57 protein-coding genes, 1 tRNA gene and 1 pseudogene (2 of these 59 only partly in view) are annotated in these 55,903 nt (G+C 71.1%); 30 read left to right on the forward strand and 29 right to left on the reverse strand.

The window, feature by feature from the left end; genetic code table 11:
• A protein-coding gene (locus tag EV378_RS10815) for an aldehyde dehydrogenase (RefSeq protein WP_132423446.1) crosses the window boundary here: on the forward strand, positions 1–365 show its final stretch. 1,108 nt of this gene lie to the left of the window's left edge; the window shows 365 of its 1,473 coding nt (coding positions 1,109–1,473); the start codon falls outside the window, past its left edge; the stop codon is at positions 363–365.
• 99 nt (positions 366–464) lie between these two features.
• Positions 465–1,646, forward strand: a complete 1,182-nt coding sequence (locus EV378_RS10820; RefSeq protein WP_132423449.1) for an acyl-CoA dehydrogenase family protein — start codon at positions 465–467, stop codon at positions 1,644–1,646.
• A gap of 130 nt (positions 1,647–1,776) precedes the next feature.
• On the opposite strand, the gene EV378_RS10825 is transcribed toward EV378_RS10820, so the two are convergent.
• Positions 1,777–2,493: a FadR/GntR family transcriptional regulator gene (locus EV378_RS10825; protein ID WP_132423452.1), complete on the reverse strand. Its 717-nt coding sequence runs from the start codon at positions 2,491–2,493 to the stop codon at positions 1,777–1,779.
• A gap of 119 nt (positions 2,494–2,612) precedes the next feature.
• Here EV378_RS10825 and EV378_RS10830 point away from each other — a divergent pair, with 119 nt between their 5' ends.
• From EV378_RS10830 to EV378_RS10865, 9 genes and pseudogenes are all read left to right on the forward strand, one after another.
• Positions 2,613–3,692, forward strand: coding sequence for an acyl-CoA dehydrogenase family protein (locus tag EV378_RS10830; RefSeq protein ID WP_132423455.1), 1,080 nt, complete (start codon positions 2,613–2,615; stop codon positions 3,690–3,692).
• An 83-nt stretch (positions 3,693–3,775) separates the two neighbouring features.
• Entirely contained in the window at positions 3,776–4,942 is a 1,167-nt protein-coding gene (locus tag EV378_RS10835; protein ID WP_132423457.1) for an acyl-CoA dehydrogenase family protein, read from the forward strand.
• Positions 4,942–5,706: an SDR family NAD(P)-dependent oxidoreductase gene (locus EV378_RS10840; protein ID WP_132423460.1), complete on the forward strand. Its 765-nt coding sequence runs from the start codon at positions 4,942–4,944 to the stop codon at positions 5,704–5,706. The genes EV378_RS10835 and EV378_RS10840 overlap by 1 nt, the downstream gene beginning before the upstream one ends.
• A complete protein-coding gene (locus tag EV378_RS10845; RefSeq protein ID WP_207908632.1) occupies positions 5,706–6,893 on the forward strand; it encodes a thiolase family protein in 1,188 nt (395 codons plus the stop codon). Before EV378_RS10840 ends, EV378_RS10845 begins: the two co-directional genes overlap by 1 nt.
• A 1-nt stretch (position 6,894) precedes the next feature.
• Positions 6,895–8,136: an acetyl-CoA hydrolase/transferase family protein gene (locus EV378_RS10850; protein WP_132423463.1), complete on the forward strand. Its 1,242-nt coding sequence runs from the start codon at positions 6,895–6,897 to the stop codon at positions 8,134–8,136.
• A 175-nt stretch (positions 8,137–8,311) separates the two neighbouring features.
• The gene (locus EV378_RS10855; RefSeq protein WP_132423466.1) at positions 8,312–9,070 is read left to right on the forward strand and encodes an SDR family NAD(P)-dependent oxidoreductase; all 759 of its coding nucleotides are present in this window, start codon (positions 8,312–8,314) and stop codon (positions 9,068–9,070) included.
• Positions 9,009–9,404 (forward strand): annotated as a pseudogene (locus EV378_RS37025) (enoyl-CoA hydratase-related protein); the annotation flags it as partial. The gene EV378_RS10855 and the pseudogene EV378_RS37025, both read left to right, overlap by 62 nt.
• Before the next feature lie 113 nt (positions 9,405–9,517).
• Positions 9,518–9,643 carry an enoyl-CoA hydratase-related protein gene (locus EV378_RS37030; RefSeq protein WP_243653599.1) on the forward strand — a complete coding sequence of 42 codons (126 nt, stop codon included), beginning with the start codon at positions 9,518–9,520 and terminating at the stop codon, positions 9,641–9,643.
• Between the two features lie 17 nt (positions 9,644–9,660).
• Positions 9,661–10,431 carry an enoyl-CoA hydratase-related protein gene (locus EV378_RS10865; protein WP_207908633.1) on the forward strand — a complete coding sequence of 257 codons (771 nt, stop codon included), beginning with the start codon at positions 9,661–9,663 and terminating at the stop codon, positions 10,429–10,431.
• A gap of 42 nt (positions 10,432–10,473) precedes the next feature.
• Here the strand turns inward: EV378_RS10865 and EV378_RS10870 are convergent, their stop codons facing one another.
• Positions 10,474–11,274 carry an enoyl-CoA hydratase-related protein gene (locus EV378_RS10870; RefSeq protein WP_132423472.1) on the reverse strand — a complete coding sequence of 267 codons (801 nt, stop codon included), beginning with the start codon at positions 11,272–11,274 and terminating at the stop codon, positions 10,474–10,476.
• Positions 11,275–11,477: 203 nt separating this feature from the next.
• On the opposite strand from EV378_RS10870, the gene EV378_RS10875 reads away from it, so the two are divergent.
• On the forward strand, positions 11,478–12,299 hold the full coding sequence (locus EV378_RS10875) for an enoyl-CoA hydratase/isomerase family protein (protein WP_132423475.1): 822 nt from the start codon (positions 11,478–11,480) through the stop codon (positions 12,297–12,299).
• 76 nt (positions 12,300–12,375) lie between these two features.
• Here the strand turns inward: EV378_RS10875 and EV378_RS10880 are convergent, their stop codons facing one another.
• From EV378_RS10880 to EV378_RS36260, 3 genes are all read right to left on the reverse strand, one after another.
• Positions 12,376–13,848 carry an NAD(P)/FAD-dependent oxidoreductase gene (locus tag EV378_RS10880; RefSeq protein WP_132423478.1) on the reverse strand — a complete coding sequence of 491 codons (1,473 nt, stop codon included), beginning with the start codon at positions 13,846–13,848 and terminating at the stop codon, positions 12,376–12,378.
• 12 nt (positions 13,849–13,860) lie between these two features.
• Entirely contained in the window at positions 13,861–14,295 is a 435-nt protein-coding gene (locus EV378_RS10885; RefSeq protein ID WP_132423481.1) for an ester cyclase, read from the reverse strand.
• A 139-nt stretch (positions 14,296–14,434) separates the two neighbouring features.
• The gene (locus EV378_RS36260; RefSeq protein WP_243653382.1) at positions 14,435–14,611 is read right to left on the reverse strand and encodes a hypothetical protein; all 177 of its coding nucleotides are present in this window, start codon (positions 14,609–14,611) and stop codon (positions 14,435–14,437) included.
• Between EV378_RS36260 and EV378_RS37035 the strand changes: the two genes are divergently transcribed.
• Together EV378_RS37035 and EV378_RS37040 are read left to right on the forward strand one after the other, a co-directional pair.
• A complete protein-coding gene (locus EV378_RS37035) occupies positions 14,585–14,770 on the forward strand; it encodes a TetR-type transcription factor C-terminal domain-containing protein (protein ID WP_424511236.1) in 186 nt (61 codons plus the stop codon). The two genes, EV378_RS36260 and EV378_RS37035, sit on opposite strands and share 27 nt — an antisense overlap.
• Entirely contained in the window at positions 14,761–15,054 is a 294-nt protein-coding gene (locus EV378_RS37040) for a helix-turn-helix domain-containing protein (RefSeq protein WP_424511215.1), read from the forward strand. Before EV378_RS37035 ends, EV378_RS37040 begins: the two co-directional genes overlap by 10 nt.
• Before the next feature lie 23 nt (positions 15,055–15,077).
• On the opposite strand, the gene EV378_RS10895 is transcribed toward EV378_RS37040, so the two are convergent.
• The gene (locus EV378_RS10895; protein ID WP_132423483.1) at positions 15,078–15,662 is read right to left on the reverse strand and encodes a TetR/AcrR family transcriptional regulator; all 585 of its coding nucleotides are present in this window, start codon (positions 15,660–15,662) and stop codon (positions 15,078–15,080) included.
• A gap of 120 nt (positions 15,663–15,782) precedes the next feature.
• On the opposite strand from EV378_RS10895, the gene EV378_RS10900 reads away from it, so the two are divergent.
• The 7 genes from EV378_RS10900 (at position 15,783) to EV378_RS10930 (ending at position 22,135) form a co-directional block, all read left to right on the forward strand.
• Positions 15,783–16,982: a thiolase family protein gene (locus EV378_RS10900; RefSeq protein ID WP_132423486.1), complete on the forward strand. Its 1,200-nt coding sequence runs from the start codon at positions 15,783–15,785 to the stop codon at positions 16,980–16,982.
• A complete protein-coding gene (locus EV378_RS10905; protein WP_132423489.1) occupies positions 16,979–17,173 on the forward strand; it encodes a hypothetical protein in 195 nt (64 codons plus the stop codon). Before EV378_RS10900 ends, EV378_RS10905 begins: the two co-directional genes overlap by 4 nt.
• Positions 17,170–17,958 carry an SDR family NAD(P)-dependent oxidoreductase gene (locus EV378_RS10910; RefSeq protein WP_132423492.1) on the forward strand — a complete coding sequence of 263 codons (789 nt, stop codon included), beginning with the start codon at positions 17,170–17,172 and terminating at the stop codon, positions 17,956–17,958. The genes EV378_RS10905 and EV378_RS10910 overlap by 4 nt, the downstream gene beginning before the upstream one ends.
• Before the next feature lie 11 nt (positions 17,959–17,969).
• Positions 17,970–18,953, forward strand: coding sequence for a TIGR03617 family F420-dependent LLM class oxidoreductase (locus EV378_RS10915; RefSeq protein WP_132423495.1), 984 nt, complete (start codon positions 17,970–17,972; stop codon positions 18,951–18,953).
• A gap of 31 nt (positions 18,954–18,984) precedes the next feature.
• A complete protein-coding gene (locus tag EV378_RS10920) occupies positions 18,985–20,541 on the forward strand; it encodes an AMP-binding protein (protein WP_132423498.1) in 1,557 nt (518 codons plus the stop codon).
• 170 nt (positions 20,542–20,711) lie between these two features.
• On the forward strand, positions 20,712–21,881 hold the full coding sequence (locus tag EV378_RS10925) for an alpha/beta hydrolase (protein WP_132423501.1): 1,170 nt from the start codon (positions 20,712–20,714) through the stop codon (positions 21,879–21,881).
• Positions 21,878–22,135, forward strand: a complete 258-nt coding sequence (locus EV378_RS10930) for a hypothetical protein (RefSeq protein ID WP_132423504.1) — start codon at positions 21,878–21,880, stop codon at positions 22,133–22,135. Before EV378_RS10925 ends, EV378_RS10930 begins: the two co-directional genes overlap by 4 nt.
• A gap of 253 nt (positions 22,136–22,388) precedes the next feature.
• Here the strand turns inward: EV378_RS10930 and EV378_RS10935 are convergent, their stop codons facing one another.
• Genes EV378_RS10935 through EV378_RS10970 form a run of 7 tightly spaced genes read right to left on the reverse strand, consistent with a single transcriptional unit; the run spans position 22,389 to position 29,624 of the window.
• On the reverse strand, positions 22,389–24,044 hold the full coding sequence (locus tag EV378_RS10935; RefSeq protein ID WP_165922242.1) for a PucR family transcriptional regulator: 1,656 nt from the start codon (positions 24,042–24,044) through the stop codon (positions 22,389–22,391).
• A 26-nt stretch (positions 24,045–24,070) separates the two neighbouring features.
• Positions 24,071–25,321, reverse strand: a complete 1,251-nt coding sequence (locus tag EV378_RS10945; protein WP_132423513.1) for a M20 family metallopeptidase — start codon at positions 25,319–25,321, stop codon at positions 24,071–24,073.
• Positions 25,318–26,232: a DUF1028 domain-containing protein gene (locus tag EV378_RS10950; RefSeq protein ID WP_132423516.1), complete on the reverse strand. Its 915-nt coding sequence runs from the start codon at positions 26,230–26,232 to the stop codon at positions 25,318–25,320. Before EV378_RS10950 ends, EV378_RS10945 begins: the two co-directional genes overlap by 4 nt.
• Complete coding sequence (locus tag EV378_RS10955; protein ID WP_165922243.1) at positions 26,229–27,047, reverse strand: alpha/beta fold hydrolase; 819 nt, start codon at positions 27,045–27,047, stop codon at positions 26,229–26,231. The genes EV378_RS10950 and EV378_RS10955 overlap by 4 nt, the downstream gene beginning before the upstream one ends.
• Before the next feature lie 46 nt (positions 27,048–27,093).
• Positions 27,094–27,558, reverse strand: coding sequence for a YybH family protein (locus tag EV378_RS10960; RefSeq protein WP_132423522.1), 465 nt, complete (start codon positions 27,556–27,558; stop codon positions 27,094–27,096).
• A gap of 51 nt (positions 27,559–27,609) precedes the next feature.
• Positions 27,610–28,626 carry a glucose-6-phosphate dehydrogenase (coenzyme-F420) gene (gene fgd, locus EV378_RS10965; protein WP_132423525.1) on the reverse strand — a complete coding sequence of 339 codons (1,017 nt, stop codon included), beginning with the start codon at positions 28,624–28,626 and terminating at the stop codon, positions 27,610–27,612.
• A gap of 8 nt (positions 28,627–28,634) precedes the next feature.
• Complete coding sequence (locus EV378_RS10970; RefSeq protein ID WP_132423528.1) at positions 28,635–29,624, reverse strand: LLM class flavin-dependent oxidoreductase; 990 nt, start codon at positions 29,622–29,624, stop codon at positions 28,635–28,637.
• Between the two features lie 493 nt (positions 29,625–30,117).
• Here EV378_RS10970 and EV378_RS10975 point away from each other — a divergent pair, with 493 nt between their 5' ends.
• From EV378_RS10975 to ald, 4 genes are all read left to right on the forward strand, one after another.
• A complete protein-coding gene (locus EV378_RS10975) occupies positions 30,118–32,487 on the forward strand; it encodes a xanthine dehydrogenase family protein molybdopterin-binding subunit (RefSeq protein WP_243653383.1) in 2,370 nt (789 codons plus the stop codon).
• On the forward strand, positions 32,484–33,365 hold the full coding sequence (locus EV378_RS10980) for an FAD binding domain-containing protein (protein ID WP_132423534.1): 882 nt from the start codon (positions 32,484–32,486) through the stop codon (positions 33,363–33,365). The genes EV378_RS10975 and EV378_RS10980 overlap by 4 nt, the downstream gene beginning before the upstream one ends.
• A gap of 62 nt (positions 33,366–33,427) precedes the next feature.
• On the forward strand, positions 33,428–33,925 hold the full coding sequence (locus tag EV378_RS10985; protein ID WP_132427719.1) for a (2Fe-2S)-binding protein: 498 nt from the start codon (positions 33,428–33,430) through the stop codon (positions 33,923–33,925).
• Between the two features lie 208 nt (positions 33,926–34,133).
• Positions 34,134–35,249, forward strand: coding sequence for an alanine dehydrogenase (ald, locus tag EV378_RS10990; RefSeq protein ID WP_132423537.1), 1,116 nt, complete (start codon positions 34,134–34,136; stop codon positions 35,247–35,249).
• Positions 35,250–35,421: 172 nt separating this feature from the next.
• Here the strand turns inward: ald and EV378_RS10995 are convergent, their stop codons facing one another.
• The 6 genes from EV378_RS10995 to EV378_RS11020 all read right to left on the reverse strand — a co-directional run bounded on the left by EV378_RS10995 (position 35,422) and on the right by EV378_RS11020 (position 39,742).
• On the reverse strand, positions 35,422–36,255 hold the full coding sequence (locus EV378_RS10995; RefSeq protein WP_132423540.1) for an alpha/beta fold hydrolase: 834 nt from the start codon (positions 36,253–36,255) through the stop codon (positions 35,422–35,424).
• 72 nt (positions 36,256–36,327) lie between these two features.
• Complete coding sequence (locus tag EV378_RS11000; RefSeq protein ID WP_132423543.1) at positions 36,328–37,173, reverse strand: ABC transporter permease; 846 nt, start codon at positions 37,171–37,173, stop codon at positions 36,328–36,330.
• A complete protein-coding gene (locus EV378_RS11005) occupies positions 37,170–38,135 on the reverse strand; it encodes an ATP-binding cassette domain-containing protein (protein WP_132423546.1) in 966 nt (321 codons plus the stop codon). Before EV378_RS11005 ends, EV378_RS11000 begins: the two co-directional genes overlap by 4 nt.
• Before the next feature lie 104 nt (positions 38,136–38,239).
• Positions 38,240–38,836 (reverse strand): PadR family transcriptional regulator, encoded by a 597-nt coding sequence (locus tag EV378_RS11010; RefSeq protein WP_132423549.1) that lies wholly within the window; start codon positions 38,834–38,836, stop codon positions 38,240–38,242.
• Positions 38,837–39,048: 212 nt separating this feature from the next.
• A complete protein-coding gene (locus EV378_RS11015; RefSeq protein WP_132423552.1) occupies positions 39,049–39,486 on the reverse strand; it encodes a toxin-antitoxin system YwqK family antitoxin in 438 nt (145 codons plus the stop codon).
• Positions 39,487–39,669: 183 nt separating this feature from the next.
• A tRNA-Ala gene (locus EV378_RS11020) sits at positions 39,670–39,742 on the reverse strand.
• A 75-nt stretch (positions 39,743–39,817) separates the two neighbouring features.
• Here EV378_RS11020 and EV378_RS35305 point away from each other — a divergent pair.
• From EV378_RS35305 to EV378_RS11050, 3 genes are read left to right on the forward strand one after another with little or no spacing between them, the layout of a single operon-like run.
• Positions 39,818–41,755: a S9 family peptidase gene (locus EV378_RS35305; protein ID WP_165922244.1), complete on the forward strand. Its 1,938-nt coding sequence runs from the start codon at positions 39,818–39,820 to the stop codon at positions 41,753–41,755.
• Positions 41,756–41,769: 14 nt separating this feature from the next.
• The gene (locus EV378_RS11045; protein ID WP_132423555.1) at positions 41,770–42,450 is read left to right on the forward strand and encodes a ThuA domain-containing protein; all 681 of its coding nucleotides are present in this window, start codon (positions 41,770–41,772) and stop codon (positions 42,448–42,450) included.
• Positions 42,440–43,198, forward strand: coding sequence for an SDR family NAD(P)-dependent oxidoreductase (locus EV378_RS11050; protein ID WP_243653384.1), 759 nt, complete (start codon positions 42,440–42,442; stop codon positions 43,196–43,198). The genes EV378_RS11045 and EV378_RS11050 overlap by 11 nt, the downstream gene beginning before the upstream one ends.
• 7 nt (positions 43,199–43,205) lie before the next feature.
• Here the strand turns inward: EV378_RS11050 and EV378_RS11055 are convergent, their stop codons facing one another.
• From EV378_RS11055 to EV378_RS11070, 4 genes are all read right to left on the reverse strand, one after another.
• Positions 43,206–44,099, reverse strand: a complete 894-nt coding sequence (locus EV378_RS11055; RefSeq protein WP_132423558.1) for a TrmB family transcriptional regulator — start codon at positions 44,097–44,099, stop codon at positions 43,206–43,208.
• A 44-nt stretch (positions 44,100–44,143) separates the two neighbouring features.
• Positions 44,144–44,911, reverse strand: coding sequence for an SDR family NAD(P)-dependent oxidoreductase (locus tag EV378_RS11060; protein WP_132423561.1), 768 nt, complete (start codon positions 44,909–44,911; stop codon positions 44,144–44,146).
• A gap of 113 nt (positions 44,912–45,024) precedes the next feature.
• Positions 45,025–46,020 (reverse strand): LLM class flavin-dependent oxidoreductase, encoded by a 996-nt coding sequence (locus EV378_RS11065; protein ID WP_132423564.1) that lies wholly within the window; start codon positions 46,018–46,020, stop codon positions 45,025–45,027.
• A gap of 8 nt (positions 46,021–46,028) precedes the next feature.
• A complete protein-coding gene (locus tag EV378_RS11070; RefSeq protein WP_243653385.1) occupies positions 46,029–47,411 on the reverse strand; it encodes an FAD-dependent oxidoreductase in 1,383 nt (460 codons plus the stop codon).
• Positions 47,412–47,521: 110 nt separating this feature from the next.
• On the opposite strand from EV378_RS11070, the gene EV378_RS11075 reads away from it, so the two are divergent.
• Complete coding sequence (locus EV378_RS11075) at positions 47,522–48,703, forward strand: cytochrome P450 (protein ID WP_243653386.1); 1,182 nt, start codon at positions 47,522–47,524, stop codon at positions 48,701–48,703.
• A 3-nt stretch (positions 48,704–48,706) separates the two neighbouring features.
• Here the strand turns inward: EV378_RS11075 and EV378_RS11080 are convergent, their stop codons facing one another.
• The 3 genes from EV378_RS11080 to EV378_RS11090 are packed head-to-tail and all read right to left on the reverse strand — an operon-like array spanning position 48,707 to position 51,500.
• Entirely contained in the window at positions 48,707–49,474 is a 768-nt protein-coding gene (locus EV378_RS11080) for a DsbA family protein (protein ID WP_132423567.1), read from the reverse strand.
• 2 nt (positions 49,475–49,476) lie between these two features.
• The gene (locus EV378_RS11085; RefSeq protein WP_132423570.1) at positions 49,477–49,995 is read right to left on the reverse strand and encodes a MauE/DoxX family redox-associated membrane protein; all 519 of its coding nucleotides are present in this window, start codon (positions 49,993–49,995) and stop codon (positions 49,477–49,479) included.
• Between the two features lie 23 nt (positions 49,996–50,018).
• The gene (locus tag EV378_RS11090; RefSeq protein WP_132423573.1) at positions 50,019–51,500 is read right to left on the reverse strand and encodes a cryptochrome/photolyase family protein; all 1,482 of its coding nucleotides are present in this window, start codon (positions 51,498–51,500) and stop codon (positions 50,019–50,021) included.
• A 118-nt stretch (positions 51,501–51,618) separates the two neighbouring features.
• Here EV378_RS11090 and EV378_RS11095 point away from each other — a divergent pair, with 118 nt between their 5' ends.
• Positions 51,619–52,347 carry a VIT1/CCC1 transporter family protein gene (locus EV378_RS11095; protein ID WP_132423576.1) on the forward strand — a complete coding sequence of 243 codons (729 nt, stop codon included), beginning with the start codon at positions 51,619–51,621 and terminating at the stop codon, positions 52,345–52,347.
• Positions 52,348–52,363: 16 nt separating this feature from the next.
• Here the strand turns inward: EV378_RS11095 and EV378_RS11100 are convergent, their stop codons facing one another.
• The 3 genes from EV378_RS11100 to EV378_RS11110 form a co-directional block, all read right to left on the reverse strand.
• On the reverse strand, positions 52,364–52,555 hold the full coding sequence (locus tag EV378_RS11100) for a ferredoxin (RefSeq protein WP_132423579.1): 192 nt from the start codon (positions 52,553–52,555) through the stop codon (positions 52,364–52,366).
• Positions 52,556–52,560: 5 nt separating this feature from the next.
• Complete coding sequence (locus EV378_RS11105) at positions 52,561–53,763, reverse strand: cytochrome P450 (protein WP_132423582.1); 1,203 nt, start codon at positions 53,761–53,763, stop codon at positions 52,561–52,563.
• Between the two features lie 94 nt (positions 53,764–53,857).
• Positions 53,858–55,903 carry the 3' portion of an AAA domain-containing protein gene (locus EV378_RS11110; RefSeq protein ID WP_132423585.1) on the reverse strand. Its footprint extends 708 nt past the window's final position, so the window shows 2,046 of its 2,754 coding nt (coding positions 709–2,754); its start codon lies beyond the right edge, outside the window — the gene reads right to left on this strand; its stop codon occupies positions 53,858–53,860.

Genomic DNA, 55,903 nt, shown 5'->3' on the forward strand with positions numbered 1-55,903 from the left:
GCTGGTTCCTCCAGCCCACTGTGTTCGCCGACGTCGACAACGGGCACACGATCGCGCAGGAGGAGATCTTCGGCCCGGTGCTGTCGGTGATCCCCTACTCCGGCGAGGACGAGGCCGTCGCGATCGCCAACGACTCGGACTACGGCCTCGGCGGGTCGGTGTGGACGCGGGACCCGGACCGCGGGGAGGCCGTCGCCCGACGGGTGCGGACCGGGTCGATCGGCATCAACCACTACGTGAACGACCCGGTCGCCCCGTTCGGCGGAGTGAAGGCGAGCGGCATCGGGCGGGAGCTCGGCCCGGAGGCGCTGAACAGCTACCGGACCGTGAAGACCATCTATCTCGGCCCGCCAGCGCAGGGCTGAGGCCCTGCCCGCCGGGTGCAGCACAGGCCACCGGCGCCAAACTCGGCAAACTTTGGCATAACCAATAGAATGGTATGTCCATGTCGTGAAGGAGGGTTCATGGATCTCGCCGACTCCGCGGACGAGGCGGCGTTCCGCGAGCGCGCCAGGTCATGGCTCGAGGAGGCACTGCCGACGCTCCCGTGGCCCGAGCCGGTCGAGCTGGTCGACCGGCTGCCGTTCTGGCAGCGCTGGCAGCGGATGCTCTACGAGAGCGGCTACGCCGGGCTCTCCTGGCCGCAGGAACACGGCGGCCAGGGTGTCGACGCGACGACCAGGTCGATCTTCCTGGACGAGGCCGGCCGGGCGGGCGCGCCCGAACGGCTGAACACCGTCGGCGAGGACTTCGCCGGACCGACGATCGTCACGTTCGGCACCGGCGCGCAGAAGCAACGCTTCCTCCGCCCGATCCTCACCGGCGCCGAGATCTGGTGCCAGCTGTTCTCGGAGCCCGAGAGCGGCTCCGATCTGGCATCGCTGCGCACCCGGGCGGTGCGGGTGAGCGGCGGATGGCAGATCACCGGGCAGAAGATCTGGACCAGCCGTGCTCAGCTCGCGAGCAACGCGATCCTGCTGGCCCGGACCGGCGGCACGGACCTGCCCCGGCACAGGGGCATCAGCTACTTCCTGCTGCCGATGGACAGCCCGGGGATCACGGTTCGCCCACTGGCCCACATGCTCGGCGAGGCCGAGTTCAACGAGGTCTTCCTGGACGAGGTGTTCGTCCCCGACGAGCTGGTACTCGGCGAGATCCACGGCGGATGGAAGGTCGCGATGTCGACGCTCGGCTTCGAGCGCGTCGGCATCGCGACCGGGCGGGTGAACACCCGGCGCGCCATGGACGACATCATCGCCGACATCCGCGGGATGACCGGCTCCGACGGCCAGCCGCTCGGCGCGGACCCGAGGGTGCGCCGCACCGTCGCCGACCTGTACGGCCGGGCGCTCGTGCACCACGCCATCGGGCAGCGCGCGCTCACCGACGCCGCCGCGGGAGCCGCTCCCGGCCCGGTCACCTCGATCGGCAAGCTGTACTTCTGTCCGCTCGTCGAGGACCTCGCGGACTTCCGGCAGTCCCTGTCCCCGCTCGGGGGCCAGCTCGCGCCCGAGACCCAGTCCCCGGAGCAGGCCCGCTGGCAGCGGCTCGCCTACCAGGCCCGTGGGACCGCCATCGCGGGCGGCTCGACCTTCATCCAGCGCAACATCGTCGCCGAGCGTCTGCTCGGCCTCCCGAGGAGCTGACCATGGGCGCCTCGCGCATCCCACCGTGCGCCTCGCCCCCGGCCCGCCGCGTCGCGCACCGGATCATCCTCAGCGGACCGAAGTGACCGGCACCGAGCATCGGCGCACGGTGCCGGGTGCCGTCGGGGACTCACTCACCCTCGGACAGGGTCACCGTCGTCCGGTCCTCGACCTCCAGCGCCGCGGTCGCGTAGGAGTGCACGTGCCGGGCCATGCGCCGCTCCGCCGCGTCCGGGTCGCGTTCCCGGATCGCCCTGGTCACCGAGCGGTGCGCGCGCACCGCGATCGACCTGACTTCGTCGTTGACGAATCCGTCGGTCTTGGTGGCCGTGTAGATGGCCCGGGAGAGCGCCATCATCATGCCGGTCAGGATCTCGTTCCGGCCTGCTGCGGCGACGGCGACGTGCCAGTCGACGTTCGCCCGCAGGAAGCTCTCGAGGTCGTCGCTGTTGCTCACCGCGTCGTTGGCCGCCTCGATCGCCCGCAGGTCGGCGTCACTGCGCTGCAGGGCCGCCAGCCGGGCACAGGTGGGTTCGATGGCCTCACGCGTCTGGTGGACCGAGGCGAGGCGGAGCCGGCGGCCGCGGATGAGCATCTCCACCGAGCTCGCAACGGACTCCTCGTCCGGCTGCTGGACGAACGCCCCACCGGCCCGACCGGCACGGATCCGGATCAGCCCCTGCACCTCCAGGATGCGCAACGCCTCGCGGACGGTGGTGCGGCTCATCCGGGTCTGGGTCACCAGCTCCCGCTCCGGCGGCAGTGGGGTGCCCTCGGCGAACTCACCGGACAGGATGCGCTCGCGCAGCTCGGTGGCGAGCACATCGGATGCCTTGGGCACGGACATGGGCTCGAGCCGAATCGTCGACCGCACGGCGTCTGCCACGAACTCCTCCTCATGTCTAAAGGTCTGACCTAAAGTACACGGCGCGCGTGCGGGTTCGCACGCTGAACAGGGAGTACGTCATGCGTTGGGGACTCTCGCCCGAGCAGGCCGCGTTCCGATCGGTGCTCGCGGACTGGCTGGAACAGGCCTGCCCACCGGATGCCCTCCGGCGATGGCTGGAGAACGGTGACCGGGCCGGGTTCGAGCATCGCCTCCACCAGGACGGGTGGTTCGGCGTCGGCTCCCCGGAGGAGATCGGCGGCGAGGGTGGCGGGCTCGTGGAGCTGGCCGTCGCGGCCGAGGAAATGGGACGGCACGCCGCGCCTGCGTCCGGCTGGCTCGCCTCGGCGGTCGCGATCCCCGCCGTCCTCGCCGATCCCGGAGCGAACGGGAAGGCCCTCGCCGACGGCCCGGGGATCACCCTCGCCAGCCCGGCGGGCTCGCTCCCTGGCGCCCCGACCGGGATCCGGATCGACCCCGCGGGCCGGCTGACCGGTGTCGTCGAGACCGTGCTCGCCGCGGACGCCGCACACACCCTCGTCGTGCCGGTCGGCGACGACGATCCCGTCCTGCACCTCGTCGACGCCGCCCAGCCCGGGGTGCGGCGCCACCCCCGCGTCCTGACCGACCGGTCCCGGGCGGTGGCCGACGTACACCTGGAGGGCGCGACGGGAGCGCCCGTCCCGCTGGACGGCACGAGCGGCCTGGCCGCGATGGCCTCCCGCGCCGCGGTCCTGGTCGCGGCCGACGCGCTCGGCTGCGTGGTCCGCATGCTCGCCGACACCGTGGCCTACGTCGGTCAGCGCGTCCAGTTCGGCGTACCGGTCGGCTCGTTCCAGGCGGTCAAGCACGCCGCTGCGGACATGCTGGTCACGGTCGAGTCCTCCCGGTCGATCGTCTACCCGGCGGCGGCGGCGGTGCAGGAGGGGCGAGCCGACGCCGCGACGCTCGCCGCGGCGGCGAAGGCGCAGGTCTGCGGGGCCGCCGTCGCGGCAGCGGACACCGCGCTGACCCTGCACGGGGCGATCGGCTACACGTGGGAGCACGACCTGCAGTTCTTCTACAAGCGAGCGCTGCTCGACGCCGAGCTGTTCGGTTCGCCCGAGGCGTGGAACGACCGTCTCGCCGACCTGCTGGCACTCACCCCGGGCCGCGGGTGAGGCCGCTCTGCGACCACGACGCATCTATTGGTCAGTCCTTTGTTATAGTCGGTCCAATATAGGACGCGGCCGAGAGGTGAGGCGTGGATTTCGAGCTCAGTGAGGATCAGGCGATCATCCGGGCCGCCGTGGCGGACCTGGCCGGGAAGTTCGGCGACGACTACTGGATGGAGCACGACCGGGACAAGGTGTTCCCGTCGGAGTTCTACGACGCCCTCGCCTCCGGCGGCTGGCTGGGGATCACCACGCCCGAGGCCTACGGCGGACACGGCTTCGGGATCTCCGAAGCGGCGCTGCTGATCGAAGAGGTGGTCCGCTCCGGCGGCGGGATGAACGCGGCCAGCGCGATCCACCTGTCGATCTTCGGGATGCACCCGGTGATCAAACACGGCTCCGCGGAGCTGAAACGGCGGACGCTACCCCGGATCGTCGACGGCTCACTGCACGTCTGCTTCGGCGTGACCGAGCCGGGCGCCGGCCTGGACACGACGAGGATCACCACGTTCGCGACGCGCGAGGGCGACCACTACCGGGTGAACGGCCGGAAGGTGTGGATCTCGAAGGCGGCCGAGTCGGAGAAGGTGCTCCTGCTGGCCCGCACGCAGAAGCTGCAGGAGGTCGACCGCAAGACCGACGGCATGACGCTGTTCCTGACCGATCTGGACCGTGACCGGGTCGACATCCGCCCCATCCCCAAGATGGGCCGCAACGCGGTGACCTCGAACGAGCTGTTCATCGACGACCTCATGATCCCGGCCGAGGACCGTGTCGGCGAGGAGGGCAAGGGCTTCACCTACATCCTCGACGGGCTCAATCCGGAACGGATGCTGGTCGCCGCCGAGGCGCTCGGGCTGGGCCGGGTCGCACTGGACCGGGCCGTTCGGTACGCCAACGAGCGGGAGGTGTTCGGTCGCCCGATCGGGATGAACCAGGGCCTGCAGTTCCCGCTGGCGGACTCGCTGGCCCGGCTCGACGCCGCCGAGCTGGCCCTGCGCAAGGCGACCTGGCTCTACGACCGGGGCATGCCGAGTGGACGCGAGGCGAACACGGCCAAGTACCTGTGCGCGGACGCGGGCTTCGAGGCCGCGGACCGGGCCCTCCAGACCCATGGCGGGATGGGCTACTCGGAGGAGTACCACGTCGCTCGCTACTTCCGGGAGGCACGGCTGCTGAAGATCGCTCCGCTGTCCCAGGAGATGGTGCTCAACTACCTCGGCTCGCACGTGCTGGGCCTCCCCAGGAGCTACTGATGCCCGCGCTCGAGAGTTTCTCCCTCGACGGACGAGCCGCCCTCGTGACCGGGGCGGGCTGCGGCATCGGCGCCGCGGTCGCCACGGCCTTCGCCGCGGCGGGCGCCGCGGTGCTCGTGACCGACGTGGACCCGGACGCGGCCACCGCCGTCGCCTGCCGGATCGCCGGTCAGGGCGGGAACGCCGACGCTGCCGCCCTCGACGTCCGGGACCGCCCCGCCGCCGATGCCGCCGTCGCCGCGGCGGCGGCGCTCGGCGGCGGCCCGCTGCACATCCTGGTGAACAACGCCGGGGCGATCGCTCCCGCAATGTTCGGGAACCTGTCCGATGAGGACTTCCGCCGCATCGTCGACATCCACGTCGGAGGCACGTTCACCTGCTCACAGGCCGCGCTGGGATTCCTGCCCGACGACGGCAGCGGGCGGATCCTCAACGTCACCTCGGCCGCCGGACTCGTCGGCACCATCGGCCAGGCGAACTACGGCGCGGCGAAGGCCGGCGTCGTCGGGCTGACGAAGTCGCTGGCCAGGGAACTGGCCCGGACCCGGGTCACGGTGAACGCGATCGCGCCACTGGCGGCGACCGCGATGACGGAGAACATCCGGAACAACGAGAAGCTCGCGGCCAGGACGCTGGAGCGCATCCCGCTCGGCCGATGGGCGCACCCGGAGGAGATCGCCGCGAGCTTCGTGTTCCTGGCCTCGCCCGCCGCGTCCTACATCACCGGCCAGGTCCTCCCGGTCGATGGCGGGACGGTCATCTGATGGCGCGCCGGAGCGGACCCTTCACCGGCCGGGACGTGTTCGTCGTCGCGGGGGCCCGGACCCCCTTCGGGCGGTCGCACCCGGAGAAGGGCTGGCACCGCGACGTGCACCCCAACGACCTGCTCGGGGCCGTCTACCGGGACCTGCTCCGACGCGCGACGATCGCCCCCGGCGTGGTCGAGGACGTCGTCGTCGGCTGTACCGCGCCGTTCGGCGAGCAGTCGCGCAACATCGGGCGTAACGCCTGGCTGCAGGAGGGATACCCACCCGAGGTGCCCGCCGTCGTCCTGGACCGGCGCTGCGGCTCCGCACAGACGGCGGGCGAGATGGCCGCGTCGCTGGTCGCATCGGGGGTGCACGATGTCGTGATCGCCGCGGGCGTCGAGCACATGGGTCACGTCCCGATGAACTCCCCGGCGGCGATCTCCGAGCTGTACGGCGACCCGTGGACGGCCCGGATGTGGGAGCGCTACGACTTCGTGCCACAGGGCGAGAGCGCGGAGCTGATCGCGGACCGCTGGGAGCTCTCGCGCGACGAGATGGACGCGTTCGCGGCCCGGTCGCACCGGCTCGCCGCGGAGGCGGTCGCGGCGGGCCGGTTCGACGAGGAACTGATCCGCTGGGAACACGACGGCGAGATCCTGCGCGGCGACCAGACCATCCGCCCCGGGACGACCGTCGAGACGCTGTCCGGCCTCGCGACGGTGTTCCGTCCCCAGGACGGCCGGGTCACCGCAGGCAGCTCCTCACCGATCTGCGACGGCGCGGCCGGGGTGCTGCTGGCCTCCGGTGACGCCGCCGCGGAACACGGCATGGTTCCGCGCGCCAGGATCGTCGACCAGACCACGGTCGGCGTCGACCCGGTGATCATGCTGACCGGCCCCATCCCCGCGACGCGGCGCATCCTCGACCGCAACGGGCTGACCGTCGCCGACATCGACCTGTTCGAGGTGAACGAGGCGTTCAGCTCGGTGGTACTCGCCTGGGAGCGCGAGCTGGAACCGGCTCCGGACCGGGTCAACGTCAACGGCGGCGCGATCGCACTCGGCCATCCGGTCGGCGCGACCGGTGGGCGCCTGCTGGCGACCGTCGTCGCCGAGCTGGAGCGACGCGACGCCGAGCTCGGGCTGGTGACCATGTGCTGCGGCGGCGGACTCGGCACCGCCACTCTCGTCGAGCGGGTCTGACGTGCTGGACCTGCGTCCGTACGTCCGGCCCGGCCGGGGCGTCTGGTGGGGCCAGGCCGGGGCCGAGGCCAGACCGCTGGTCGACGCCCTTCTCGACCGTGCGCCGGAGATCGGCGACGTCCACGCGTTCTGCGGTCTCAGCCTCAATCGGCGACTGCGGGACCTTCCGCCGCAGATCCGGATGTGCTCCTACGGCGCGATGGGCGAGCTGCGCGCCACGCACCGGTCCGGGCGGCTCGACATCGTGCCTGCCCACTACTCGGCCCTGCCCTCGTTGTTCGCGGAGCGCCTGCTCCCGGTCGACGTCGGGCTGGTCCAGGTGGCACCGCCCGGCCCTGACGGCGTCTGCTCGCTCGGCATCGGCGTCGACTACGTGGCCGATGCCTTGCCGCACAGCGGCATCCTGATCGGAGAGATCAACACCCGGATGCCCGCCGCGGACGCGCCGGGCATCCCGCTCGCCCGCTTCGACGCGACGGTCGAGACCGACCGGCCGTTGCCCCAGGCCCCCGACCGCGCACCCGACCCGGTCGACCGGGCCATCGCCCGGCGCGTGGCCGAGCTCGTCTCCGACGGGGACACCCTGCAGCTCGGTGTCGGCTCGCTGCCGGGAGCGGTGCTGCAGGAGCTCACCGGTCACCGCGATCTCGGTCTGCACTCCGGCATGATCGGCGACGGCGTACTTCCGCTACTCGAGTCCGGGGTGCTCACCGGGGCACGCAAGGAGATCGACCCCGGTCGGGTGGTGGCCGGAACGGCCGTCGGGAGCCGAGAGCTCTACGACCGCATCCCGGAGCTGCCGGTGTCCTTCCGGCCGGCGAGCTACACCCACGCGCCGGGCGTGCTCGCCCGGTTCCGGCGGCTCGTCTCGGTCAACTCGGCACTGCAGGTCGACCTGCAGGGACAGGTCGGCGCCGAGAGCACCGGTGGCCGTCACATCGGGGGCATCGGCGGTCAGGCCGACTTCTCCGGGGCCGCGGCCCGGTCCGGGGGCCTGTCGATCATCGCCCTGCGGTCGACGACCGCGGGCGGCACCTCGACGATCGTCCACCGGCTGGACGGCCCGGTGACCACCGGACGCCCCGACGTCGACGTGGTCGTCACCGAACACGGCGTGGCCTGGCTGCGCGGGGCCCCGTCGGCCCGGCGGCCCGCACGGCTCGCCGCCGTCGCCGCGCCCGGACACCGGGACGCACTGCTGCGCACCGACGAGGAGGACGCATGGGCCTGCCCGTGTCCGTGACGGTCCACGCGATCGGACGCGCGACGGCTTCCGCAACGAACCGGAGCTCATCCCGACCGAATACGAGGTCCGGATGATCGATTCCGTGCGGACCGCCCGGCACGTGCCGGGCCGTCCGCCGACCGGCACCTGACCACGGCCCGAGCACCCGGGCCCCGCACGGAGAGAAGGACAGATGAGCAACCGCACCGCGTTCGTGACCGGCGGAGCCCAGGGGATCGGCCAGGGCATCGCGACCACCCTCGGCGGGCAGGGATTCCGGGTCGCGGTCGCCGACCTGAACCTGGAGGCGGCGCAGGCCACCGCCGCGACGATCACCGAGGCGGGCGGCACCGCGCTCGCCGTTCGCGCCGACGTCACCTCCACCGAGGAGATCCGCACGGCCGTCACGACGGTCACCGAGGAGCTGGGGCCGATCGAGGTCGCCGTGAACAACGCCGGGTGGGACGACTTCATGAACTTCGTCGACACCACCGAGCCGTTCTGGGACCGCATCCTGGACATCAACTTCAAGGGCATGCTGCGGGTCTGCCACGCGGTCGTACCCGGCATGGTCGAGCGCGGTTTCGGGCGGATCGTCAACGTCGGGTCGGACGCGGGCCGGGTCGGCTCGTCCCTGGAGGCCGTGTACTCGGGGGCGAAGGGCGGCACGATCGCCTTCACCAAGACCCTCGCCCGGGAGGTCGCGACGAAGGGCGTCACCGCGAACACCGTGTGCCCCGGGCCCACGGACACCCCCGCGCTGCGCGCGTTCGCCGACAACTCCGGGCAGGGCTCCGACAAGGTCCTCGGTGGCATGACCCGCGCGGTGCCCATGAAGCGTCTGGCGTCGCCGGCCGACGTCGCCGCGGCCGTCGCGTTCTTCGCCTCCGATGCCGCCGGTTACCTCACAGGTCAGACGCTGTCGGTCAGCGGCGGCCTCACGATGGCCTGAGCCGGTGCGCTTCCCCGGAGAGCGGCTGCCCGTCGACTGGACCGCCGCCCACGACTACACCGACATCCGGTACGACGACAGCGGCGGCGGCATCGGGGTGATCGTGCTGACCGGGCAGGGGCCCGACGCGTTCTGCTCCGGCGGCGACCAGCGCGTCCGCGGCGACACCGGCTACCTGACCGACCCCGATCAGGTCGGCGGTGTCGGCCGGTTCCACGTCACCGATCTGCAGGTGCAGATCCGGCGCCTCCCCAAGCCGGTCGTCGCTATGGTCGCCGGGTACTCCATCGGCGGCGGTCACGTGCTTCACCTGGTCTGTGACCTGACCATCGCCGCGGACAACGCCCGGTTCGGGCAGGTCGGCCCGAGGGTCGGGTCCTTCGACGGCGGTTCGGCGCGGCCCTGCTCGCCCAGCAGATCGGACAGAAGCGGGCCAAGGAGTTCTGGCTGCCCTGCGAGCAGTACGACGCCGAGGAGGCCTTGCGGATGGGGCTCGTCAACGCCGTGGTCCCCCTCGCCGAGCTGGAGGCGGAGACGGTCGCCCCGGTTCGACCGTTTTCCCGGCGCGCATGACTCGAGAGGAACCCACCGTGACCGACGTGGTGAGCTGGACCGAAGGAGCCGAGGACGTGTTGGTCGCGACGATCGCCCGGCGCCCGGCGAACGCGCTGGGGCCACCGATCATCGACGGTCTGCACGCGGTGCTCGACGAGGCCCAGCGTCGCGGCACCCGGGTGCTCGTCCTGACGTCGGCGATCCCCGGCTTCTTCGGCGCCGGCGCCGACATCGGACACATGCGCACGCTGGACGCCGAGTCCTTCACCGCCTACGGCGACCAGCTCCGGTTCGTCGTGGAACGACTCGCCGACGCGGATCTGGTCGGCATCGCCGCGGTCGAGGGGGTCGCGCTGGGCGGCGGCCTCGAGCTTGCGATGGCCGCAACGATGCGGGTCGCCGGAGCCGATGCGGTGTTCGGGCTCCCGGAGGTGACGCTCGGGCTGATCCCCGGGGCCGCCGGGACGCAGCGGCTCCCGCGTCTGGTGGGCCGTGGGAGGGCGATCGATCTCATGGCCACCGGACGGAAGATCGATGCGGCCGAAGCAGGCGCGATCGGCCTGGTGGACCGGGTGGTCCCCGCCGGCGCGGCCCTGACCGCGGCGCTGGAACTCGCCGGGCGGCTCAGGGCCGTCTCCCGACCGGCGGTCGCGGCGGTCGTCCGCGCGGTCGACGCCGCCTTCGACCGGCCGTTCGCCGAGGGACGCCGCTACGAGGTGGAGCAGATACAGCAGCTCTTCGAGCAGGGTGAGGCGGTGGAGGGCATCTCGGCGTTCTTGGAGAAGCGCGCTCCACGCTTCCGCTGAGCAGGGGCCCGGGCGGATCGTCCGCCCGGGCCCGGGTGCGTCTCAGTGCGTGCGGTACTGGGCGAACTCCGGTTGGCGCTTCTCGTTGAAGGCCGTGATCCCCTCCTGTGCCTCGGCGGACTCCCCGAAGAGCTTGAGCGACGAGTACGCCATCTGACCGACCCCCGCGAAGTGCTCGGTGTCGGAGTTGAACGACTGTTTGAGGACCTTCAGCGCGGTGGGCGAGAGCCGGAGGATCTCGTCCGCCCAGGCGCGGACCTCGGACCGCAGGTCGGCCGCCGGGACCACCTTGTTGACCAGGCCCCACGCCTCGGCCTGCTCGGGCGAGTACTTCCGGCAGAGGAACCAGATCTCCCGCGCGCGCTTCTCCCCGATGGCGCGGGCCATCAGGCCGGTGCCGAAGCCGGCGTCGAAGGAACCGACCCTCGGGCCGTTCTGCCCGAAGACGGCGCTGTCGGCGGAGATGGTCAGGTCACAGAGCAGGTGCAGCACGTGGCCGCCGCCGATCGCGAACCCGTTGACGGCCGCGATGACCGGCTTGGGGACGTCCCGGATCACCCGGTGCAGCGCGTCGACCTCGAACAGCCCGGTCTCCGACGGGCCGTAGTCACCCGACTCCATGCGCTGCTTCTGGTCGCCACCGGTGCAGAACGCCTTCTCTCCGGCCCCGGTGAGCGCGACGACACCGACCGCGTCGTCGGCCCACGCCAGCTTGAACGCGTGCACCAGCTCGTCGACGGTGCGTGCGCGAAAGGCGTTGTAGCGGTCCGGCCGGTCGATCGTGATCCACGCGAGGCCGCTCTCGACCTCGTAGCTGATGTCCGTGAACTCCTCGGGCTTCATGCCCACCCTTCCTCGACGGTGCGGAAGGCTGCATCGGAGCGCCTGCGCGGCGCGCGACCAGCGAACCTGATTTGGACTGACCTTTTATATCATTCTCATGTGTGCTCGTCGCCGGCTGCCATCGCCACCTCGCGTTCGCTCGGATCTTTTGGTCTGTTCTTTGATATGGTCTGTCCGCAGATATCTCGCGTGGAAGGATGGACATGTCCGATCGGCACGGCCCGGCACCCGCTCCGACGACGCTGCACCTCACCGAGCATCCGGGCGGCGTGGTCGTACTGACGCTGAACCGTCCGGACCGCGCCAATGCGATGACCGCGACGATGTTCGACGAGCTGGCGGACGTCGCGCACCTGCTCGAGCGCCGGGACGACGCGCGAGTCCTGGTGGTCACGGGCGCCGGACGGGCGTTCTGCGCCGGGTACGACCTCGCCGACGCCGAACGGCTCCCGGAGCTGGGTGCCGTCGGCATGCTGGATCTGCAGGAACGCGCTGCCCGCGCGCTGTTGGCGCTCCGCTCGGTCCGGGTCCCCGTCGTCGCCGCCGTCAACGGGGCGGCCGCCGGTGGAGGCATGGCGCTCGCGCTCGCCGCCGACATCCGGATCGGCTCCCCGAACGCCCGCTTTGTGGCCTCGTTCGTCACGATCGGGCTCTCCGCCGGCGACCTGGGCACGTCATGGCTCCTTCCGCGGCTCATCGGCCCCGCCGCGGCCGCCGAGCTCGTCTTCACGGGGCGCACGATGTCCGCCGACGAGGCCGAGCGCAGGGGCCTCCTCAACCGCATCGTCCCGGCGGACCAGCTGCTGCCGACCGTGCGCGAGCTCGCGGGTCAGATCTGTCGCAACTCGCCGGCAGGCGTGCGGATGTCGAAGCGCGCGATGCACGCCAACTTGGAGATCGGCTCGTACGCGGCCGCCCTGGAACTCGAGAACCGCGGGCAGGCCGTGCTCAGCCGCACGCGGGACATGAGCGAGGCACTCGACGCGTTCCGGGCGGGCCGTGAGCCCGTGTTCCGAGGAGAATGACGGCCTGCCGGCATGCCGCATCCCGAAGCCCGGGTTCGTGCTCACCACGACCGGTTCCGCCGGGCGGCGAGCGGAGTCAGCTCTGTCGATCCCGCGCCAGGACCGCGTCGCCGTCGGGCGAGGACACTCGGCCGCTCTCCGGTGGCCGGTCCCCCTGCGCCGTCCGCACCGACGGTCTCCGGGAGAACTCCGCCCCCGGATGCTCCGATGCGGTCGGCCGGCACGACCGGAAACCGTCGAACAGCCGGTGCCGCCGCATCCCGTACTCGATCGGGATCTCCTGGAGGACCTCCCGCAGCACCGCTCCCCGGTCCACCCCGGGCGTCCGCAGCGTGCGGCTCAACCCCACCACCAGCCGCCGGGGGCTGATGACGGCCTCGACCGGACGCGCCCGGTTGAACGTGTCCGACAGGTTCGGCCCGGTACTGCCCGAGAACGTCCGCAGGACCTCACGGATCAGCGGGCTCGTCGGTCCGGGACGGGTCTCCCGGTTGCCCCAGTGATAGGTCGAGATCGTGTCCGCGTCACGCTCGGCCTCCCAGCGCCGCACCGCGGCGTCCAGCTCGACGGGGTCGTCGAGGTGCACCGCGGCCGTCTCGCCGAGGAGACGCCCGAACTTCAACGCGTCCCGCATCCCGTTCCCGGTCGTGGGGTCCTTGAAGTGGCCGGAGTCGCCGGCGAGTGCCCAGCCGGGGCCCGACGAACGCCGGTAGTAGGACGCCAGATCCGCCGTCGTCCGCTGTGAGCTGACGTTCGTCGCGCCCTCGATCCGTTCCCGGACCCGGGGGTTGCGCTGCATCACGCCTTCCCACTCGGCGTCGGGGTCGGCGCGGAACCGCGGGATCAGCGCCGCGTCCACCATGTTCACGACCACCATCCGCCCGGCCGGGCACGACGGCAGCACCAGGACGGAGTCGCCCTCCTCGCGGTAGATCTGCATGGCGTCCGGGGCATCGTCCCCCATCGGATCGTCCACGTAGCGGAACGCGAAGCCCCGGCCGTTCCTCGATGACCGGTACGGCTCCCACGAGCCCACCTCGGCCGCGACCTGGGAGCGCCGCCCGTCGGCACCGACCACGAGTGACGCGTGGATCTCGTACTCGTCGGTCTTCGTCCGGCAGCGGACACCGGCGACCCGTCCGTCGGTGTGCACCACCGAGTCGACGTTGACCCCCTCGCGGATCTCCGCCCCGGCGGCCCTGGCCGCGTCCACGAGTGCCTTGTCCTGCAGCGTCCGCGGGATGCACAGTCCGAAGTCGATACCGGAGAACGGCCGGAACCGCTCCCGGATCTCGACGTCCCCGTCCTGGAGGGTGAGGAACCTCGAGCGCGAAGGGTTCATCGCGAGGATCGCGTCGAGCGCACCCTGCCGCTGCAGCTCCTGGACACCGTTGGGCACCAGCACGTGCGTGGACATCGTGTCCGACGGGAACCGGCTCTTGTCGACGACGACGACGGAGCGGCCTGCCCTGGCAAGGGGTGCCGCGGCGGCCGCTCCGGCGCACCGGGCCCCCACGATGACGACGTCGACCTTCTCCACCCTGGTCATCAGGGATACCCGTCAGGCGATCCCGATCGCCCGCAGCAGGGCGATCGAGTCGTAGAAGGCGTGCACCGAGACCGCGCGTCCCTCGCTGTCGACCTCCCACACATCGGCACCCGGGATCGAGAAGGAGGCGTTGCTCGCGGGTACCCCCGCCGGGAACTCACCGAGGTGGGTCCCGGTCATCATCCAGGCACAGGCGACGCGGGCATGCTGCTCGTCGACGAGCGGAGCCCCGACCGCCTCGAACCGGATGTCGGGAAAGCCCGTCCAGGCCCCGCCGAAGAACCCCCCTGCTCCCTCATGGTCGGTCAGCGGCTCGGGCAGCAGCGGATCGGTCCAATGCACCTTCGGGTGGATGACCTCGAGGGCGATGCTCGGGTCACGCTGGTTCCAGGCATCGAAGTAGCGCTGCGGGTACGCCTCGAGCGCGGAGCGGGCAGTCACGGCCATCGGAGTCCTTTCGTCGTGCGACGCGCTGCCGGAAACCGGGATTCGTCGCGAACGACCTCACCTTCGTGGACACCGTTACCGGGGACGTCCTCCTCCGGGGGTAGATCCGGTACTCGCCGGGAGACCACGTCGTGTGCCGTCAACGATCGCCCGACGACGTCGGCCCGCCGTGTCCCCCGATGCGCACACCCACCTTCGACGAGATCGCCCGTCGCGGCGACGCCATGAACATCTCGACCCACTGCGGGTTGGGGTTGCCGATCTGATCGCAGAGGGGCAGGCCGTCGGTGTGATCCGTACCGATCTGGACGTACACCTGGTCACCCTCGCTATCGACGGCATAACAGGATGGTCCTACCCCTGGTATCGGGAAGGTGGCGGTCTCGCTCCCGAGGAGATCGGTGAATCAGTGAGTCGTGCCTGCGTGACTGGCGCGATCGCCCGTCAGCGCCCGATCTGCAGCTGGTGGAGGTGATCCGTGACATCCACGCACGCTCGCGGCAGACCTATGGCTCCCCGCGCGTGCACGCCGAACTGCTCCTGGGCACCGGAGTCCGGGTCGGACGCAAACGCGTCGGGCGGGTCATGCGCGAACACGGCATCGTCTCGGTGCACTGTCGGCGACGACGGGGCTGCACCTGGTCAGACCCGCACGCCGTGCCCTCGGCGGACCTCGTGGAGCGACATGATGACGATGACGAGCGAGAGCACGTTGCGCCGGCCGCCTTCGGTCAATTTTTTGTCTTACTGGACAAGTAAATAACGGAGGGATGAAGCGCGCGTCAAGAGTCCAGCAGGAGTCCGCCGAGCAGCTTCATGACCTCGTCGCGGACCGCGTCCGGGTTCAGCCGGCCCGACGGCCGGTACCAGCGGGCGACGGAGGTGAACGTGGTGTTCAGCAGGTGGACCGCGACCGCGACGTCGATGTCCGCTCGGATGACGCCCTGCTCGATCCCCTGCCGCAGCAGGTGTTCCAGCGACCGGTTCACCTGCCGAGCCCAGTCCTGGTAGCCGCGCAGCCCCTCCGCGGAGAGCTGGTGCTGGTCGGCCATCAAGACCTGGTAGTAGGCCGTGTAGCGAGTCGCGGAGCGGACGTGCAGATCGACGTAGGCCTCGATCTTGGCGCGCGCGTCGCCGGGACTGTCCACGATGCGCTCGATCCCGTCACGCAGCGGGTAGATGACCTGCTCGACGATGATCTCCAGCAGGCGCTGCTTGGACTTGACGTACTGGTAGACGGTCGGCTTGCTCACGCCGGCCTCGGTCGCCACGTCCTGCAGGGTTGCCTCGGCGAAGCCGCGCCGCTCGAACACGCGAGCGGCGGCATCGACCAGGGTCTGCACGTCCGTCGAGCGGGGTCGCCCCATCCGGTATCACCTCCAGGACCGGATCTTAACTTGACCTATGGGGCAGCAAATGCTTGACACCCGACGAACCCGCCCCTAGTTTTCTTACTCATCAGGCAGTTAACTCGATGAGGAGGCCGCGTGCGGCAGGTCGACATCGTCGGGGTGGGCATCACCCCGTTCGGCAAGCACGAGGACGCCACGCTGGCTCCGCTGGGCGCAGCCGCGGTCGGCGCAGCGCTGGATGACGCGGGGATCGAGCCGACCGGGGTCGATCTCCTGGTGCACGGCAACGCGATGGCGGGCCTGGTCACCGGGCAGGAGATGATCCGCGGGCAGGTCGTCGCCGCGGCAGCCGGCCTCGCGGGTGTGCCCGTGCTCAACACCGAGAACGCGTGCGCGACGTCGTCGAGCGCGCTGCACGTCGCGGTGGCCGGTGTGCGATCCGGCATGTACGAAACGGTCGTCGTGTGCGGCACGGAGAAGATGACCGGGCGGCCGACCAGGCAGGTGCTCGACGCGATGACCACGGGCACGGACATCGACCGCATCCCGGCCATCACCCGCGAGCTCACCGGCCGCGACGAACCGGCCGAGTCCTTCTACATGGAGGTCTACGCCCGGATCACCCGGCAGTACATGGAGCGCTCCGGCGCCACCGCGCACGACCTGGCCGAGGTGGCCGCGAAGAACTCCGCACACGGTGCGCTCAACCCGAACGCGCAGTACCGCCAGGCGCGCAGCGTCGAGGAGATCCTGGCCGGCCGGGTGGTCGCCGACCCGCTCACCATGCTGATGTGCTCGCCGATCGCCGACGGTGCCGCCGCGCTGGTGGTCCGGGCAGCCGATCGTCCGCTGCCGGGCGCGGACGCCGAGGGCGCCCGGGTCCGCGTGCTGGCCTCGGCGCTACTCTCCGGCATCCCCGGCACCGCGGGCGAGCTCCTCGAAGCCCGTACCGCGACGCTCGCTTACGGCCAGGCGGGCATCGGGCCGGAGGACCTGGACGTGGTCGAGGTGCACGACGCGGCGTCCCCCAACGAACTGATCATGTACGAGGAGCTCGGCCTCTGCGGCCACGGCGAGGGCCCCAAGCTCCTCGCCACCGGTGCCACGCGGCTGGGCGGGCGGGTACCGGTCAACCCGGACGGCGGATTGGTCTCGCGCGGCCACCCGGTGGGGGCGACCGGGTGCGCGCAGGTCGTGGAGCTGGTCACCCAGCTGCGAGGCCGGGCCGGTGACCGGCAGGTCCCCGGCGCCCGGCACGGGCTGGCCGAGAACGCCGGCGGCTACGTGCACCCCGACGCCGCCGCCTGCGCCGTCACGATCCTGGGCCGGCAGTGACGTCCCCAGTGCAGGTGGCCAGGCGGGACGCCGCGCTGTGGTTGCACCTCGACCGGCCCGCGGCCCTCAACGGGCTCAGTGACGACCCGCCCGCCGCCCTCGACGCCGGGCTCGAGCTGGTGCTGGCGTGCGACCTCGTCGCCGCCGCCCGCTCCGGTCTTCCCCACCCCGAACAGGAGTTCCTGACATGACCGACCTGCTCAGCCTGAGCGGACGCACCGTGCTGGTCACCGGTGCGGGACAGGGCGTCGGCCGCCAGACCGCCCTGCTGGCCGCCGCGCACGGCGCGACGGTGGTCGTGAACGACTACCACCTCGACCGCGCCGAGGCCGTCCACGCGGAGATCACCGAGGCCGGCGGCACGGCGCTCGCCGTGCGCTGCGACGTCACCGCTCTCGACGAGATCACCGACATGGTCGAACGCGCCGAGGCCGCCGTCGGCACCATCGACGTCCTGGTCAACAACGCCGGCAACGCCGGGCCCGCCCAGGACCCGATGGCCACCGCACCGCCGTTCTGGGAGACCGGGCCCAAGGACTGGGAGCCGTGGATGGGCACCAGCTACTTCGGGGTGCTGAACTGCTCGCGCGCGGTGCTGCCCGGCATGGTGGAGCGCCGGTACGGCCGCGTGGTCACGGTGATCTCCGACGCCGGCCGCGTCGGCGACCCGAACCTGGTCGTCTACGGCGGTGCCAAGGCCGGCGCGGCCGGGTTCTCCCGCGGCCTCGCCCGCGCGACCGGCCGGTACGGGGTCACCGTCAACTGCGTCGCGCTCTCGGCGATCCGCACCCCGGGCGTGGCGACCGCGACCGCGAACGACGCGCTGGTCGCCGCGATGCTCAAGCAGTACGTCATCCGCCGACTCGGTGAGCCGAGCGACGCCGCCAACATGATCCTCTTCCTCGCCTCCGACGCCGCCTCGTGGATCACCGGGCAGACCTACCCGGTCAACGGCGGCTTCTCGCTCAACCAGTGAGGGCCGAGCACATGAAGGTCGATCTCTACCTCTACACCCAGCACGCCGACGAGCTGCCTGCCCGGGCCCGGCAGGTCGAGGACGGCGGGTTCGACGGGCTGTTCGTCGCCGAGACCATCGGTGACCCGTACCAGTCGCTGGCCGTGGCGGCGCAGCACACCGAGCGGGTCACCCTCGGCACCTCGGTCGCACTGGCGTTCCCGCGTAGTCCGATGACGACCGCCGTCGCGGCCTGGGACCTGCAGCGGGCCTCGCGGGGCCGGTTCGTCCTCGGCCTCGGCACCCAGGTCCGCAAACACATCGAACGCCGCTTCTCCATGCCCTTCAGCCGGCCCACGGCTCGGCTGCGCGACTACGTCAGCGCTGTGCGCCACATCTGGGGGGCGTTCCAGGGCGAGCACCCGCTGGACTTCCACGGCGAGTTCCACGCCCACGACTACCTGCCCAGCGCGATGAACCCCGGCCCGCTGGAATGGGGGCCGCCGCCGATCTACCTCGCCGCGCTCGGGCCGCTGATGTTCCGGGCGTCCGGCACCGTGGCCGACGGGGTGATCGTCCATCCCATCCACACCCACGAGTACCTGCGCACCGTCGCCGAGCCCGCCCTCGCCGAGGGCCTGGCCGAGGCCGGCCGCGACCGCAGCGAGATCGACGTGGCCGCGACCGTGCTGTGCATCCCCGGCGAACAGCACCGCGAGGCCGTGCGCCGCCAGTTCGCCTTCTACGCCTCCACGCCCGCGTACAAGCCCGTGCTCGACCTGCACGGCTGGGGTGGGCTGAGCGACGAGCTGCGCGCCCGCGTCCGCCGCGGCGAGCTCGACACCATGGCCGACATCGTCCCCGACGACGTGCTCGACTTCTTCTGCATCGTCGCCGACGACTGGCCGCAGGCCTACGAGCTGGCCCGCGAGCGCTACGCAGGAGTGGTGGACCGGGTCAACTTCCAGACCGCCCCACCCCTCGACGTACGACTGCTCGCGGACGCCCGGGCGTAGAAGCGCAGCGACGACCTCGACGAGGAGACCCATGCACATCCCGAGCTCGGCCGATCCGACCGTCGGTGACCTGATCATCGAGGCGTTCGGCCGCTACCCCACCCGTGACGCCTTCGTGCTCGGCGACCGGCGCGTGACCTACGCCGAGGCGGCCGACACGACCGGCCGCATCATGGCGGTCCTCGCCGCACACGGGATCGGCAAGGGCAGCGCCGTCGCCGCGTTGAGCCCGAACACGCCGGAGGTGTGGCTGCTGCAGGCCGCCAGCTACCTGCTCGGCGCCACCTACACCGGGCTGCACCCGCTCGGCTCCGCCGACGACCACGTGACGCTGTGCGAGGACGCCGGCATCACCCTGCTCGTCGTCCATCCCGAGTTCGCGGCCACCGCGGCGAAGATCACCGCCGGCTCGGCGAACGTGGCGCACCTGCTCTCCCTCGGTCCGGCCGAGGTCGGCCGGGACCTGCTCGCCATGGCCGCTGCGGCCCCGGCGCGTCCCCTCGACCGCGGCCCCGCGGGCCCGGAGGACACGGCGTGGCTCCAGTACACCGGCGGCACCACCGGCCGGCCCAAGGGCGTCGAGGTGCCGCATCGCGCACTCGTCGCGCAGACCGCGATGCTCACCGTCTCGTGGGGGCTGCCGGAGAACCCGCGCTACCTCATCCCGGCGCCGATCACCCACGCCGGGGTGCTCCCCGTCCTGCCGACGCTCTGCAAGGGCGGCACCGTGGTCCTGCACCAGGGTTTCGATCCCGAGCACTGGCTGCGCACCGTCGCCGAGGAGCGCATCACCTACACGTTCGCGGTGCCCACGATGCTCTACGCACTGCTCGATCACGGTGCCGGCGACGCCGACCTGTCGTCGCTGGAGACGCTCCTCTACGGTTCCGCCCCGATGATGCCGGCCCGGATCGCCGAGGCGTACGAGGCCTTCGGCGCGGTGATCATGCAGGGCTACGGCCAGACCGAGTGCCTCGGCATGGCGACCAGCCTGCGCAAGGACGAGCACGCAGACCCTGCGCTGCTCGCCTCCTGCGGCCGCCCGGTGTCCGCGACCAGGGTCGACATCCTCGACGACGGCAACCAGCCCGTCGCCGACGGCGAGGTCGGCGAGCTGTGCGTCCGCTCCGCCGCGGTCATGACCGGCTACCGCAACCAGCCCGAGCAGACCGCCGACGCACTCGCCGGCGGCTGGCTGCACACCGGCGACCTCGCGATGCGCGACGACCGCGGCTTCTTCCACCTCGTCGACCGCAAGAAGGACATCGTCGTCAGCGGCGCCTTCAACGTGTACCCGCGCGAGATCGAGGACGTCATCGCCGAGGCGGCCGGGGTGTCGGCCGTCGCCGTCATCGGGGTGCCCGACGACAGGTGGGGCGAAGCCGTGACCGCCTACGTCTCCCCCCGGCCGGGCGCAAAGATCGACACTGCGCCGCTGACCCGGCTGGTCCGCGAGCGCAAGGGCGCGCACCAGACACCGAAGGCCATCCACGTCGTCGACGATCTTCCGCGCACGCCGGCGGGGAAGATCGACAAGAAGGTGCTGCGCTCGCGCCACTGGGCGGACGGCGGCCGTCAGGTTCACTGATTCACCCGTATCTTCGCTGCTCAGAGATCGTTGTACCGGATGAGCAACCACCACGAAGCGGCCCTTCTCGGTCATCGACCGTCCCCAGCCGCGCGGACCTTGCCACTCCAGTTCCGCGGGCCCCTCGACGACCGCTCGAAGGTCGGCCCACCCCCGACGTGGAGGGTGTCGTGACCAGACGCAGACGATGGCTGCTGCTCGTAGCCGCCGGATTCCTCGCCGCAGGCGGGCTCGCGCCCGCCGCATGGGCGGACGAGCCGGGCTCGGGCACCCCCGATCCGGTCGCCGTCGCCGGAACCACCGGGACCGCCAGCAGGACCGAAGTCGCCACCGATCGCACCGCCAGCGGTGCCACGTGCGGCGACTACTCCCTGCCGGTGACGCTCAAACCCGGCCGCACCGAGCGCTACCAGATCTTCGCGCGGATGTGCAGCAAGTCCGGTTTCACCGACCGGCCCGTGCAGCTGCTGCTGCACGGCGGCACCTACAACCACGCCTACTGGGACTGGCCCTACCAGCCGGAGAACTACAACTACGTCAAGTACGCCACCGACGCCGGCTACGTCACCCTCGACGTGGACCGCCTCGGCTACGGCTACAGCGACCGCCCACTCGTGGACGCCGACATCGACTTCGAGTCGAACGCGTGGGTCGCCCACCAGGTCGTCCAGTACCTGCGTGCCGGCGGGCTCGGCACGCCGTTCGACCAGGTGGCGCTCGTCGGCCACTCGCTGGGCTCCGGCACCGCGTTCACCGAGGCCGGGCGCTACCGCGACGTGGACGCGCTCGTCATCTCCGGCGGCATCCACAACGTCAACTACGTGGAGCTGTTCGGGCAGGCCGGCTTCTACCCCGCCTCCCTCGACCCGAAGTTCAAGGGCAAGGTCGGACTCGCCAACACCTACCTGACCACCGTGCCCGGCGCCCGCTGCCGCACCTTCTACTACGCGCCCGACGTCGACCCGAAGGTCTGCGATGTCGACGAGCAGTACAAGGACAGCTTCACCGGCGGCGAGACCGTCGGGCTCCCGATCGTGTTCACCAGGCCGACCCCCAGCAACCAGGTGACCGCGCCCGTCCTGCTCGCGCTCGGCCGGCACGACAAGTTCACCTGCTTCAAGCCGAACATCCTCGAACCGGACTGCGCCGCGCCCGGCAGCAACGCCTACGACGAGGCCAAGTACTACCCGAAGGCCAAGAGCTACGAGCTCTACATCCAGCCCCACAGCGGACACAACAACAACCTGCACGTCGGCGCCAAGGACTGGTTCGCCAAGGCCAACTCCTGGATCGACGAGCAGCTCGGCCGCGCTCCCCAACCCGGAAGGAACGACTCATGACCCGCACGCTCGGACTCGCCGCCACCATCCTCGTCGCCGGAGTCACCGGAGTCACCGTCGTCAGCACGGCCGCGGCAGCCACACCGCAGTACGCGCCGCCGCCCGGCCCACCCACCCCCGTAGAGATCCTCGAGAACGAGAACCCCCTCGGCCTCGTCGACGGTGGCACGGGAGCCGACAACATCGTCAAGAACGCCGGCGGGCTCGCCGGCAACGCGATCAACACCGTCGAACTGAACCTTCCCCTGCCCTGACCGGCTGCACGAACAGCGGACGGCACCGCAGTCAAGAAGTGACCCGACAAGACCGCGAGGTGGTGCACTGCCCGGGAGTGTCCGATCAAGGTGTTACCGGCGTTGATCGGACACTCCCGCCCGTCCCACGACCAGATCCGGCAAGCCCTCGTGCGGGCTGGCCCTGTCTCGTCCGAGTGACCCCCCGGCCACCGCCGATGCACCTGGCGGAGAAGGGAGTCCGACGCGATCGTGCGCGCGACGGAGAGCGGACCTAGTCGCCGTCCGCGGGGCTGGCGTCGAGGCGCTCGCGTAGCTCGGGGTGGCTGGTGAACACGGCGACCTGCAGCTCGGCGACCAAGCGCTGGGTGAAGTCGTCGACGTCGACCCCGAACGCGTCCCGTATCCGGGTGAGCCGGTACTTGAGGGTGTTGCGGTGCACGAACAGGGTGCGGGAGGCGGCAGTCAGGTCCCCTCCCGCCTCGAAGTAGGCACGCAGGCTGGGGAGGTACTCGGTGCCGCGGTCGCGGTCGCTGACGACCATTCCGGCGACGCCACCGTGTAAGAGCCGAGGTCGTTCGAGTACCAGGTCGGTGAGCTCGGACATGACCGCTTCGGCGACGGAGTCGTCGAAGGCGACGACTCGGCGGGACTCGTCGAGCAGCGGCAGGTTGAGCAGCCGGTCGATGTCGCGGCGGGCGTCGAGGAGCCCGTCGGCGTCGGTGATCTCGCCGCTGACCGCGGCCCGCAGCTGGACGCGTAGCTGACGCTGGGCCTGGCCGACCACCTCGCGGGCCAGGGTCGTGACGAGCTCGCCTCCCACCTCGTCCGGGTCCTGTGGGATCGCCGCGTAGACGCGCCCGTTGCAGCAGGTCACGGCGCCACGACGGGAAGGTTCGAGGCGCAGCGCGAGGAGATCTTCTACCGGTCGCAGAGCGAGCTGGTCAGTGGTCGAGGAGTCGGTGCCGCCCGTGTCGTCCCGGGCGAACGCGACGAGCTTGAACGTGCCCCGTTCGAGACCGAGGCGGGTGGTGACGGTCTGGCTGTCGCCGCGGCCGGCGAGCGCGTTGCGCAGCAGGTCGCCGCGCAGGCGGCGGTCGAGATCTTCGTTGATGCGCGAGCGGATGATCTGCAGCGCCGCGACCCGCGCGATCTCGGCGAGCATGTCCTCGGAGTTCTGGTCGAGCTCGCGCTTGGTCTCGGCGACCCAGAGGTAGCCGAGGATGTCGGTCCCGCCGCGGATGGCGGTGACCAGCCTGGTCGCACCGTCCGGCGGCACGACGCGAACCGGGCGCAGACTCTGACGAACCCGCGGGAGGATGCCGGTCGACTCGCACCAGGCGAGGAACTCCTTCGGTGGACGGCGATTGATGATCGACTGATGGCGGATCTCGTCGATCTCGTCGCCGAGGCTGGAGAAGGCGATGACCTCCATCCGGTCGTCGTCGATGATGACCGGCCCTTCGAGCGATGCCGCCGCGGAGTTCGCCAGCGCGAACAGGTCGCCGAACGGGACACCCCGGTCGTCGGCGACCGTGGCGGCCGCCGAGGAGATCGAGGTGCGGGCAAGGGCATGCAGCTGGTCCCAGGACATCTGCGGCGAGATCGCCAGAACTGTCGCGCCGTGGGCCACGGCGAGATGCCGTAGCGCGGTGCGCTCCTGGTCGTCGGCGACCTTGAACGCGAGGACGATCTCGCCGGCGAGTACGTCGAGCAGCTCACCGACGGCGGGGTCGGTGGGACGGACGCCGATCACGAGGATGAGGTCGCCGGGGTTGGCTTGGCTCGTGGTCGCGGTGTCGTAGATCAGGACCGCGCAGATGGTCAGGTCCAGGCCGGTGGGGGCGTGCACCACGTCGGCGAAGTCTCCGCCGACCAGCCCGAGCAGCGTGTCGAGGGTGAGGCCCTGGGCGCTCACGGGAGTGGTCATGGCTCACCTCCAACCGTGGTGGTCGGCTACACGGTCTGACCGGCCACGCCAGAGTGGGACGCTTGGTTGTCGGCGTCGTCCCGTGCTCGTTTCGTGCCGGTAAAGGTCGCGAACAGGTGAGCGTAGACCGCGACGGCGGTCATCAGGGACTCGATCTCGACGTACTCGTCGACGACGTGGGCGAGCTCGAGCTTGCCGGGGCCGAACACCACCGAGGGGATTCCGAGCTGGTTGCGCATGAACCGTGCGTCGGTGGTGAACGGGAGTCCGGTCGTGCCCGGCTCCCGCCCGGTCATCGTGGTGAACGACGTGGCGACCTGATCGACGAACGGGTCGGCGGCGTCGATCGCGGAGGGCTCGCAGAACCGCTCGACGTCGATCTCGTAGTCGGTGCCCGCGGTCAGCCCGAGGGAGCTGATGCGGTCGACGATGCCTCGCACCACGCCGTCCTCGGTATCGCCGGGTAGGACCCGTCGGTCGATGCGCAGCTCGCATTCCTCCGGGACGACGTTGGGGCCGCTGCCGCCGCGGATCATGCCGACGTTGCAGGTAGTGGTTCCGAGCAGTGGGTGCGGCTGCTGGGGGAACTCGTTGTCGTGCAGGACCTGGGAGATCGCGGCGGCGGTGATGATCGCGCTTCGCCCCTTGGAGGGTTCGCTGCCGTGTGCCGGTACGCCTCGGGTGGTGATCCGCGCGAACAGCAGACCGCGTTCGGCGAGGCAGAGCTTGAGACCGGTGGGCTCGGGGTCCAGGCAGGCGTCGGCTGCGATCAGGCCCCGCTCGACGAGTGCGCCGGTGCCGTGCTCGCCGCCGAGCTCCTCGTCGGCGACCAGATGGAACACCACCTCACAGGGCAGGTCGACGCCGATGCTGCGGCACACCTGCAGCGCGGTGATCGCCGCGGCGATTCCGCCCTTCATGTCTGCGCTGCCACGACCGTAGAGGCGCCCGTCGTGGACCTGGCCGCCGAACGGGTCGTGGCGCCATGCCTGCGGCCGCACCGGCACGGTGTCGAGGTGCCCGTTGACCAGCAGGACGGGCTTGCCCGACGCTGCGCCGTCGCCGGTGCCGACGATCAGGTTCTGGCGACCGGGCGTGGCTTCGACGACGTCGCCGCGCCCGAGGCCGAGGTCGGCGAACACACCACGCAGGTGCTCGACGACCTCGGTCTCCTGTCCCGGTGGGTTCTCCGAGCGGATCTGCACGAGGTCGCGAGCCAGGCCCACGACTGCATCGACGTCCACCGCAGCCCGGATTCGGCGATCCAGCGGGGTCATGTCAGCTGCTCCACGTCGTCGTGTGTCAAGAACCCGGCATCCGCGAGCCGTCCGAGGAAGGTTGTGAGCCGCGGGGTGCGGGTCAGCGGGCGGCGCAGCTGCTCGCGCGCCGCGTCGAGGTCACCGCTGCGGGCCAGAAGAACTGCCCGCCAGAACTCGGCCTCGGGGTTCCCTTCCATCGTCTCGGCCGCGTCGGCCAGCTCCGCCAGGGCTCGGTCCCGGTCACCGGGTTGCGGCTCGGTGTACGGGCCGACCATGAGTCCGGGGGCGAACATGGTGCCGGACACCGCGTCGAAGGCGCGGCGGTAGGTGAGCAGGCGACGCAGCTCGCCGATCGGGTTGGTGTGGTCCTCGATGCGCAGGTCGACCGGTCGGTGATTCCACGGGTCGTCGACGGGGTGGCCGTCGACCACGAGGAGCGCGGCGCCCTGGCTGCCGCGGATGTCGCCGCCGGCGAGTTCGGCGGCCTCCATCGCCGTCATGATCCGTTCGGCGAGGTCGCCGTCGGCGTGCTGGTAGGCGTCGAGCATGGCGGGGAGTACTCGGTCGTTGTCGAGCATGTTGCCCTGCACCGCGACCGGTCCGTCGACGATGCCGCCGCAGACCGCGATGCAGGAGCCGCCGGTCCAGGTGGCCGCGTCCCCGCTGATTCCGACGAGCCCGACCTGGCGGACTTCGGGGTGGTCGTCGGTCGCGGTGAGGTTCTCGAGCACGTCGGCGGCTGGAGCGCCCTGGGCGAGCATGCTCATGCCGGTGCCGCCGTAGGCGCCGTTGATGAAGGCCTGGGTGGCGATCGCACCGACACCGGGCTGGGCCCAGGTGACGCCGGCGCCGGGGGCGAAGAAGTGCGACTCGCAGGCCACGCCCAGCTGGCCGGTCTGCTTGTCGCGGGCGACGATCGAGTAGGTCATCCGAGCTCGCTGAGGAAGTCGTGCACCGCGCGCGCCGTGCCTCGCGGATCTTCAAGCATCGGCAGATGTCCGATGTCCGGGATCTCTCGGACGTCGCCACCGAGAGAGCCGGCCAGCTCGTGGGCCATCTCCGGCGGGCAGGTCGGGTCGTGGGTGCCGACGAACGCCCGGGTCGGTGGTAGGGCGTCGATCGAGGCGGCCGCCGCGCGGGCGTCGGCCTGTCCGAACGTGGTCTGCAGCACCTCGATCACCGTGTCGAGGTCCCGGTCGCCGTCGCGGCCGACAGTGGCCAGTTCGACGAGCTCGCCGGCGGCCCCGGGCCGGCTGGCCGGCCCGAGGATCTCGCCGCCGTGGCGGGTGAACCACTCCCGCACCCCGAGCTCTCGCAGCGCCGCGACGGCCTCGTCGATCAGGTCGGCGCCCCATCCGACCCGCAGGGTCGCGCCGAATGCGGCGATACTGGCCACTCGCTCCGGTGCGGCCGCGGTGAGCTCGGCGGCGACCGCGCCGCCGATGGACCCGCAGACCACGTGTGCCCGACCGATCCCTGCGGCGTCGAGCACCGCGAACGCGTCGGCCGCGTAGTCGCCCGGTTGATAGGGCCCGGCCGCCCCGGACCGACCGTGGGCGCGGTAGTCCACCGCGACGGCCGGCCGTTCACCGCCGAGTTCGGCGGTGACCTGTTCCCACACCGCGGCCGCGGTGTTGACCGGGTGCAGGAACAGGATCGGTGTGGCGGTCTGCGGTCCCGGCCAGCTCAGGTAGGACAGCTCGCCGGCCTTGCCGGTCGCGGTGTGGCGCTCGGGATGCGGCATCGCTCTCGTCTCCCGCGGGCGGGGTTCGTTGTGGCCGGCCGGGGGGTCAGGCGTCTTGCGGGAAGCGGGGCGTGTCCTTACCGGCGATCGGGGACGCATGGAAGTGCCAGATCTTCCACTCCGGGTTTCCCTTGCCGTCGTCGCGGCGGTACACCTCGGTGACCCGGAAGACCAGCGGCTCGGGGTCGGGCTCGAGCACCCCGGTGCCGGTGTTTCCGGTGACCAGCGCGCTCCAGTAGGTGGTCAGGTAGGCGAGGTCGCCCTCGGCGTAGACCTTCGGCTCCTCGACGATCTTCATCTGGGAGAGGTTGAAGCCGATCTCGTGCAGCCCGTCCCAGAGCTTCGCCTTCTCGTCGGGCCCGTTGTACTCGTGCCCGTTGAGGTTGAACTGCAGGTATCCGGGGTTGGCGAAGTTCGGGTACATCTTCTCTTTGACCAGGTCATTGTTCGAGTCCAGCCAGGAGTGGTGGACCGCCAGGATCTCCTTGACGTCGTTCTCGTTGCTCGCCATCAGACCTCTCCTCGATCTTCGTGGGGTACGACTCGCGCCCGTCGGGGCAAGTCACGCGGGCGGTGCGAGCGCCCGCAGCTTCGGCAGGACGTCCTCGGCGAACTGGGACAGGAACCGTTCCTGGTCGTCGCCGGGACCGTGGAACACCAGATGGTTCAGCCCGGCGTCGACGTACGGCTTGATCTGCGCGACGGCCTCGTCCGGGTCGGAGGTGACGATCCACCGGCCGGTGATCTGCTCCAGCGGCAGCTCGTCGGCCAGGCGCTCCATCTCCTCCGACGAGCTCACCGAGTTCTTCTGCTCGGCCGAGAGCGACAGCGGCGCCCAGAACCGGCAGTTCTCCCGCGCCGCCTCCGGGTCCCGGTCGTAGGACATCTTGATCTCGATCGTCCGGTCGATCGTCTCCGCGTCGCGCCCCTCCTTCTCCGCGCCCTCCTTCAACCCGGGGATCAGCTTGTCGGTGTAGAGCTCCATCCCCTTCCCGGACGTGCAGATGAACCCCTCGCCCTGACGCCCGGCGTAGCGCGCCACCATCGGCCCACCGGCCGCGACGTAGACCGGGACCGGGTGGGTCGGGCGGTCGTAGATCTCCGCGTCGACGGTCGTGTAGTAGTCGCCCTCGAAGTTGACCTTGCCGTCCTCGGTCCACAGTGCACGCATCAGCCGGACCGACTCGCGCAGCCGGGCGAAGCGCTCCTTGAACTCCGGCCATTCCATGCCGGACACCGCGATCTCGTTGAGCGCCTCGCCGGTGCCCACACCCAGGGCCACGCGCCCGTCGAACAGCAGCGCCATCGTCGCCAGCTCCTGGGCGAGCACGGCCGGGTTGTAACGGTAGGTCGGGGTCAGCACGCTGGTGCCGATCTGCACGCGGCTCGTCCGCTCCCCGACCACGGCCATCCAGCTCAACGCGTACGGCGCGTGGCCGCCGTTGTGCCGCCATGGCAGGAAGTGGTCCGACGCCCAGACACTGTCCAGCCCGAGCTCCTCGGCCCGGACGGCGTACTCCACCAGGTCGCGCGGCCCGAACTGCTCCGCCGACGCCTTGTAGCCGATCTTGAGGTCCACGACGGCCGTCAGCCGAGCTGGGGCAGCACGGTCGAGGCGACCAGCTCGAGCTCGTCGAGGGCGCTGTCGGCGTTCACCGGGGACAGCACGACACTGGTGGCGCCCGCGCCGCGCAGCTCCGCGATGCGCGCGGCGACCTCGTCCGGGTCGCCGGCCACGGCGAGGGTGTCGATCCACTCCTCGGGCAGCTTGTCCGCCATCGTCTCCGGGCCCTCGTCGAGCAGCTGGGCGACGTGGTCGTTGTAGCCGAACGCCCCGGTCAGCGGGTTGTGCGGTCCGACGGCCGCGATGTATGCGGCCAGCGACGGCCGCACGGCATCGCGGGCCTGCTGGCCGTCCTTCGCCACGCTGAACAACGCCAGTGTGGGGACGAGGTGCTCGGTCCGGCCGGACTCGGCCATTCCCTCCCTGATGTGCCCGACCGCGGACTCCAGGTAGCTCGTGCCGGCCAGCACGCTCATCACGGTCCCGTCGGCGATCTTCCCGGACAGGCGCAGCGACTTCGGGCCGAGAACGCCGGTCAGGATCGGCACCTGCCCGTCGACCGGGTGGGTCGCGGACACCGAGCGGAAGGTGAACTGCTTGCCCTGCAGGTCCACCGTGTCGCCGGCCAGCAGGGACCGGACCCCGTCCACGCACTCGGTCAGCGCCGCGAGCGGGGACTTCGCAGTGGCACCCATCTGGTCGGTCCACACCGGGACCCCGTGACCGATGCCGGGCAGGAACCGGCCCGGGTAGGTCCGGGCAAGGGTGGCGATCTCCATGGCGGTCACCGCAGGATGCCGCGCCACCGACGCGACGACGCCGAGCCCGACCGTCACCCGCTCGGTCGCGCCGAGCGCCAGCGCCGCCCCGGTCAGACCGCCGTAACAGAAGTAGTCCTCGGCCAGCCACACCTCGCCGTAACCCAGCCGTTCGGCCGCGGCAGCGATCGCGGGGATGCGCTCGGGGGGCGTCGAGGTCGCGACGAAGACGCCGACAGGGGTGGTCACACTCATGGGTTCCTCCGCAAGCGGTGGGGGTAGCCGGCTCACCGCGGTCGACGGTCGGGACACGGACGGCACGCCGTCGGTCGTTCGACGAGTCTCGGGCCGCCCGGCCGACCCGACAATTGGCGCCGTGACGAACTCGCGCCCGTGATGTCGGGCAAACCGACGAACCGGCGGCCCTTTCTCCTCCCGTGCGACGTCCTCCGACGCACGGTTCCGCAGATGCGGCTGCCCGAAGCCTGCAGGTCACGGCCGATGTCATCGGGACGGGGCTGGGATTGGCGGTGTGACGAACCGGGGCGGTCAGCTTGTGGCGATCCGTCAATGGACACGCGCTGTGGACAGCCCCGACGCTGGCTCGCATCCGAAAACCGGGCCGAACGCAGCATGACGCTGTCGCCGAACTCTTGCCACGCCGAGCAGGCCCGGCCGATGCCGTCGGCGCCCGCGTCGTCACGTCCACCACGAGAGGCTGATCGTGACTCAGCAACTACCACCAGGCTTGATCGGCTCACGGGTACGACGCCAGGAGGACCCGCGGCTGCTCACCGGCCGCGGCCAGTTCGTCGACGACGTCGCGTTGCCCGGGATGCTCGAGGCAGCGGTGCTGCGCAGCCCGCACCCGCACGCCCGGATCACGAACGTCGACGTCAGTGAGGCGCTCGCGCTTCCCGGGGTGTTCGCGGTGCTGACCGGCGAGGAGGTCCGCGACGTGTGCGCGAGCCCGCAGCCGGTGGTGTGGCGGATGATTCCCGACCAGCGGATGACCGACCAGTACGCATTGGCCGTGGACAAGGTCCGCTACGTCGGGCAGGCCGTCGCGGTCGTGGCCGCGGTGGACCGCTACGTCGCCGAGGACGCGCTCGGCCTGATCGAGGTGGACTACGAGGTCCTGGACGCGGTCGTGACCCTCGACGACGCGCTCGCCGAGGATGCCCCGCTGCTCTACGAGGACTGGCCGGACAACGTCAGCTGTCGCCAGACCATCCCGAAGGGCGACGCCGCCGCCGCGTTCGCCGAGGCCGACGTGGTCGTCTCCGAGACGCTGACCTACGGCCGGCAGATGGGCACCCCGCTCGAGACCCGCGGCGCGGTCATGTCCTGGGACCCGTTCACCGACCGGCTCGAGGGCTGGATGTCGACCCAGTCGCCCAACCTGACCCGCGACCTGCTCGGCGAGGTCCTCGGACTTCCGGTCGAGCGGATCCGGGTCCGCACCCCGGACGTCGGCGGCGGGTTCGGCAACAAGTTCGACTTCTACGGCGAGGAGGTCCTCGCCGCGCTGCTGTCGAGGCGCACCGGACGCCCGGTCAAGCTGATCGAGGACCGGCTGGAGAGCTTCGTCGCGAACGCACACTCGCGCGAACAGCGCATCGAGGTGTCCGTGGCGGCAAAGGCCGACGGCACCATCACCGGACTGCGCGGCACGGTCTACGCCGTGCTCGGCGGGCAGCTCGCGACCGTCGGGATCGGGCCGTGCTGGCTGTCGATGGCGGTCATGGCCGGCCCGTACGCCATCGAGAACATCGAGGCCACCGTCGTCGGGGTCGTCACCAACCGTTCCCCGTACGGCTCGTATCGCGGGTGGGGCCAGCCGAAGGCGAACTTCGCCCACGAACGCATCATCGAGAAGCTGGCCGGTGAGCTCGGTATGGCGGCCAACGACGTCCGGCGCCGCAACCTGATCCCGCCGGACGCGTTCCCGTACGCCAGCCAGGTCTTCTTCTACGACAGCGGAAACTACGCCGAGTGCCTCGACCTGGCCGAGAAGGCCGTCGCCGAACGCGGCTGGGCCCAGCGCCGCGACACCGCCGCCGAGCAGGGCCGCTCCGTGGGGATCGGTTTCTCGTTCCACATCGAGATCAGCGCGCTCGGACCCAGCAAGATCATGAACCAGTCCGGGCTGCAGCACTCCTCGTTCGACGAGGAGGTCGTCCGGATCGACTCCTCCGGCGGAGTGGTCGTCCGCACCGGCCTCTCCGCGATGGGCCAGGGCATCCAGACTGCGCTGGCCCAGGTCGCCGCCCAGACGCTCGGTGTGCCGCTCGACTCGGTCACGGTGCATCACGGGGACACCGAGACGAACCCGTTCACCGGGTACGGCACCGGCGCCAGCCGTGGCGCCGCCCTCGGCGGCGGCGCTCTCCTGCGCGCCAGCACGCGGCTGCGGGACAAGGTGCTGCGCATCGCCGCGAACATTCTCGAGGCCTCACCCGACGACCTGGAGATCACCGACGGCCGGATCTCGGTCGCCGGGACCCCGGGCGGACCGTCGGTGACCATGCGCGAGATCGGCGACGCCGCCTACCGACGTCTCGCCGACAAGCTCCCGGACGGCGAGGACCCCACCCTCGAGGAGCGCGACGTCCTCGACCCGGAGAACGTCGCGTTCTCCTACGGCACCACAGCGGTACTCGCCGAGATCGACCGGGAGACCGGCCGCGTCACGCTGCTCGACTACCTGCTCGTCCACGACTGCGGCACCGTCATCAACCCGACCATCGTCGACGGGCAGATCCACGGCGGGGCCACGCAGGGGATCGGCGGCGCACTGTTCGAGGAGATCGTCTACAGCCCCGAGGGTCAGCCGCTGACGACGACCTTCATGGACTACCTGATCCCCACCGCCTCCGAGATCCCGACGTTCGAGACGGTGCACATGACCACCACCGCCGACCACATTCCCGGCGGGTTCAAAGGCATGGGCGAGGCCGGCACGATCGGCGCCGCCTCCGCGATCACCTCGGCCATCGAGAACGCGCTGCCCGACCTCGGCCTGCGCCTCAACCGGCTGCCCGTCACACCGCCCCGGCTGCTGCAGGCCATGACCGACGCCGCCCCGGCTGCGTCGTCGCGTGAGGAGACGCCGTGAAGCCCGCACCACTGCACTACCGCCGTGCCGGCAGCATCGACCACGCCGTCGAGCTCCTGGTTGCCGAGGACGGCGACGCGAAGATCCTTGCCGGCGGCCAGAGCCTGGTCCCGCTGCTGTCGATGCGCCTGGCGCAGCCGACCGCGCTGGTCGACCTCGGCGGGCTGCCGGAGCTGTCCTACATCCGCGACACCGGAGACAGCGTCGAGATCGGCGCCATGACCCGTACCCGGGAGGTCGAGACCTCGCCGCTGATCGGGCAGGCGATCCCGCTACTACCAGCAGCGCTGCGCTACTCGGGACACGTGACCATCCGCAACCGCGGCACCCTCGGTGGCAGCGCCGCCCACGCCGACCCCGCAGGCGAAGTTCCGTCGGTGCTGCGCGCGCTCGACGCCCAGTTCGTCGTGGCCGGACCCCGCGGGCAGCGCACCGTCGCCGCAGCGGACTGGTTCCACGGATTCCTGCTCAGCGCCGTCGAGCCGGACGAGTTGCTCGTCGCGATCCAGGTTCCCAAGCAGCAGCCAGGGACCGGAGTCGCGGTCGAGGAGTTCGCCCGCCGCCACGGCGACTTCGCCCTCGTCGCGGTCTTCGGGGCGCTCCGCCTCGACCCGGCCGGGCTGATCGCCGAGGCTCGGCTCACCGTCGCCGGGGCCGGCAGCGTCCCGATCCGAGCCGATGCGGCCGAGCAGATGCTCACCGGCCAGACACCTGGCGCCGAGCTGATCCACGCCGCGGCATCAGCGGTCGCGGAGGCGACCGAACCGGGCGACGACATCCACGCACCCGCCGAGTACCGCCGGACCCTGTCTCAGGTACTGGCCCGCCGGTGCCTGGACCGGATCCTGCCCAGCATCGAAAGGAGCGCGGCCGCATGAGCGCGACCACCGAGATCGGCAGCACCGACAGCGACGACGCCGGCAACGCCGGAGATCCCGGGATGACCGTGCGGATGACCGTCAACGGCCAGTCGCACGCCCGCCACATCGACCCGCGCCGGACCCTGTCGGACTTCCTGCGCAAGGACTGCGGCACCACCGGTGTGCACCTGGGCTGCGAACACGGCGTCTGCGGGGCATGCACCGTTCTCCTCGACGGGCGCACCGCTCGCTCGTGCTGCACGCTCGCCGCCCAGGCCGACGGCGCCGACGTCACCACCGTGGAGGGACTCGCCGACGGACCGGAGCTGAACCCGCTGCAGGAAGCGTTCTGGAAGCACCACGGCCTGCAGTGCGGGTTCTGCACCCCCGGCTTTCTGATCGTCATCCAGGAGCTGCTCGCCGAGAACCCGGACCCCACCGACGAGGAGATCCGCGAAGGCATCTCCGGCAACATCTGCCGCTGCACCGGCTACCAGTTCATCGTCGACGCCGTCCGCGACGCCGCAGCGATCCTGCGCGGCGAACAACCCAGCGCGGCCTCGGGTAGCGACCACTAGGCACCGCGCTCTCCAGCCGCGTCGTGGCGGAGCCGCTCGGGCTCCGCCACGGCGTGGCGCCCGCTCGCCTGAACACCTACCGGAGCACCCCGAAACGGGCGGCCCCGGCCATCGGCGTGCCCGCGTCTCGGCACCCCCACGACGTGGCAGGCCATCACCTGGCACGGCCATCACACCCTGGCTGACCAGCGCGACTGAGGAGACGGACATGCGCATCGGAGTTCCCCGCGAGGTCAAGGACAACGAGTTCCGGGTGGCCCTCACCCCGGCCGGGGTCGATGAACTCGTCCGCCGCGGCCACGACGTCGTGGTCGAGAACGGCGCAGGCGACGGGTCGTCGTGCCCGGATGACGAGTACAGCGCCGCCGGCGCCCGGCTGCTTCCGGACGCCGATCAGGTGTGGGACAGCGCCGAGCTGCTGCTCAAGGTCAAGGAACCCGTCGAGTCGGAGTACCACCGCCTCCGCAGCGACCTGACCCTGTTCACCTACCTGCACCTCGCCGCGTCCAAGGCCTGCACCGACGCCCTGATCGACGCCGGCACCACCGCCATCGCCTACGAGACCGTCCGCACCGCCGACGGCCGGCTACCGCTGCTCGCGCCGATGAGCGAGGCCGCAGGCCGGATCGCGCCCCAGGCCGGCGCCTACCACCTGATGCGCTCCGCCGGCGGCCGCGGCGTCCTCATGGGCGGGGTACCGGGCGCGCCCGGCGCACACGTCGTCGTGATCGGCGCCGGCGTCTCCGGCTCCCACGCCGTGCAGATCGCCGCCGGAATGGGCGCCCGCGTCACCGTCCTCGACGTCAACCTCGACAAGCTCCGTGCCCTCGACGACCTCTACCGCGGCAGGGTCCAGACCCAGCACTCCACGTCCTACGCCGTCGAACACGCAGTCCTCGACGCGGACCTGGTGATCGGAGCCGTGCTCGTCCCGGGCGCCAAGGCACCCGTTGTCGTGTCGAACGACCTGGTCGCACGGGCGAAGCCCGGCGCTGTGTTCGTCGACATCGCGGTCGACCAGGGCGGCTGCTTCGCCGACACCCACCCCACCACCCACGCCGAACCGACCTTCCCGGTCCACTCCGCGGTCTTCTACTGCGTGGCGAACATGCCCGGCGCCGTGCCGAACACGTCTACCCGGGCGTTGACCGCGGTCACCCTGCCCTACGTCATCGAGCTCGCCGAACACGGCTGGAAGCAGGCCCTGCGAGACGATCCTGCCCTCGCCGGTGGGCTCTCCACCCACGCCGGACGGCTGACCAACGGCGAGGTCGCCCAAGCGCACGGGCTCAGCGCGGTCGCCCTTGACGACGTACTCGGATGACGCCGCCGAGCCGACCCGCAACTCGGGCCGCCCACCCCCGCACCACGCCCAGGCCTGTGATGCCGCCGACGACATCAATCTCGACACTACCTGTCCGCCCCGTGTCCCTGGCGTGACGAAGATCTGCTTGCGCGGTGCCTGATCGGTATTCCCGCAACACCTCGCGGGCCCCTCAGTGTTCGGTGCTGAAGAACCGTAGCAACAGCGGGCCGACGGTCTGTGGGTCGACGACATGATCCGGCCCCTCGAGGGGCTCCCGTTGAGCGTGGGGTAATTGGTCTGCAAGCTCGTCGGCTGCGCGGTCGAAGAAGTCCGAGGGCAGGCCTGCCATATAGGGGACCGTGATCGGCCCTCCGGTGGTGACCAGGACCGGTTGGGTGACCGTTGCCAGTCGATCGGCCGGCAATTGGTAGCGGTTGAGGAAGACGCTGTCGTGGACCAGCGTGGGCGCGAGGGCGACCGAATGCGCCCAATGCGCCGTCTGCTTGCCTGCCGCTTTCCTGGCCGCGATGTTGTCGTCGGAGGCGCCGGTCATGCGCATGAACAGTTCGAGAACCTCCTCGTCTCGCCCGGCGTCGAAGGCGCGTCGGGTGTCTGCGATGTACTCCTCGAATCGCGGGCGTATGTCGTCCCCGACCGCGTAGGGCACCTCCCAGACGGCGATCGTGTCGATGGCTGACCCGGCCGCGGCGGCTTCCAGCGCCAGCGCGCCGCCTGAGGACGCCCCGAACAGGTGTGCCGAGCCGCCCGCCTCCGCGATCAACGCATCCAGGTCCTCGATCTCCCTTTCCACGGCGTACGGCTCGGTGAAGCCGCTCGCGCCGCGTCCCCGACGGGCATAGTTGTAGACCGTGAAGTGCTCGGCGAGAGCTGGTGCCAAGGGAGCGTTCTCCACCCCCTCGTCGAGTGCTCCGCCCACCAGAATGACGGCCGGACCGCTTCCTTCCCTGTCGTAGGCGATGGTGGTGCCATCGTTTGATGTCACGCGAAAGGCCATCTCGTTCATCTCACATCTCCGTTGGCCGAGTGGGCCGGGTTGTCGGAGTTGATTTCGACCAAGTGCTCGCGGTAGCGGCATCTACTTCTTGTTGCGGTAGAGGACCATGGTGATGGGACCGAAGACCGCGACGAGAAGTACGGACGAGACGAGCACCCAGCCGATTTGCCCGGCGGGCACCGAGCCGTCCATCAGGCCGCGTACCACGGTCGCCAGGTGGGTGATCGGGTTGACCTCGACGACCGCCTGCATCCACCCGGGCATCGTCTTCGGGTCCACGAAGATGTTGCTCCCGAACGTCAGCGGGAACATCACCATCATGCTGACCCCCGCCACCGAGTTCGGCGTGCGCAGGATCAGGCTGAGCATCGTCCACAGCCACGACAGGCAGAACGAGAACACCAGCAGGAGCACCACCGAGAGCACCACGCCGACGGCGCCACCCTCCGGCCGGAACCCTAGGACCAGTCCGAGCGTGATCACGATCGCCGACCCGATCGAGTAGCGCATCACATCGCCGAGCAGGGCGCCGACCAGCGGGGACGGTCGCCACACCGGGAGCGCCCTGAACCTGTCGAACACCCCCTTCTGGATGTCGGTGTTCAGCGTTATGCCGGTGTTCATGGTGATCATGACGTTCGCCTGCACCAGGATGCCGGGCAGCAGGAACTGTAGGTACGCCTGTGTCGACCCGGCGAGCGCGCCGCCGAACAGGTAGGTGAACATCAGCGTGAACATGATCGGGAACATGGTCACGTCGACGAGCTGCTCCGGGACGTGTTTGATCTTCAGCAGAGCGCGCCAGCCGAATGCCAACGAGGTGCGCACCGGGCCGGGGCGAGACGGCCGCTCGCCGGCCAACAGCACACTGCGCGGCGCGTACTCGGTGACCGGCGCCGACGCCTGCTCCGCGGTCGTGGCATTCATGCGGCATCCTCCTCGGGTGTCTCTTCGGCGGGATGTCCGGTCAGGGTGAGGAACACCTCGTCCAGGCTCGGCTGACCGAGCGCGAACTCGGTGACGTCGATGCCACTGCGGGACAGCTCGGCCAGGGCGCGGGCGACCCGCTCGGGGTCGGAGATCCGCGCGGACAGCGCGGCCGGGTCAGCGGACGGCTCGGCCGTCACCTCGAGGACGCCGGCGAGGACTCGTTCTGCCTCGGCCCGCTGCTCGGGCGCACGTAGCCGTACGTGCAGCGAGCCGGCGCCGACCGACGCCTTGAGCTCGCCGCTCGAGCCCTCGGCGATGACCTTCCCGTGGTCGATCACCGCTATCCGGTCGGCGAGCTGGTCGGCCTCGTCGAGGTACTGCGTGGTCAGCAACACGGTGGTGCCTTCGGCGACCATGCCGCGGACGATCTCCCAGACCTGGTTCCTGCTCCGGGGGTCGAGGCCGGTCGTGGGCTCGTCGAGGAAGATCAGTTCGGGGGTGACGACCAGGCTCGCCGCGATGTCGATGCGCCGACGCATCCCGCCGGAGTACTTCTTCACCTGCCGGTCGGCCGCCTCGGCAAGACCGAACGCGTCCAGCAGGTCGGTCGCCCGCTCCCTGCCTCGGCGGCGTGAGTAGCCGAGCACTCTGGCGAGCAGCAACAGGTTCTCCACCCCGGTGAGGTCCTCGTCGACCGACGCGAACTGCCCGGTGAGGCCCACCCTGCTCCGCACCGCCCGGGCGTCACGCACGACGTCGTAGCCGAGCACTTGCGCCTCCCCGGCGTCGGGGCGCAGGAGCGTGGCCAGTATGCGGATCGTGGTGGTCTTGCCCGCCCCGTTCGGACCGAGCACGCCGTACACGCCCCCGGCGCTCACGGCCAGGTCCACACCGGCGACCGCGTGGGTCGTGCCGAAGCTCTTCTTCAACCCTCTCGTCTCGATCGCGAGCGTTCCCATGGGTTCGATTCCTTCTCTCGGTGTTGCGAACGGACCGGTTGAGCACTAGTCAAGTTTGAATACTTGGCGACAGTGCACGAGGAGGAACGTCTTGTCAAGTTTGATTAGAAGCGCATCTTGAGGGGATCGGGGACCGTTCGCCACGAACCCGGATCATCGGCCATGGTGTAGGCGCCCTCAGACAGTCGTTTGCTCAGGCTCTTCGCCCACTCCAGTTCGGTGCGTGCGTGTCCCGCCCACAGTTCGGCCTGATCGCGGACGTGCTCGGGGGTGTCCCGATCGGGGTGCTCCCGCCACTTGGCCTGCTCTACGAGCTCCGCTTCCAGGCGCGCGACCCGCTCGTTAACGTGCGCGATGGCATCTGTCCTCGTCAGCATGGGCAACATGGCGATGGACGCGTTGAGCATGTCCGGGTCGTGGGTGCGCCGCAGACCGTCGCGGACCAGTTCGACTATCTCGTCACGTCCCCGAGCTGTCGCGCGGTACAGAACGCGCTCCGGCCCGGAGTTGCCCGGCTCGGCGTGTTCGGTGAGGAGGCCATCAGCCGCCGCCTTCTTCAGTGCGTGATAAATCGAGCCGGGCTTGATCTTGGCCCAATTCTCCGCACGCCAGCTCTGCAGCAGTTCGGACCGCACCTGGTAGCCATGCGCGCCGCCGGAAAGGTGCACGATACCGAGTACCAGGAGCTTCGTCGCCGACATGCGCCCACCTCCGCTCAATCTGCTCGGACTCGCTCCGCTTGCGCGCCCACCAGGGTGGTGTCAACTCCGACCAACACTCGGGTGTCCTCCTGGTCCGGGTGGTGTTAGCACTGACCTACCAACGGTGCCGGTGGAGACCTCCAAAGCCACCCATCGCGGCGGAAGCGCCGCGCCTCGCCCGGGCGACACTCACCATGAAACGCCGCTGCAACTCATCGCTTCGGGCGGTGGTTCTTCACTGCCTTGACGGTGCCATCGGCGTTGTAGGTCGTCCACTCGCCGACCTTGCGACCCCGGTCGTAGTCTCCGGAATCGAGGGGGCGACCTCGAGCGTCCCAACGCTCCCATCGACCGTGCTTGACGTCCTGGTCGATGTCACCACGCTGCATCATCGCCCCGTTCGCCCGGTACCAGACCCACGTACCGTGGAGGACACCGTGGTCGTAGGGGCCTTCGGAGCGGAGTCGTCCGTCGAGGGAGTAGTGCTGCCAGGTGCCGTGACGCTCGGCTTCGAGGTAGTCGCCGATCATCACACCGCCGTGCGGGTCGGACTCCGTCCAGCGCCCCGTCTTGCGGCCCTGCCTGTCCAGCGCATTGGGAGACTCCGGCGCTGCGACCGTCTGGGACTCGCGAGCTTCGTTCCGAGTCATGCTCCGAATCGTATCCAGGCCGTACCGGCGAACCCGGTCCTGGAGCAGGGTGCGACGGTGATGGACGAGATCTTTCCCGTCGCCGAGGACGACGACGCGGGGTCGTCACCCAGTTGGTCACTCATGCGAACGCCCGCCGGATCCAATGGATCACTCGACGGGCGTTTTCGCTGCTGGATGGGGTGGAGCTGAGGGGATTCGAACCCCTGACCCCTTGACTGCCAGTCAAGTGCGCTACCAGCTGCGCCACAGCCCCTTGCAACGAGAAGAACGGTACACGAACGCCCGTCGCGCTCCCCAAGCGGGTAGTGATCGGCCTAGCGTCGGCGGCGTGCGACCTGAGGACATCGGACGGCTGGTCACCCTCGGCGACGCCGCCGTCTCTCCCGACGGGCGGTGGATCGCGTTCACGGTGCGGCGCGTGGACCTCGACGCCAACCGCTACCGCAGCAGCGTGTGGCTCGCCGCTGCGGACGGAGGGAGCGCTCCGTACCAGTTCACGAGCGGCACCGACGACGATCGGACGCCGGTCTGGTCACCGGACGGCCGCCGGCTGGCGGTCGTGTCCGGGACCGGGACGCTGCGGTTGCTGCCGGTCGGGATCCCGGGCGAGCCGGTCGCACTCTGCGAGCGGCCGGAGGACGTGACCGAGCCCGTGTGGTCGCCGGACGGCTCGGCGATCGCGTTCGTCTCGCGGGAGCGGACCGCCCGGTACGGGGCGCCGGACGAGCACGCGCGCGGGCCGCGTCGGATCGACCGGTTGTTCAGCCGCATGGACGGGGCCGGCTGGATCGTCGACCGGCCGGCGAGCGTGTTCGTCGTGCCGGTGGACGGGTCGGCGCCGCCGAGGATCGTCGCTGGCGGGCCCCACGAGCACGCAAGCCCGGCGTGGTCGCCGGACTCGGTCACGCTCGCCGTCGTCACGAACCGGGAGCCCGACGCGGACCTGCTGCGGTACGCGTCGCTGTACCTCGTCGACGTCGCCGGAGGCGGTGATCCACGACGGCTGACCGGCTCGGACCGGTCGTATCGCGCTCCGTCCTTCTCACCGGACGGCACCCGGATCGCCGCTCTCGCCGCCGACAACCGCGTCGTGCCCGCGGGTGCGGTGCCGGTGATCGTCGACGCGCGGACGAGCGCCGAGACGGTGCTGGCCGACGCGCCCGACCGCACGTGCGCGCCGTACCGCGCGACCCGCTCCCCGATCTGGGACGACGGGACGCTCTGGTACTCCGTCGAGGACCACGGCGGCGTGCACGTCCAGCGCAGCGGACACGGCTGCGTGCTCGGCGGGACGCGGGTCGTGAGCGCCCTGGACGGCGCCGGACCGACCACCGCCTTCCTGTCCTCGACGCCGGCCCGGTGCGCCGAGCTGCACGTCCTCGACCCCGGCGGGTCGGAGCGACGCCTGACACACCTCACCGACGCGTTCCACGGCGACGTGCCGGGGCCCGACCCCGTCCACATGGCCGTCCCGTCGCCGGCCGGGGACGGCGACGTCGACACCTGGGTGCTGCTGCCGTCCGACGGCGAGGGCCCGCTACCGGTGCTGCTGTCCATCCACGGTGGACCGATGACGCAGTACCCGACCGCGTGGTTCGACGAGTTCCGGCTGTGGGCGGGCGCCGGGTACGCCGTCGTCTGGTGCAACCCGCACGGCTCCACCGGCCACACCCGGGCCTGGACCAGGGCCATCCGCGCGCCCGAGGCGGACGTGGACCCGGGAACCGGCTGGGGTGGGATCGACGCCGACGACGTGCTGGCCGCGCTGGACGCCGCCCTGTCCAGGTTCGAGCGGCTGGACCGCGACCGGGTCGGCTTGATCGGGGGTTCGTACGGCGGCTTCCTGACGTGCTGGCTGGTCGCCCACACCGACCGGTTCGCGGCCGCGTGCAGCGAGCGCGCCGTCACCAACTTCGAGTCCGAGGACTGGAGCTCCGACATCGCGGGCTGGCTCCGCTGGGAGCTCGGCCTCGACACCGGCACGGCGACCGCGGCGTTCCGCCGGATGTCGCCGCTGACCTACGTGGACGAGATCCGCACCCCGATGCTGTTGCTGCACGCGGAGAACGACCTGCGCTGCCCCGTCGAGCAGGCCGATGCGCTGTTCGCGGCGCTGCGCTCGCGGCGGCGTCCGGTCGAGTACTGGCGGTTCCCCGAGGAGGGACACGAGATGTCGCGGGCCGGGTCCCCACTCCATCGGGTGCAACGGGCCCGGATCGTCCTGGACTTCTTCGCGCGGCATCTCGGGGGCGACCCGCCGGGCTGACTACCCTGACCGGCGTGCGGGCGATCGTTCTCACCGGGGGTCCGGCCGGATCGAGCCACGACTTCCGCGCGACGACGGCCCGCCTGTCCGATCTGCTGGCGGACGCGGGCGCGCGTGTCGAGGTGCACACGGGCGTCGAGGAGGCGTTCGCCGCGCTGCCCGGCGCGACACTGCTCGTGGTCAACGCACTGCGATGGACCATGCGCGAACCGGAGCACTACCGCGGGCGGGCCGACGTGGACGGCGTCAGCCCGTCGGACGCCTCGCGCGCCGCGCTGACGGCGCACCTGGCCTCGGGCAGCGGGGTGCTCGCGATCCACACCGCCGTGCTCTGCTTCGACGACTGGCCGGAGTGGGGCGACGCGCTCGGCGGCGCGTGGGTCTGGGGCCGCTCGCACCACCCGCCGCTCGGGCCGCCGGTGGACGTCCGGGTGGAGGGCCCGCACCCGCTCACCGACGGCGTCGGCGGCTTCCGGCTCGTCGACGAGGTGTACTCCGATGTGGACACCGCCCCGGAGGTCGTGCCGCTGCTGACGGCCGGCGGGCAGCCGATGCTCTGGGCCCGCGAGCACGGCGGCGGCCGGGTCGTCTACGACGCGCTGGGCCACCACCCGCCGTCCTACGAGGTGCCGGAGCACCGGGAGATCCTGCGCCGCGCGATCGAGTGGCTGACGGGCGGCCGACGTGGCGCGTGAGATCGCCGGCATGTCGGTGCTGGTCACCGGCGGAGGGTCGGGCATCGGCGAGGGCGTCGTGGCCCGGCTGGCCGGGCTCGGAGCGCGGGTCACGGTGAGCGGGCGGCGAGAGCACCGGGTCGCAGCCGTCGCGGAACGGACCGGCGCACGTGCGGCGGCCGGGGACGTGACCGTCCCGGACGATCGACGGTCCATGGTGGACGCCGCCGTCGAGCACGGTGGCGGGTTGGACGCCGTCGTGCACGCGGCCGGGAACATGTACCGCGGCCCGATCGAGGAGCTCACCCGGCAGGGACTGCAGGATGTGTTCGCGTCCAATGTGATCGGCCCGATGCTGCTCACCGGCCTGGCCGCACCGCATCTGGCCGAGCGGCGCGGTGCCGTCGTGTTCTTCGGCTCGGTGCACACCGTGCGCGCGTTCCCCGGCGCGTCGCCCTACGCCGCGACGAAGGGCGCGCTGGAGACCCTGACCGGGGCGCTCGCCGCGGAGCTCGGGCCGCGCGGGGTCCGGGTCGGCTGCGTGCGTCCCGGGGGCGTGCTGACCGAGATCAACCAGCGGGCCGGCCTGATGGACGACGCGACGGCTGCGGCCCGGATGACCGCGCTCGGCGCCGAGCACGCGCTCGGGCGGGCCGGGACGCCCGACGAGGTCGCCGAGGCCGTGCAGTACCTGATCACCGCCGAGTGGGTCACCGGCGCCCTGCTGACCGTCGACGGCGGTCTCGGACTCGGGATCACCGGGGCCTGACGTCCGGTCAGGACAGCGGGCGCCCCCGCCTGCGTTGCGGCACGCCGCCGTGGCCGCCCGGTCCGCGGGCGAGCAGGGTCGCGGGGAAGCCCTTGTCGCCGCGCAGCGCGAGCAGCGCCGGGTCCGACTTCCAGAAGCGCTCGAAGTCGTCGGGCGCGAACTTGTCGGCGATCAGGTGCATCGCGATGTCGTGGCGCACGTACTCGACGGCCACCAGCACGACGGCCGGGTCGTCGGTGTAGACGCCCCACGCGTCGTCCCCGACGAAACCGCCGATCACCGCCTGCTCGCGGTCCGCGGAGACCACCATCAACCGGCACCCGAGGTTCTCCAGCACGACGTCCGGTGAGGAGAAGCGGTGCCGCGTGGTGGTGCCGATCGGGTCGTCGTCCTCGCCGAACACGACGACCTGGACGTTCACGCCCTCGTCGGCGGCCCGGCGGACCATCGGCTTCAGCGGCCCGATGTCGTCCGGCCAGCCGGACAGGAACAGCTCGCCTCGCGCCGCGGCGACGACGTCCTCGGACCGGGCCAGCAGCGACGAGCGGTCGGTGAGGTTGTGCACGAGCCGCACCTCGGGCGGCGCGGCGAGCTCCGGGAGCGCCGACGTCAGGTGGTCCACCGAGCGCTCGAACTCGCGTCGCAACCGGTCCAGCAGCGCCGACGGAGGCAGCGCGATGTACCCGACGCTGGCGTCGCCCGCGCGCACCTCGTAGGCGGCCTCCCGACCGACCAGCTTGGACAGCGTCTCGTACACCGTGCTGCGTGGGACACCCGACCGCTTCGCGACCTCGTAGCCGTTCAGCGGCGAACCCGCCGCGACCAGCGCGACGTAGGCCTTGGCCTCGTATCCGGACATGCCGAGGCGCTGCAGCTCCTCGATGACGCTCTGCTGCGACATCGTGTCATCATCCCATCGACGTGGGAACGCCGCGTGCCGCACGGTCAACCGCAGCGATCCGGAGCGGACCGGGGAATCCCGGACAGGGCGGCACGCACGAGTCCACCGTCGACGGTGACCGTCTGCCCGGTCACGTACGCCGCCCGGTCCGAGGCGAGGAACAGCACGACGTCCGCGACGTCCTGTGCCGCACCCTGTCTACCCACCGGGACGGCGGCCGACCGCCGCTCGCGGACGTCCGGATCGGAGTTCACCGCGTTCGACATCCCGGCGTCGATCAGGCCCGGCGCCACGGCGTTCACGCGCACGCCGCGATCGGCCCACTCGAGCGCCATCTGCTCGGTGAGACGTGCCACACCGGCCTTCGACGACGTGTAGGCGCCCGCGTCGACGGCAGCCGTCACGCCGTTGACCGAGGCGATGTTCACGACCGTTCCCCCTCCGGCCGGGATCATCCGGCGGACGAGCGTGCGCGCCACGACGAACGTGCCGGTCAGGTTCGTGCCGAGCACGGTCGTCCAGTCGGCCACCGTGAGGTCCAGCAGCGGTCCGAACCGGACCACGCCCGCGTTGTTGACCACGAGCCGGGGAGCCTCCGGCAGTGCCGCTGCGGCCTCCTCCACGGCGGCCTGGTCGCCGACGTCGACGACCGCCGTCGTCAGCGCGTCGCCCAGCTCCGTCGCGAGGTACGCCAGCCCCTCCGCGTCGATGTCCCAGGCCGCGACCCGGTAGCCCGCGCCGATCGCGGACCGGGCGATGACGGACCCGATACCTCCGGCCGCGCCGGTGACGACGGCCCATGAACCCGACACGAGACTCCCCCCGAGGCCGTGCGTCTCACGGCGCCGTCAGATCAGTCGTGCCGAGCACACGTGCGTTACCGTCCGTCACCAATTTGCATGACGACGACGATCGTCACGGCTCCTCACAGGGCTGGCAGGACCTCTCGCCCGAACAGGTCCATCGCCTCGAGCACGGACGCCTGGTCGGGCCCCGTCGGGTACCGGAAGATCGTCAGGAAGTCGTCGACGCCCGCGTCGTCCCGGAAGCGCCGCAAGGTCTCCACGCACTCGTCGGGGGTGCCGAACACGAACCGGTCCGCGACGAACGCGTCCAGGGTGATCTCGTCCGACGACGTGACCCCCGGCAGGTCGACGATCGCGCCGTAGTCGAACAGCGTGCGTGCCATCGCGAGCGCCGTGTCACCGAAGTGGGAGAGCGCCTCGTCGCGCGACGTGTACGGCCAGCAGAAGCGGATCGCGGTGACGTGCGGCGTGCGACCGGCAGCACGCGCGGCGGCGCGGTAGGTCTCGCCGGCCGCGGCGATCGTCGGCAACGCCATCAGCGCGTTCGTGATCCATCCGTCGCCGAGGCGACCGGCCCGGCGCAGCCCGCCGGGCGTCCACGCGCCGAGGTGCAGCGGGACCCCCTCCGGTGCGACCGGGCGGGGCTGCACCGCGACGTCGTCGAGCGTGTGGAGGTCGCCGTGGAACGTGAACGTCTCCCGGGTGTGCGCGGCCCGGACGATCCGGACGACCTCGTCGAAGCGCTGCGCGCGGTCGTCGAACCCGACGCCGACGCACGCGAAGTCCTCGGGCGTGTAGCCGGCGCCGAGCCCGAGCCATGCACGACCGCCGGAGAGCTGGTCGAGCATCGCGGCGTCCTGGGCGAGCCGGACCGGGTTGTACAACGGGCCGATCGCGATCGCCGTCCCGACCCGCACCCGCTCGGTCCGCGCCGCGATCGCGAACGCCAGCGGCAGCGCGGACCCGAAGTACTCCGGCGAGCGCGTGTGCTCGGTGGTGAGCGCGGCGCAGAAGCCGAGCCGGTCGGCCGCCTCCGCCTGCTCCAGCATCTCCGACAGCACGATGTGGGGGTCCCCACTGACCGTGCCCTGGGTGAACAGCACTCCGACCGACATCGCTCTCCTCAGCTGGTACGTCCGGCGACGGGGCGGACGGCGGAGCCCGTCGCGGCGGCCAGCCCGGCGACCCGACCCAGCGCGAACCCCCCGCCCAGGTGGATACCGCCGAGCTCGGCGCACGCGTTGAGGCCGCCCGCGCAGTCGCCCGCGGCGAACAGGGCGGGGACCGGGTCGCCGAACACGTCGAGTACCTGCATGTCGGTCGTGGTCCGGAAGCCGCCGTACGGGAAGTTCACGCCTTCGACCATGGCGACGGCCGTGAACGGCGGCCGGGCGCACCGCCGCCTGCCGGGCGGCAGCACGACGCGGCCGTGGAGATCGGTCGCGGATCCGCTGTCCAGGAACGTGTTCCAGCCGTCCACGGTGTCCTGCAGCGCCGCCGACGGGACCCCGATCCGGTCGGCAAGGCCCGCGAGCGTGTCCGCCCGCACCGGCTCCGACGGCATCCCGCCGATCAGCCGGGCCTTCTCGGCCGCCACCTCGCCGTCGACGACGTACCACGCGCGCCCGCCCGGCTGCGCGCGCAGGCGGAGGACCCGCTCGTCGGTCGGACCCGCCTCGTCGTGGAACCGGACACCGTCGGAGTTCACCGCGATCGCGTCCTCCACCAGCGACGACGACACCATCACCAACGGCGGCAACGCGGTCATGTTGACCAGGTCGCCGCCGACGGCCTGGCCCATGAGGTGCCCGGCGCCGCGGCACGTGTCCAGTCCCAGGTACGGCGACGACGCCGCCCTGGCCGGCTGGTAGCGCCGTCGCAGATCCGGGTTGGCCTGGTAGCCGCCGGTGGCGAGCACGACGCCGCTGCGGGCCCCGATCTCCCGTTCCGCGCCGGTGTCGCGGTCGTGCACGCGCACGCCGGTGACCCGTCGGCCGTCGGTGACGAGGCGGTCGGCGAGCGTCCGGTGCAGCGTCGCGACGTTCGGCCGGGCGAAGTCCGGGCGGAACGCGTCGGCCAGCATCGCGACGTCCTCGACGGCGGCGAGCCGGTCGACCGTGTTCACCGCGGGGCGGGGCACGAACCGGCGGAACCGGACGCCGCGCGAGACGAGGAACCGCTCGGCCCGCGGGCTCTCCCGGACGAACAGGCCGGCCAGCCGCTCGTCCCACTCGACGCCGAACGACGAGCCTGCCGCCTCGACGCGCGCGCGGGCGTCGGCGAGGAACGTCTCCTCGTCGTCGTCCAGACCCGCGGCGCGCTGGCCGTCCGAACCCACGACGACGACGTATCCGGTGGAGCGCACGGCGTTGCCGCCGATGTCGTCGCACGCGTCGACGGCCACCACGTCGGCGCCCGCGAGCGCCGCGGCGGAGACGGCGGCCATGCCGGCCGCACCCGTCCCGAGAACGACGACGTCGGCGTCCCATCGCTCCGGTGCGCCCACGCCACCCCCGTCTCGTCGGTGGCGACAGTGGACCCCGCCGACCCCCGCGTCAAGGCGACCGGCGCCGGTCCGCGCGGAGCGGGTTGTTAGCGTCGGCGCGAGGAGAAACGGTGCCCGTGCAGACGATCACAGTGGACGGCTACGCGCAGATCCGCGACGCCTACCGGTGCCGTGACCTGCGGCAGGCGCTCTACGACGCGAGCGGCGTCGTGATGGCGGACAGCCTGCTCGTGCTGCACGGCGACGCGCACAAACGACGCAGACGAATCGAGAACCGGCTGTTCCGCCGCGGCGTGTTCCGCGAGTGGGAACGCACGATCGTGCGACGGACGGTCGCCGAGGCGCTCGCGCCGTGCCGTGCCACGGGCCGCGCCGAGCTCGTCGAGCTGGGGTACCGGGCGATCAGCACGCTGACCGCGACGGTGGCCGGCGTCGACGTCGACATCGACGCCGGGGACACGCTCTGGCGCTTCGCCCGCACGTTCTCCGAGGGCGCGACGCTCGCGCACACCACCCGCGACCCGGCCGTCGTGCGGGCCGAGGTCGGCGCCGCGCTCGAGGAGTTCACGACCCTGTTCGTCGTGCCGTCCGCCGCGCGCAGGCGGGACCTGCTGGAACGCTTCCACGCGGGGACGGTCGCCGACGACGACCTGCCCCGCGACGTGCTCACCGCCCTGCTGCGGCACCGCGACGAGCTCGGTCTGGACGACGCCACGATCCGCCGGGAGTGCGCGTTCTACCTGCAGGCGGGCTCGCACTCGTCGGTGGACGCGCTCGTGCACGCCGTCGACGACCTGTTCGCGTGGACGACCCGCGACCCGGTCCGCGCGGCGCGGGCGTGGACGGACCGGGCGTTCCTGCAGCGGTGCGTGCACGAGTCGCTGCGGCTGCACCCGGCGAGTCCGGTCGCGCGCCGGCACGCGGTCGCCGACGTCGTGCTGCGCGACGGCACCGTCGTCCCGGCCGGGACGGATCTCGTGATGGACGTCGCGGCGGCCAACCGGGACCCGTCCGTGTTCGCCGACCCGGACGTCTACGACCCGGATCGGACCGTCCCGCCCGGCGTCGCCCGGTGGGGGCACGCGTTCGGCGGCGGGATGCACGCGTGCATCGGGACCGAGCTGGCCGCGGGCGTCCCGGGCCCGGACGCCGTGCTCGGCACCGTGACGACGATGCTGGCCGCCCTGCTCGACGCCGGGGTGCGACCGGACCCGTCGGAACCGCCGCGACGGGATCCGCGCTCCGCGCGTGACCACTTCGGACGGTATCCGGTCGTGTTCGACGGCGGGTAGGCCTCAGGCGCCGCCGGTGGCGTTCTTCAGCCAGTTGCCGTCGTTGATGTCGGCCTGAGCCCCGTTCAGCAGGATCGTCGGCGTGGACAGGCGCCCACCCGGTGCGACGGTCTGGTTGCCTGCCGCGGCGTTCGTCGCGTCGAGGATCGCCTGGCCGTTGGCCGCGTCGTTCACGCAGCCGGCGAAGTCACCCTTCGCGCCGACCTGCTGGCCGATCGTCACCAGCTCCTGCGCCGTCTTGCCGGGGCCGCCCTCGGACGGCTGCTCGTCGTACAGGCGCGAGTGGAACGCCGGGAACACGCCGGCATCGGCCGCGCACAGGCCCGCTCCGCCGGCCAGCGACGAGTAGCCGGGCGGCGTGGAGCGCTGCTCCAGGATCGCGATCAGATGGTAGTTGACCTTGACCTTGCCCTCGTTCAGCGCCGTCGTGATCTCGTCGCCGTAGATCTTCTCGAACTGCTGGCAGGCCGGGCAGAGGAAGTCCTCGTAGACGTCGACGGTCGCGGGCGCCGTCGGGGACCCGGCCGTCACGACGGCGCCGTCGCGCGTCGCCTGGTACGTCGCCGCGACGGGGGCGCCCGTGCTGTCGGAGCTCGACGAGCTGCTCGTCTGCCACGCGATGACCAGCCCGGCCACGACGGCGACGACGAGCACGACGGCGGCGATCGCCAGCCCCTGCTTGCCGCCACCGGGCTTCTTCCTCGTCTGGATGCCCGCCGCCGCGAGACGCGCCTGCGCCGCCTCACGCCGCTCCCGCTCGGAGCGTGCCATCGCTACCCGACCCTCTCCATGTCGTTGCGTTCCCGCTGTGCGTCGTCCCGCGGGGCCGCCGGCGCCCAGAGCGCGTCGAGCGACACCAGCGTCCGCGGCCGCACGATCATCCAGCCTGCGAGGGCGAGGAAGCCCAGGTCGCGGACCAGTTCCAGGCCGTACTCGGTCTCGCCGGGCGCCACCGGCCCGCCACCGCCGAAGCAGCCGCAGTCGATCGAGAGCCCGCGGATCCACGCCTGCGCGAGTCCGCCGATGAACACGATCTGCAGCACGGCCGACACGACGGCCGCGGCACGCGTACCGGCGCCGACCAGCAGCAGCACGCCGAGCGCGATCTCCAGCAGCGGCAGGACCGACGCGACCACGGGAACGACACGGTCGGGCATGACGTCGTACGCGCCGACGGCCACGACGGTGCCGAACCGGTCGAACAGCTTCAGCGTGCCGGAGACAAGCCAGATCGCAGCCAGTACCAGGCGGACGAGCGTGCCGACGGGATCGAGCACACGGGCGGACCTCACCCGACCGAGACTACTGACCCGGCTCAGAACGCCTCGCGGGCGGACTCCTGTTCCAGCACGGCGTCGAGGTCGGAGAGCCGGTCCATCGTCGCGACGGCCCGCGCCGTGCGGTTGTTCGACGCCAGCAGCTCGCGATGGCGGTGCACCCACTGCCAGTACCCGGCCGTGAACGGGCAGGCCTTCTCCCCGACGCGCACCTTCGGGTCGAACGCACAGCCCGTGCAGTGGTCGGACATCCGGTCGATGTACGCCCCTCCGGACGAGTACGGCTTCGTCGCCATCCTCCCGCCGTCGGCGTGCTGGCTCATCCCGATCACGTTCGGCGGCATCACCCAGGCGTAGCCGTCGACGAACGCGGTGGCGAACCACTCGTTGAGCTCGGCGGGCCGGTACCCGCGCTGCAGGGCGTGGTTGCCGAGAACCATCAGCCGCGGGATGTGGTGCACCCAGCCGCGATCGCGCACGCCCTCCAGCGCGCTCGACAGGCACCGGGCCGTGACGGCGTCGGAGTCCAGCTCGCGGAACCAGTCCGGCAGTGGCGTGCGGGCCCTCAGGTGGTTGCGCTTCGGGTAGCCGCGCCCGAAGTACCAGTAGAGCTGCCAGACGTACTCCCGCCAGCCGAGGATCTGGCGGACGAAGCCCTCGACCGAGCTGATCGGCTGGTCGCCGGACCGGTACGCGTCCTCGGCGGCGTGCACCGCCTCCAGCGGGTGCAGCACGCCCATGTTCAACGGGACCGAGAGCAGCGAGTGGGCCATCGCCCAGTCGTTCTCGAGGATCGCGTCCTCGTACGGGCCGAACGTGCCGAGCCGGTGTGTCACGAAGTGACGCAGGGCCTTCGTCGCCTCGTCGTGGGTGACGGCGAACCAGCGCGGGCCGTCCTCACCGACGGTCGGATGGCCGGCCTGATCGAGGTCACGGCGGACCTGCTCGTCGATCTCGTCCTCGGTCGGCCGCCACGGGCCCTTCACGTCCAGCGTGTCCGTGCCCTTGGGTGGGGGCTCGCGGTTGTCGTGGTCGAAGTTCCACCTCCCCTCGACCGGCTGGTCGCCGTCCATCAGGACCTCGAAGCGCTCCCGCTGCGAGCGGTAGAAGTCCTCCATCCGGAACGACGAGCGGCCGTCGGCCCAGTCGTCGAAGTCCTGCTGGGGCAGTGCGAACGTCGGCGTCGGGCGGACCTCCGCGACGAGACCCTCCTTCTCGAATCGCCGCACCATGTCCAGCGCCGGGAACGACGTCGGATGGTGCACGACGACCGGTCGTCCGACCTGGGTCAGCGCCTCCCGGTACGTCGCGGTCCGCAGGTGCGTGACGCGGTCGCCGAGCTGGTCGGCGAGGTGACGGACCGCGGACAGCGTCAGATGCAGCTTCTGGCGGTGGAACGGCTTGCGGCCCAGCGCACGCGACGACTCGACGAGCACGATCTCCCGGTCGCGGAACTCGTCGTTGTCCCAGACGTGCGGGCCGAGCTGGTCGGCGAACAGCCAGAGTGGTGGATCCGACATCGCCCCAGTGTCGGGCCGGGCCGGTCGGTGCGCGCGGCGAACCAGCCCAGGCCACGCTCCGGTGAGCCCAGGCTCGCCGTCCTGTTCCGCCGCAGGTCAGGGACCTACGCTGACGGCCATGACCGATCCCGGTTTCGAGGCGGAGCTGGCCGAGCACGACCGCGACCACCGCCATCACGACGTCTCCGGCGGCTGGCTGCGCGCGGCGACGTTCGGCGCGATGGACGGGCTGGTCACGACGATCGCGCTGATCGCGGGCGTCGGCGGCGGGGGCGCGGATCGGCAGCTGATCGTGCTGACCGGGCTGGCCGGCGTCGTGGCGGGTGCGTTCTCGATGGCGCTCGGCGAGTTCGCGTCCGTGGGCACGCAGAACGACGCCGTCGACCGCGAGGTGGCCGTGGAGCGCCGCGAGCTGACCCGGCACCCGCGCGCCGAGCAGGCCGAGCTCGAGGCGACCTACCGCGAGATCGGGTTGTCTCCGCGGACGGCCGAGGCGGTGGCCCGCGAGGTGCACGCCGACCCGGAGCTGGCCCTGCGCGCACACATCAACCGTGAGCTGGGCGTCACGCTCGGCGAGGAGCCGTCGCCCTGGACGGCGGCGCTGTCGTCGTTCCTCGCGTTCGCGGTCGGCGGGATGATCCCGCTCGCGTCGTTCCTGCTCGGCTCGTCGTCGCTGTGGCTGGGACTCGCGATCGGCGGCGTGGGCCTGCTCGTGGCCGGTGCGCTGACGTCGAAGTTCACGTCGCGCACGTGGTGGGGCGCCGCGCTGCGCCAGCTCCTGTTCGGAGCGATCGCGGCGGGCGCCACCTACGTGGTGGGAATGCTGATCGGCGTCGGTGCCGCGTAGCAGCGGCCTGGGAGCGCTACTCCTCGACGCTGATGACCCGCGCCGGGCACACGTGCGCCGCGTCCCGGACGGCCTCGGCGTCGCCGTCACCCGGCGTGTCGGTGAGCAGCTCGACCAGGCCGTCGTCGTCCTGGTCGAACACGTCGGGCGCGGTGACGACGCACTGGCCGGCACCGATACAGAGATCCTTGTCGACGGTGACTCGCATGGCCATCAGAATGCCACCGGCAGCTCGTGCACGCCGTACACGGCCATCTGCTCGCGGAACCGGATCTGCTCGTCCGGCACGGTGACCCGCAGATCCGGGAAGCGCCGCAGCAGGGCCGGGTAGGCGATCCGCAGCTCCAGGCGGGCCAGCGGCTGGCCGAGGCACTGGTGGATGCCGAACCCGAACGCGACGTGCTGGTTCGTGCCCCGCGTGACGTCCAGCTCGTCGGGCTCCGGGTACTTCTCGGGATCGCGGTTCGCCGCCTCGGCGGCCACGATCACGCCCTCCCCCTCGCGGATCACCGTGCCGCCGACCTCGACGTCCTCGGTCGCGACCCGGCGCCGCCCGATGTGGGTGATGGTCAGCATCCGCAGCAGCTCCTCCACCGCGGACCGGACCGTCGCGTCGTCGCCCTCACGGACCAGCGCCGCCTGGTCCGGGTGCCGCAGCAGCGTCAGCGTCCCGAGGCCGATCATGTTCGCCGTCGTCTCGTGGCCGGCGACGAGCAGCAGGAACGCCATCGAGCTGACGTCGTCGACCTCCAGCTCACCGGTGTCGATCCGGGCCGCCAGGCGGCTGATCAGATCGTCCTGCGGACTGCGCCGGCGGTCGTCCACGAGCCGGTCCAGATAGCCCATGAGCGCGTCCGAGGCCGCGATCACGGCCTCCTCACCCGCGGTGAGGTCGAGCAGCGCGTGGCTCTGCTCCTGGAAGAACGCGTGATCGGAGTAGGGCACGCCGAGCAGATGACAGATCACCAGCGAGGGCAGCGGCAGCGCGAACGCCTGCACGAGGTCGGTCGGGTTCTCGCCGGCCTCCATGGCGTCGAGCAGGTCGGCGATCGCCTGCTCGACGAGCGGCAGCAGCTTCTCGGTGCGCTTGACCGTGAACTCGCCGATCAGCATGCGGCGCAGGCGGGCGTGCTCCGGGTCGTCCATCATGATGAACGACGGCCGCATGCGCGTCTGGCGGATCTTGCGCGACGGAGCGGCGTGCGGGTACCCGGCGCGGAACGGGTCGGAGCTGAAGCGCTGGTCGGCGAGGACGGCGCGGACGTCGGAGTAGCGCGTGACCAGCCACGGCGTCGAGCCGTCCCAGATGCGGGCCCGGGTGACGGGCTCCGACTCGCGGATCTCCCGCATCTCGTCGGGCGGGCTGAACGGGCACTGCCGGGCCATCGGGTACGACGGCGTCTCGGTGGTGGTCATGACGCGGCACCTCCTGAGCGATCATCAAGAGGTTAGCAATGCATAGTTTCGTCGTGCAACGTCAGATCGTGGTGATGGCGGTGACCGTCACACCTCACAGGTCAGTGGCGTCGAGCGCCTGCCGGATTCGCTGCTCCTCGAGGCTTCCGGTGGTCTTCAGGCGAAGCAGTCGCAGACCGTAGACGTCGGCGATCTCGTCCTTCAGGTCGTCTCGCGCCAGTTGAGCCGGGTTGTTCTCGTGGAAAGCGAATCCGTCCACCTCGACGGCCACCTGAGGCCGGTTCGTCACTCGGTTGTAGACGACGAAGTCGACCGACGCCCGGCGTCGCACGAACGCCACCTGCCGATCGGTTAGCCGTTCGAGGTCGGGCAGCAGGTTGCGCAACAGGACCTGGTTGACGACGTCGAGGTGCGCGTACTGTTTCTCGGCGAGAATATCCCGGAGAGCGGTCCAGATGATGTCCTCGGATCGGTAGGCCATCTCGTTCCGCAACCGCGCGGCCAACGGTCGTAGCCGGTCGTTGTACTCGCGGTAGAGGAGATCGAACATCGACACGACGGCACTGTCGACGACCTCTTCTCCGGGGTTGCCGTACGCGATGTAGCCGATGAGGTCACGGAGATGTCGACTCGTCGGCATCATCGCGTTGTTGGTCACGAGGATGAAGCGGTCGACGGCCCGCGACACGGCTACGTTGATCTTCTGCGGATCGTCGACGAACGCCAGCCCGGTCCGCCCGCGCCACGTCTCGTCCAGAACGGTCGTCATGATGACGACCGGCTTCTGGCGACCTTGGAACTTGTGGACCGTGTCGGATTGGACGTCGGCAATCAGCGCGTCTGCCACGGCGTCGGCCTGCCGTCGGTACGGAGTGGTGATACCGATGTCCGCAGCGTCGACACCGTCGCACTGGCGGGGGATCACCTCCTCCCGGATGACGTCCAGCTCGCGACGGTTGGTTCGCCCACCGCCGCGGTGCTGGCGCATGTGGTTGCCCTCCACAGTGCGCACGACGGTCATCGGGTTCGCGGTGCCGCGCGTGGTGTACGGGATCAGGTCGCCACCGTAGAACGCCTTGTTGCAGAAGCCGATGATCCTCGGGTCACTCCGGTAGTGCTCACGGAGGAGCGTGCGCGGAAGCCTGTCGCCGTACAGCGCGATCATCGACGACAGGATGCTGTGACCATGACAGTCGTACACCGGCGACGGCGGATGGTGTGACCCCCTCACGTTGTCCGAGATGGGCGGGAGCTGGCAGAGGTCCCCGACCACGATCACGTTCCGGCAGCTGGACAGTGCGAGCACCGAAGTCAACAGATCGACCTGCGAGGCCTCGTCGATGACGAGGTAGTCCAGCAGATACCCACCAGCCAGGTTCCGCCGCAGCGAATGGCAGGTGCTCAGTACCACGGGATAGTCATCGAGGAACCGTGCGAACGTGGGCGCGCGCCGATAACTCTGCGCCGTGTACGTCTCCGGCGTCCGGCCGTAGTATCGCGCGTCGAGTGCCGTTCTGAGTGCGCGCCCGGACAGGTCCTGGTGCTCGTCGGCCAGCCGGTCGAAGTCGGCCGTGCGCAGTGTCTCCTCGGCTGAGTCGATCTCGGCCTGCAGTTCGGCGATCCGTTTGTCGTAGTAGGCCCGCTGCAACCGCAGCACGACGGCGGTGTCCTGCGGGTCGAGATTCCCGAGTGCCCCGTACCGGAAGAAGCGCCGGATCCTTCGGAGAAGTCCGGGCCGACTGCCGTCGTCCTCCAGTCCCGTCTCGACGATGTAGTCGAGAATGCGCCCGGACGAGCGGCGCAGCAGCGGAAGGTGCTCCAGATCGGGTACCTGATCCTGCTCGAGATGGCGCGCGAAGTGCCGTAGTTCCAGCCGGTACGCGTCGAGCTCTCCGCGCCGTTCGGCGCGGACTCGCTCGGTGCACTGCAGGTCCCGGAGGCGACGATCGAGCTCGATCAGCCGATCGGGCTGCGGAGGTGCGGATCCGGTTGCGCGCAGCGTGGACTCCACCTGCGCGTTCCGCCTCGCCTGAGCCGCGAAGAAGGACTCCGTCTTCTCCTTGTTGCCGAGGCTCGCGACGATATGGCCGAACCCGAGGTCGTCGAGCTTCTCACCCACGTTCTCCACCGCAGCGTTCGT

Source organism: Pseudonocardia endophytica, assembly GCF_004339565.1.
GTDB classification, from domain to species: Bacteria; Actinomycetota; Actinomycetes; order Mycobacteriales; family Pseudonocardiaceae; genus Pseudonocardia; species Pseudonocardia endophytica.

Bases quoted from the DNA above. Each gene is read 5' to 3' on its own strand.
- EV378_RS10820 (WP_132423449.1), top strand. From the start codon at position 465: ATGGATCTCGCCGACTCCGCGGACGAGGCGGCGTTCCGCGAGCGCGCC.
- EV378_RS10825 (WP_132423452.1), bottom strand. From the start codon at position 2,493: ATGTCCGTGCCCAAGGCATCCGATGTGCTCGCCACCGAGCTGCGCGAG.
- EV378_RS10830 (WP_132423455.1), top strand. From the start codon at position 2,613: ATGCGTTGGGGACTCTCGCCCGAGCAGGCCGCGTTCCGATCGGTGCTC.
- EV378_RS10840 (WP_132423460.1), top strand. From the start codon at position 4,942: ATGCCCGCGCTCGAGAGTTTCTCCCTCGACGGACGAGCCGCCCTCGTG.
- EV378_RS10845 (WP_207908632.1), top strand. From the start codon at position 5,706: ATGGCGCGCCGGAGCGGACCCTTCACCGGCCGGGACGTGTTCGTCGTC.
- EV378_RS10855 (WP_132423466.1), top strand. From the start codon at position 8,312: ATGAGCAACCGCACCGCGTTCGTGACCGGCGGAGCCCAGGGGATCGGC.
- EV378_RS10870 (WP_132423472.1), bottom strand. From the start codon at position 11,274: ATGAAGCCCGAGGAGTTCACGGACATCAGCTACGAGGTCGAGAGCGGC.
- EV378_RS10875 (WP_132423475.1), top strand. From the start codon at position 11,478: ATGTCCGATCGGCACGGCCCGGCACCCGCTCCGACGACGCTGCACCTC.
- EV378_RS10880 (WP_132423478.1), bottom strand. From the start codon at position 13,848: ATGACCAGGGTGGAGAAGGTCGACGTCGTCATCGTGGGGGCCCGGTGC.
- EV378_RS10885 (WP_132423481.1), bottom strand. From the start codon at position 14,295: ATGGCCGTGACTGCCCGCTCCGCGCTCGAGGCGTACCCGCAGCGCTAC.
- EV378_RS10895 (WP_132423483.1), bottom strand. From the start codon at position 15,662: ATGGGGCGACCCCGCTCGACGGACGTGCAGACCCTGGTCGATGCCGCC.
- EV378_RS10910 (WP_132423492.1), top strand. From the start codon at position 17,170: ATGACCGACCTGCTCAGCCTGAGCGGACGCACCGTGCTGGTCACCGGT.
- EV378_RS10915 (WP_132423495.1), top strand. From the start codon at position 17,970: ATGAAGGTCGATCTCTACCTCTACACCCAGCACGCCGACGAGCTGCCT.
- EV378_RS10920 (WP_132423498.1), top strand. From the start codon at position 18,985: ATGCACATCCCGAGCTCGGCCGATCCGACCGTCGGTGACCTGATCATC.
- EV378_RS10930 (WP_132423504.1), top strand. From the start codon at position 21,878: ATGACCCGCACGCTCGGACTCGCCGCCACCATCCTCGTCGCCGGAGTC.
- EV378_RS10935 (WP_165922242.1), bottom strand. From the start codon at position 24,044: ATGACCACTCCCGTGAGCGCCCAGGGCCTCACCCTCGACACGCTGCTC.
- EV378_RS10945 (WP_132423513.1), bottom strand. From the start codon at position 25,321: ATGACCCCGCTGGATCGCCGAATCCGGGCTGCGGTGGACGTCGATGCA.
- EV378_RS10950 (WP_132423516.1), bottom strand. From the start codon at position 26,232: ATGACCTACTCGATCGTCGCCCGCGACAAGCAGACCGGCCAGCTGGGC.
- EV378_RS10955 (WP_165922243.1), bottom strand. From the start codon at position 27,047: ATGCCGCATCCCGAGCGCCACACCGCGACCGGCAAGGCCGGCGAGCTG.
- EV378_RS10960 (WP_132423522.1), bottom strand. From the start codon at position 27,558: ATGGCGAGCAACGAGAACGACGTCAAGGAGATCCTGGCGGTCCACCAC.
- EV378_RS10970 (WP_132423528.1), bottom strand. From the start codon at position 29,624: ATGAGTGTGACCACCCCTGTCGGCGTCTTCGTCGCGACCTCGACGCCC.
- EV378_RS10985 (WP_132427719.1), top strand. From the start codon at position 33,428: ATGACCGTGCGGATGACCGTCAACGGCCAGTCGCACGCCCGCCACATC.
- ald (WP_132423537.1), top strand. From the start codon at position 34,134: ATGCGCATCGGAGTTCCCCGCGAGGTCAAGGACAACGAGTTCCGGGTG.
- EV378_RS10995 (WP_132423540.1), bottom strand. From the start codon at position 36,255: ATGAACGAGATGGCCTTTCGCGTGACATCAAACGATGGCACCACCATC.
- EV378_RS11000 (WP_132423543.1), bottom strand. From the start codon at position 37,173: ATGAATGCCACGACCGCGGAGCAGGCGTCGGCGCCGGTCACCGAGTAC.
- EV378_RS11005 (WP_132423546.1), bottom strand. From the start codon at position 38,135: ATGGGAACGCTCGCGATCGAGACGAGAGGGTTGAAGAAGAGCTTCGGC.
- EV378_RS11010 (WP_132423549.1), bottom strand. From the start codon at position 38,836: ATGTCGGCGACGAAGCTCCTGGTACTCGGTATCGTGCACCTTTCCGGC.
- EV378_RS11015 (WP_132423552.1), bottom strand. From the start codon at position 39,486: ATGACTCGGAACGAAGCTCGCGAGTCCCAGACGGTCGCAGCGCCGGAG.
- EV378_RS11055 (WP_132423558.1), bottom strand. From the start codon at position 44,099: ATGTCGCAGCAGAGCGTCATCGAGGAGCTGCAGCGCCTCGGCATGTCC.
- EV378_RS11065 (WP_132423564.1), bottom strand. From the start codon at position 46,020: ATGTCGGTCGGAGTGCTGTTCACCCAGGGCACGGTCAGTGGGGACCCC.
- EV378_RS11080 (WP_132423567.1), bottom strand. From the start codon at position 49,474: ATGGCACGCTCCGAGCGGGAGCGGCGTGAGGCGGCGCAGGCGCGTCTC.
- EV378_RS11090 (WP_132423573.1), bottom strand. From the start codon at position 51,500: ATGTCGGATCCACCACTCTGGCTGTTCGCCGACCAGCTCGGCCCGCAC.
- EV378_RS11095 (WP_132423576.1), top strand. From the start codon at position 51,619: ATGACCGATCCCGGTTTCGAGGCGGAGCTGGCCGAGCACGACCGCGAC.
- EV378_RS11100 (WP_132423579.1), bottom strand. From the start codon at position 52,555: ATGCGAGTCACCGTCGACAAGGATCTCTGTATCGGTGCCGGCCAGTGC.
- EV378_RS11105 (WP_132423582.1), bottom strand. From the start codon at position 53,763: ATGACCACCACCGAGACGCCGTCGTACCCGATGGCCCGGCAGTGCCCG.